General features: G+C 41.5%; 49 protein-coding genes, 1 rRNA gene and 3 pseudogenes. 41 read left to right on the top strand and 12 right to left on the bottom strand.

The features are described from left to right. Window positions 1–1470 (top strand): trypsin-like peptidase domain-containing protein (locus DSBG_RS13100; protein WP_141694311.1); only part of this gene is annotated, 1470 nt, incomplete at its 5' end. A 147-nt stretch (window positions 1471–1617) separates the two neighbouring features. Here the strand turns inward: DSBG_RS13100 and speE are convergent. Both speE and DSBG_RS13090 read right to left on the bottom strand, forming a co-directional pair. Further along, entirely contained in the window at window positions 1618–2472 is an 855-nt protein-coding gene (gene speE, locus DSBG_RS13095; RefSeq protein ID WP_068964765.1) for a polyamine aminopropyltransferase, read from the bottom strand. A gap of 3 nt (window positions 2473–2475) precedes the next feature. Next, entirely contained in the window at window positions 2476–3927 is a 1452-nt protein-coding gene (locus tag DSBG_RS13090) for an aminotransferase class I/II-fold pyridoxal phosphate-dependent enzyme (RefSeq protein WP_068964764.1), read from the bottom strand. A 325-nt stretch (window positions 3928–4252) separates the two neighbouring features. On the opposite strand from DSBG_RS13090, the gene DSBG_RS13085 reads away from it, so the two are divergent. The 22 genes and pseudogenes from DSBG_RS13085 (at window position 4253) to DSBG_RS12990 (ending at window position 22561) form a co-directional block, all read left to right on the top strand. Beyond that, complete coding sequence (locus tag DSBG_RS13085) at window positions 4253–6202, top strand: molybdopterin-dependent oxidoreductase (RefSeq protein ID WP_068964763.1); 1950 nt, start codon at window positions 4253–4255, stop codon at window positions 6200–6202. Window positions 6203–6233: 31 nt separating this feature from the next. Then, entirely contained in the window at window positions 6234–7208 is a 975-nt protein-coding gene (locus DSBG_RS13080) for an alpha/beta hydrolase (RefSeq protein WP_083236855.1), read from the top strand. Window positions 7209–7418: 210 nt separating this feature from the next. Beyond that, window positions 7419–8591 (top strand): DUF362 domain-containing protein, encoded by a 1173-nt coding sequence (locus tag DSBG_RS13075; protein ID WP_068964762.1) that lies wholly within the window; start codon window positions 7419–7421, stop codon window positions 8589–8591. Window positions 8592–9010: 419 nt separating this feature from the next. Further along, complete coding sequence (locus tag DSBG_RS13070) at window positions 9011–10180, top strand: ABC transporter substrate-binding protein (RefSeq protein ID WP_068964761.1); 1170 nt, start codon at window positions 9011–9013, stop codon at window positions 10178–10180. Window positions 10181–10239: 59 nt separating this feature from the next. Then, window positions 10240–11118, top strand: coding sequence for a branched-chain amino acid ABC transporter permease (locus DSBG_RS13065; RefSeq protein WP_068964769.1), 879 nt, complete (start codon window positions 10240–10242; stop codon window positions 11116–11118). A 10-nt stretch (window positions 11119–11128) separates the two neighbouring features. Continuing rightward, complete coding sequence (locus DSBG_RS13060; protein WP_068964760.1) at window positions 11129–12061, top strand: branched-chain amino acid ABC transporter permease; 933 nt, start codon at window positions 11129–11131, stop codon at window positions 12059–12061. Beyond that, complete coding sequence (locus DSBG_RS13055) at window positions 12030–13256, top strand: Rpn family recombination-promoting nuclease/putative transposase (protein ID WP_068964759.1); 1227 nt, start codon at window positions 12030–12032, stop codon at window positions 13254–13256. The genes DSBG_RS13060 and DSBG_RS13055 overlap by 32 nt, the downstream gene beginning before the upstream one ends. 64 nt (window positions 13257–13320) lie before the next feature. Next, on the top strand, window positions 13321–13923 hold the full coding sequence (locus DSBG_RS13050) for a class I SAM-dependent methyltransferase (RefSeq protein ID WP_068964758.1): 603 nt from the start codon (window positions 13321–13323) through the stop codon (window positions 13921–13923). Between the two features lie 73 nt (window positions 13924–13996). Then, window positions 13997–14794 (top strand): PhzF family phenazine biosynthesis protein, encoded by a 798-nt coding sequence (locus tag DSBG_RS13045; protein ID WP_068964757.1) that lies wholly within the window; start codon window positions 13997–13999, stop codon window positions 14792–14794. Between the two features lie 341 nt (window positions 14795–15135). Continuing rightward, window positions 15136–15411 carry a hypothetical protein gene (locus DSBG_RS13040; RefSeq protein WP_068964756.1) on the top strand — a complete coding sequence of 92 codons (276 nt, stop codon included), beginning with the start codon at window positions 15136–15138 and terminating at the stop codon, window positions 15409–15411. A 20-nt stretch (window positions 15412–15431) separates the two neighbouring features. Next, on the top strand, window positions 15432–16073 hold the full coding sequence (locus DSBG_RS13035) for a hypothetical protein (RefSeq protein WP_068964755.1): 642 nt from the start codon (window positions 15432–15434) through the stop codon (window positions 16071–16073). Between the two features lie 111 nt (window positions 16074–16184). Next, window positions 16185–16442 carry a hypothetical protein gene (locus DSBG_RS13030; protein ID WP_068964754.1) on the top strand — a complete coding sequence of 86 codons (258 nt, stop codon included), beginning with the start codon at window positions 16185–16187 and terminating at the stop codon, window positions 16440–16442. A gap of 476 nt (window positions 16443–16918) precedes the next feature. Next, the gene (locus DSBG_RS13025) at window positions 16919–17377 is read left to right on the top strand and encodes a hypothetical protein (protein ID WP_141694310.1); all 459 of its coding nucleotides are present in this window, start codon (window positions 16919–16921) and stop codon (window positions 17375–17377) included. A gap of 119 nt (window positions 17378–17496) precedes the next feature. Then, a complete protein-coding gene (locus DSBG_RS13020; RefSeq protein WP_068964768.1) occupies window positions 17497–18645 on the top strand; it encodes an aldo/keto reductase in 1149 nt (382 codons plus the stop codon). A 95-nt stretch (window positions 18646–18740) separates the two neighbouring features. Then, the gene (locus tag DSBG_RS13015; protein ID WP_068964752.1) at window positions 18741–19127 is read left to right on the top strand and encodes a MerR family transcriptional regulator; all 387 of its coding nucleotides are present in this window, start codon (window positions 18741–18743) and stop codon (window positions 19125–19127) included. Between the two features lie 3 nt (window positions 19128–19130). After that, window positions 19131–19235: pseudogene (locus DSBG_RS22505) on the top strand (flavodoxin family protein); the annotation flags it as partial. Window positions 19236–19297: 62 nt separating this feature from the next. After that, window positions 19298–19765, top strand: coding sequence for a carboxymuconolactone decarboxylase family protein (locus tag DSBG_RS13010; protein ID WP_242877613.1), 468 nt, complete (start codon window positions 19298–19300; stop codon window positions 19763–19765). Between the two features lie 118 nt (window positions 19766–19883). Further along, window positions 19884–20714, top strand: a complete 831-nt coding sequence (locus tag DSBG_RS13005) for an SDR family oxidoreductase (RefSeq protein ID WP_068964751.1) — start codon at window positions 19884–19886, stop codon at window positions 20712–20714. A gap of 55 nt (window positions 20715–20769) precedes the next feature. Next, window positions 20770–21000: a hypothetical protein gene (locus tag DSBG_RS13000; RefSeq protein ID WP_068964750.1), complete on the top strand. Its 231-nt coding sequence runs from the start codon at window positions 20770–20772 to the stop codon at window positions 20998–21000. Window positions 21001–21038: 38 nt separating this feature from the next. Then, window positions 21039–21464: a cupin domain-containing protein gene (locus DSBG_RS12995; protein ID WP_068964749.1), complete on the top strand. Its 426-nt coding sequence runs from the start codon at window positions 21039–21041 to the stop codon at window positions 21462–21464. 113 nt (window positions 21465–21577) lie between these two features. Further along, window positions 21578–21706: a hypothetical protein gene (locus DSBG_RS24055; protein ID WP_282434216.1), complete on the top strand. Its 129-nt coding sequence runs from the start codon at window positions 21578–21580 to the stop codon at window positions 21704–21706. 12 nt (window positions 21707–21718) lie between these two features. Next, entirely contained in the window at window positions 21719–22561 is an 843-nt protein-coding gene (locus DSBG_RS12990; RefSeq protein ID WP_068964748.1) for an aldo/keto reductase, read from the top strand. 227 nt (window positions 22562–22788) lie between these two features. Here DSBG_RS12990 and DSBG_RS23755 read toward each other — a convergent pair. Continuing rightward, window positions 22789–23055 (bottom strand): annotated as a pseudogene (locus tag DSBG_RS23755) (helix-turn-helix transcriptional regulator); the annotation flags it as partial. A 352-nt stretch (window positions 23056–23407) separates the two neighbouring features. Here DSBG_RS23755 and DSBG_RS12985 point away from each other — a divergent pair. Both DSBG_RS12985 and DSBG_RS12980 read left to right on the top strand, forming a co-directional pair. Further along, window positions 23408–23941: a YfiT family bacillithiol transferase gene (locus DSBG_RS12985; RefSeq protein WP_068964747.1), complete on the top strand. Its 534-nt coding sequence runs from the start codon at window positions 23408–23410 to the stop codon at window positions 23939–23941. Between the two features lie 313 nt (window positions 23942–24254). Next, window positions 24255–24650, top strand: a complete 396-nt coding sequence (locus tag DSBG_RS12980) for an Rpn family recombination-promoting nuclease/putative transposase (protein WP_242877611.1) — start codon at window positions 24255–24257, stop codon at window positions 24648–24650. A gap of 172 nt (window positions 24651–24822) precedes the next feature. Here the strand turns inward: DSBG_RS12980 and hisS are convergent, their stop codons facing one another. The 3 genes from hisS to DSBG_RS12965 form a co-directional block, all read right to left on the bottom strand. Further along, the gene (hisS, locus tag DSBG_RS12975) at window positions 24823–26133 is read right to left on the bottom strand and encodes a histidine--tRNA ligase (protein WP_068964746.1); all 1311 of its coding nucleotides are present in this window, start codon (window positions 26131–26133) and stop codon (window positions 24823–24825) included. 30 nt (window positions 26134–26163) lie between these two features. Beyond that, a complete protein-coding gene (locus DSBG_RS12970; RefSeq protein WP_068964745.1) occupies window positions 26164–27369 on the bottom strand; it encodes an NADP-dependent isocitrate dehydrogenase in 1206 nt (401 codons plus the stop codon). 237 nt (window positions 27370–27606) lie between these two features. After that, window positions 27607–28833 (bottom strand): MFS transporter, encoded by a 1227-nt coding sequence (locus DSBG_RS12965; protein WP_068964744.1) that lies wholly within the window; start codon window positions 28831–28833, stop codon window positions 27607–27609. 664 nt (window positions 28834–29497) lie between these two features. Between DSBG_RS12965 and DSBG_RS12960 the strand changes: the two genes are divergently transcribed. Further along, the gene (locus tag DSBG_RS12960; RefSeq protein ID WP_068964743.1) at window positions 29498–31573 is read left to right on the top strand and encodes an ATP-binding protein; all 2076 of its coding nucleotides are present in this window, start codon (window positions 29498–29500) and stop codon (window positions 31571–31573) included. Between the two features lie 394 nt (window positions 31574–31967). On the opposite strand, the gene DSBG_RS12955 is transcribed toward DSBG_RS12960, so the two are convergent. Further along, complete coding sequence (locus tag DSBG_RS12955) at window positions 31968–32528, bottom strand: nitroreductase family protein (protein WP_068964742.1); 561 nt, start codon at window positions 32526–32528, stop codon at window positions 31968–31970. 79 nt (window positions 32529–32607) lie between these two features. Next, window positions 32608–32910, bottom strand: coding sequence for a carboxymuconolactone decarboxylase family protein (locus tag DSBG_RS12950; RefSeq protein WP_068964741.1), 303 nt, complete (start codon window positions 32908–32910; stop codon window positions 32608–32610). Window positions 32911–33215: 305 nt separating this feature from the next. Here DSBG_RS12950 and DSBG_RS12945 point away from each other — a divergent pair, with 305 nt between their 5' ends. The 5 genes from DSBG_RS12945 to DSBG_RS12920 all read left to right on the top strand — a co-directional run bounded on the left by DSBG_RS12945 (window position 33216) and on the right by DSBG_RS12920 (window position 36265). Continuing rightward, complete coding sequence (locus tag DSBG_RS12945; RefSeq protein ID WP_068964740.1) at window positions 33216–33617, top strand: DUF2089 domain-containing protein; 402 nt, start codon at window positions 33216–33218, stop codon at window positions 33615–33617. 16 nt (window positions 33618–33633) lie between these two features. Beyond that, window positions 33634–34089, top strand: a complete 456-nt coding sequence (locus DSBG_RS12940; protein ID WP_068964739.1) for an SHOCT-like domain-containing protein — start codon at window positions 33634–33636, stop codon at window positions 34087–34089. After that, a complete protein-coding gene (locus DSBG_RS12935) occupies window positions 34079–34405 on the top strand; it encodes a hypothetical protein (protein ID WP_068964738.1) in 327 nt (108 codons plus the stop codon). Before DSBG_RS12940 ends, DSBG_RS12935 begins: the two co-directional genes overlap by 11 nt. Window positions 34406–34416: 11 nt before the next feature. Beyond that, on the top strand, window positions 34417–34767 hold the full coding sequence (locus DSBG_RS12930) for a phage holin family protein (protein WP_068964737.1): 351 nt from the start codon (window positions 34417–34419) through the stop codon (window positions 34765–34767). Window positions 34768–35500: 733 nt separating this feature from the next. After that, entirely contained in the window at window positions 35501–36265 is a 765-nt protein-coding gene (locus DSBG_RS12920; RefSeq protein ID WP_068964735.1) for a MerR family transcriptional regulator, read from the top strand. A gap of 65 nt (window positions 36266–36330) precedes the next feature. Here DSBG_RS12920 and DSBG_RS12915 read toward each other — a convergent pair whose 3' ends face one another. Continuing rightward, window positions 36331–36684, bottom strand: coding sequence for a CGGC domain-containing protein (locus DSBG_RS12915; protein WP_068964734.1), 354 nt, complete (start codon window positions 36682–36684; stop codon window positions 36331–36333). Between the two features lie 540 nt (window positions 36685–37224). Here DSBG_RS12915 and DSBG_RS12910 point away from each other — a divergent pair. From DSBG_RS12910 to DSBG_RS12875, 9 genes are all read left to right on the top strand, one after another. Beyond that, on the top strand, window positions 37225–38193 hold the full coding sequence (locus DSBG_RS12910) for a PocR ligand-binding domain-containing protein (RefSeq protein ID WP_176716273.1): 969 nt from the start codon (window positions 37225–37227) through the stop codon (window positions 38191–38193). A gap of 148 nt (window positions 38194–38341) precedes the next feature. After that, window positions 38342–39442, top strand: coding sequence for a TDT family transporter (locus DSBG_RS12905; protein ID WP_242877609.1), 1101 nt, complete (start codon window positions 38342–38344; stop codon window positions 39440–39442). A 292-nt stretch (window positions 39443–39734) separates the two neighbouring features. Then, complete coding sequence (locus DSBG_RS12900) at window positions 39735–40349, top strand: TetR/AcrR family transcriptional regulator (protein WP_068964732.1); 615 nt, start codon at window positions 39735–39737, stop codon at window positions 40347–40349. A 39-nt stretch (window positions 40350–40388) separates the two neighbouring features. Then, a complete protein-coding gene (locus tag DSBG_RS12895) occupies window positions 40389–41549 on the top strand; it encodes an efflux RND transporter periplasmic adaptor subunit (protein WP_068964731.1) in 1161 nt (386 codons plus the stop codon). A 12-nt stretch (window positions 41550–41561) separates the two neighbouring features. After that, entirely contained in the window at window positions 41562–44663 is a 3102-nt protein-coding gene (locus DSBG_RS12890) for an efflux RND transporter permease subunit (RefSeq protein WP_068964730.1), read from the top strand. A gap of 440 nt (window positions 44664–45103) precedes the next feature. Next, window positions 45104–45262, top strand: a complete 159-nt coding sequence (locus DSBG_RS23135; RefSeq protein WP_176716272.1) for a hypothetical protein — start codon at window positions 45104–45106, stop codon at window positions 45260–45262. 413 nt (window positions 45263–45675) lie between these two features. Then, the gene (locus tag DSBG_RS12885) at window positions 45676–46842 is read left to right on the top strand and encodes an amidohydrolase family protein (protein WP_068964729.1); all 1167 of its coding nucleotides are present in this window, start codon (window positions 45676–45678) and stop codon (window positions 46840–46842) included. Window positions 46843–47124: 282 nt separating this feature from the next. Then, the gene (locus DSBG_RS12880; protein ID WP_068964728.1) at window positions 47125–48330 is read left to right on the top strand and encodes an MFS transporter; all 1206 of its coding nucleotides are present in this window, start codon (window positions 47125–47127) and stop codon (window positions 48328–48330) included. A gap of 476 nt (window positions 48331–48806) precedes the next feature. Then, window positions 48807–49625, top strand: coding sequence for an EFR1 family ferrodoxin (locus tag DSBG_RS12875; protein ID WP_068964727.1), 819 nt, complete (start codon window positions 48807–48809; stop codon window positions 49623–49625). Window positions 49626–49657: 32 nt separating this feature from the next. Here the strand turns inward: DSBG_RS12875 and DSBG_RS23750 are convergent, their stop codons facing one another. The 3 genes and pseudogenes from DSBG_RS23750 to DSBG_RS12865 form a co-directional block, all read right to left on the bottom strand. Continuing rightward, a complete protein-coding gene (locus DSBG_RS23750; protein WP_242877607.1) occupies window positions 49658–50101 on the bottom strand; it encodes an SGNH/GDSL hydrolase family protein in 444 nt (147 codons plus the stop codon). Further along, complete coding sequence (locus DSBG_RS23745; protein WP_242877605.1) at window positions 50071–50421, bottom strand: SGNH/GDSL hydrolase family protein; 351 nt, start codon at window positions 50419–50421, stop codon at window positions 50071–50073. Before DSBG_RS23745 ends, DSBG_RS23750 begins: the two co-directional genes overlap by 31 nt. A gap of 56 nt (window positions 50422–50477) precedes the next feature. Further along, window positions 50478–50756, bottom strand: a pseudogene (locus DSBG_RS12865) (ATP-binding cassette domain-containing protein); the annotation flags it as partial. Between the two features lie 521 nt (window positions 50757–51277). On the opposite strand from DSBG_RS12865, the gene DSBG_RS23410 reads away from it, so the two are divergent. Further along, window positions 51278–51469: ribosomal RNA gene (locus DSBG_RS23410) — 16S ribosomal RNA — on the top strand; the annotation flags it as partial.

Genomic DNA, 51469 nt, shown 5'->3' with positions numbered 1-51469 from the left:
AATGTGAAGAAAACCTATGTAATTGGTGATTCCAGCACTATTGAGGATAGTGTCGCGAAGCAGTTTACTAATCCCGAACGGATTGTCGGGGCAGACAAATATGAATTGAATACAGTTATAAACAAGGAATTTGACGATAATTTCAATTCTGATAGCCTATGTCTAGCAACAGGTGAAGGTTTTGCTGATGCCTTAACTGGTGCGGCCTATGCGGCAAAAATAAGCGCCCCCATTCTTCTTGTAAATAGCGTCTCACCGACGAATACAAAGGATTATTATCAACAACGTTTGCCTAATACGAAGAATATTTATGTATTCGGGGGAACAGGAGTCGTCTCAGATCGTTTAATCCAAGGACTAAGTGATTTAACACAAGATAATTATCCCTGTTCAAATAAAATTTTAAGCGGACGAGAAATAGCTAAATTACTTAAACCTTCGATTGTTTATATTGAGATATTTGATAGGGAGGGAAATGATTTAGGAGCTGCAAGTGGAGTAATAGCGACCAAGGACGGTAAAATTTTTACGAATTATCATGTTATTGATGGAGTGTCCAGTGCGAAGGCAACCCTAGCGGATGGTAGGGTATTAGATGTGACAAATATTTCTGGCTATAATCCTAAATATGATGCCGTTGTTTTAAAAGTAAATGCGCATGATTTACAACCTGCAAAATTTAATTTCTCAAGTTCTGCCCAGATAGGAGATAAAATTTATACTTTAGGAAACCCACTCGGACTTGAAGATACAATTTCCGATGGGTTAATTAGTACTATTAACAGAGTAATCAATGGCATGACATTCATTCAAATTTCTGCGCCAATATCTCCGGGCAGTAGTGGGGGAGCTCTAATTAATGAACAGGGTGAAGTCATTGGAATAACTGCGGCTGGCCTAGCTGATGGTCAAAACTTAAATTTTGCTATTCCCTATGAAGATTTTAATGTGATAAAAGACCAAAATTTGAATATGTCTTTAGGTTCAACTCCCAACCAACACCCGATCCCTACGTCATCACTCGCCAAGCCTGTCGACTTGAACGTTTCCCAAACACTGGAGGTAAATGGATTTGACTCTAATTATTCTGCTGAAGTTACCGTGGAGCAAGTTATCAGGGGAGCTCAAGCACTAACAATGGTAAAAAATGCCAACGAATCAAATACTCTTCCAAAGTCGGGATATGAATATTTATTGGCTAAAATTAATTTCAAATTATTAGATATAGGTGGCGGAAAATCTTTATACGTGTTTGGAGAATCTGATTTTAATTTAGTTTCGCAAAATGGTTTGGTATATAACCAAACGGGAGAGGTTGAACCAGATCCTCAATTGGATGCAAGACTCTATAAAGGGGCATCTAATGAAGGTTGGGTGGTATTCTTAGTTAAACCCGATGATACGAAACCAAAGATTTCGTATGGAGTTAATTATGATGGGACCGGTGGAATTTGGTTTAAAGCCTATTAAATTTCTTTTCCTGACTCTTTTGGCAATCGAACGAGAATTTACTTAGAAGGACTAGTTCGGTTCGGGCAGTGCTTTTAGGAGCGAGACGATACAAGGCCGCCTGTATGTGCTCAGGCGGCCTTGTCATGTTTAGCTTTGCAGAACAACTCACTCATCTGCGCTCACTAAAAGCTCATTTACGTAGTTGGGCAAGGCAAAGCACCCTTTATGAATTTCAGTGTTGTAATACTTGGTTTTCAGTCCCAGATTGTTCCACGCTTTTTCGTCTATGTCGGTCAATGGATCGTACGTTTTTGAAGCGAAACCAAACAGCCAGTGACCCGACGGATAGGTAGGAATGTGAGCCTGATAAACCCTGCAAACCGGGAAGCATTCCCTGATTCGTTTGTGAGCTCTTTGCATTGACTTGGCATATTCCGCATAATAGGGACTTTCGTGTTGATTGACGAGGATACCGTCTTCCTTCAATGCTTTAAAGCAATTACCGTAAAACTCCCGTGTAAACAATCCCTCTCCTGGTCCGAAGGGGTCGGTGGAATCGACAACGATTAGATCATAGGCGTTCTCCTTGGAACGGACAAACTTCAGCCCATCCTCAAAATATAACTGGACTCTTGGGTCATCGAGCTTGCAGGCGGTTTGTGGCAAATATTCTCGGCACACATCCACAACCATTTTATCAATTTCCACCATGTCAATGTGTTCAATGGAGTTGTAGCGAGTTAGCTCTCTTACTGTTCCGCCGTCCCCAGCACCAATCACCAAGACATTTTTGATTTTGGGATTGGTGGCCATGGGTACGTGAACAATCATGTCATGGTAGATAAACTCGTCCTTTTCAGTGACCATCATTAAACCGTCTAGCGTAAAGAAAATACCGAATTCCTTCGAGTTAAACACATCAATTCTTTGGAATTCGCTCTGACCCGAATAAAGCGGCTTATCCACCTTAATAGAAAAACGAACATTATCCGTATGTTGTTCTGTATACCATAATTCCATTGTTTATTCCTCCACAATTTTGATGTTTTTAACGGACATATCCTCTGTGCCTGTCAGGAAGCATCCTTTGGCCTTTGAATAGGTAATATAATCGATAATTTCTTCGGTTATCCGTTCGCCTGGTGCCAAAATAGGAATGCCAGGTGGGTAAGACATGACAAATTCTCCACAAACATAGCCGGTACTTTCAGTGATGGCGACGGAATGCTGATTGGAATAGAAGGCTTGCTGAGGCGTCATCACCACATCAGGATTAATGTACTCATGATCAAGCATGCCCGCTTTATCCTTCATATAAAGTCTTTTTATTTCAGACAGGGAAGACACAAGCCGTTCCAAGGCCAGTTCGCGGTCTCCAACAGAGATGATAGCCAGGATATTGCCTATATCACCCAACTCAATCTGAATTCCGTAATCATCTCGGAGGATGTCATAAACCTCAATTCCTGCCAATCCGATTTCTCTCGTATAGACAGAAAGCTTGGTGTGGTCAAAATCGAACACAGAATCTCCATTAATTAGTTCTGTGGAAAAAGCGTAGTATCCGCCAATTTTATTGATTTCTTCACGTGCATAATGAGCAAGAGCAGATACTTTTTTGAAGATGTTTTTGCCGTCCAGAGCCAGGTTGCGTCTGGAAATATCCAGAGAAGACAAGAGTAAATAGGAGCCACTGGTAGTCTGGGTTAGGTTAATTGTTTGTCGCACATGACCTGTGCTGAGACGGTTACTAATGAGCAAAAATGAACTCTGGGTCAGCGATCCGCCTGTTTTATGCATACTGACCGCCGCCATATCGGCTCCTGCCGCCATTGCACTAACGGGCAGATTCTCACCGAAGTAAAAGTGAGTACCATGTGCCTCGTCTACAAGGACATACATATTATGGCGATGGGCAAGCTCGGTAATGGACCTTAAATCGGAACAAATACCATAGTACGTAGGATTATTAATGAAAATTGCTTTGGCATCCGGATTCTTCTCGATGGCTTTCTTGACCTCACTGACTGACATGCCTAAAGGTATTCCCAACCGTTTATTAACGCCGGGATTAACATAAACTGGAATTGTTCCACTGATAATTAAGGCGTTAATGGCACTCCGGTGGACATTGCGTGGCATAATAATTTTGTCCCCTTGTTTGCACACGCTCATAATCATTGCCTGGACAGCTGCTGTAGTACCGTTGACCATGAAAAACGCATGTTGGGCACCGAAAGCATCCGCAGCTAGCTCCTCGGCCTCCTTGATTACGGAGACGGGATGGACCAGATTATCAAGTGGCTTCATGGAATTAACATCCACTGAAAGGCACTTTTCCCCCAAAAATTCTGTGAGCTGGGGGTTTCCTCTGCCTTGCTTATGTCCTGGCACGTCAAACGGTACTACCCGGATGGATTTATATTTTTGCAGTGCTTCGTAAATGGGTGCCTTACCTTGCCAAAGTGAATGCATAAAAACCACCACCTTTCATAGTTAGCTGATAATCATGCTACTGAATAGTTTAATCATCATTTCGAAAAAATTATTCGTCATAGCAAGACTACGGCATTATAGTTCAAAATTAATTCATACGGTTTTTAATGTATCAGAAACAGACCAAGGAGTCTATACCCAGTTTTGTCACACCCAAGTAATCTACTTGGGGAGAGGCTGGAAACATGATAAACTTATACTACCAATTTAAGCATTTTTGACTGTAGTTCAATTAATTTGCCCTTTCATTATCAAGAATGGATGCTTGATGCCTAAATAAACTGAGACAGGGGATGGTAGTCGAATGGCACGAGAAGTGGTTACTACCTGTACCAGAGATTGTCCGAACACCTGCGGTTTGATTGCCCAGGTGGACCAGGGACAGGTTGTGTTGCTGGGGGGAAATCCGCGTCATCCCCTAAGTCGAGGCGTTGCTTGCCATAAGGCCAAAGAATTTGTGCGGCGGGCCTATAGTTCAGAACGGATCTTGACGCCACTGCGCCATAACCGTAAAACCGGAGTCTGGCAAAGGATCACCTGGGACAGTGCGCTGAATGAAATTGCCGGGCGCATGAATGAGGTCAAGGACCAGTACGGCGCGGAAGCTATTCTATATTACCGGGGTTTTGCTCAGCGTACGGCCTTGCGTCTTTTGAACGAACGGTTTTTTAATTTGTTGGGTGGAGTAACTGGTACTTACGGAACTTTGTGCGGCGGTACAGGTCAAGCTTCGCAAAACCTAGACTTCGGTTGCCGCATCTCTCATGATCCCTTGGACTATGAGCACAGCAATTCACTAGTTCTTTGGGGGCGAAATCCGGTAGCCACCAATCCGTATCTTCTGCCAGTAATTGCTAGGATCCGACGTCAGGGCGGTTCAGTCATCTTAATTGATCCTGTGGCGTCGGAAAGCAAGCGAATATGTGATGTGCATATTCAGCCTGCACCCGGCAAAGACGCTTTCTTGGCAATGGCAGCAGCAAAGCAAATTTTAGCACTGGGCCGAGAGGACCGTGAGTTTATCGAGTCCCATAGCCAGGGATTTTGTCATTTTCAACGGATCTTGGATTCGTTCACCCTCCAAGAATTGGCTCAGGCTTGTGATGTTCCAGTGCAGCAGATCGAGTTGCTAGCGGATGTCCTGCTGGAGCAGAAGCCGACAGGGATATTACTTGGCTGGGGATTGCACCGTTGGGAATACGCGCATCATATGATTCGGAGCATCGATGCTTTAGGGGCGCTCGCCGGCTTGATCGGAGTGAAAGGTGGCGGAGTTAGTCAGGGGTTCGAGGAGTATGCGCCGTACGATCTGGACTGGGTCGGAGACAGTCTCCATCCGAACCGGAGGAAGCTGTTGATGCCGCTCATTGGGGAAGAAATCTTGAAAGCTCAGGCTCCACCGATCCAAATGATTTTCGTTACAGCTGGTAATCCGTTATGTATGGCCCCCAATTCCGGAAAAGTGGCGGCCGCCTTTGCCCAGGTGCCTTTTGTTGTAGTAGCCGGGCATTTTCTGGACGATACGGCTGAGCAGGCTGACATCTTCTTGCCGAGCACCACTTTTTTGGAAGAGCAGGACATCGTGGCCAGCTATGGACACAACTATGTGGGACCGGTTAATCAGGCTATCCCTCCACAAGGGGAAAGTTGGTCCGATTTTGAACTGTTTCAGAATCTGGCCGCGTATTTTCCCTTCGGACCGGATTTTAAGCGCAGCATTGAAGAATGGCTTACCCTGTTGGCGGCGCCCTTGCTAAGGCAAGGTGTCACATTAGAGGAGCTATGGGCAGGTCCGGTGAGGTTGCCTGAGGCCCCAATGGTACCCTACAGTGATCGAAAATTTGCAACTCCTTCAGGCAGGTTTCAATTTATGACAGAATTTAATCGGCCGAGTTGCCTAGAGGGCAAAGAAAGTTATCCCTATCAATTAATGTCCGTTTCGTCTTATGAGTGGTTGTGCTCAGAAATGACCCCTGCCGATCAGGATGAATTGACTGTGATTCGGATCCACCCTAAGGAGGCAGCTAAGCTGAACCTGGCGGATGGAGAGACTGTTCGGGTAATCAGTAATGTGGGAGCAACAAAGGCTCGCCTCAAGCTGGACAGCGAGCAAAGGCAGGATACAATTATTTTTCCCCGTGGTCGTTGGCTTAAGTCCGGCAGCAGTGCCAATCTTCTGACCCGTGATATTGTCAGCAAAGTGGGAAACGGGGCGTCATATTACGAGACCAAAGTTAGAATCGAACCAATTTGAGTATTATTCTACCGTGGAAGAAGGTATCTTGATGGACAATTTAGGTGCGGAGCTTCGGGACGGAAATACTAGCCCAATAATAATTGAAACGAAGAAACCGTGGAGAAAGCGACTGTTTTTAGGATTCATTGGGTTTGTGAGTATAGCGGTGCTGGGGTGTATTGGAATTTCAGGCTTTGTAGGTTGGCTTCTCACTCATCCTATTCGAGAACCAGTAGTTAGTAAGCCGAGTGAATTTGGCTTAACCTATCAAGATGTCATATTTACCAGTCGTGAAGATAACATAAAATTGTCTGGATGGTATATCCCTGCTCAAAATGCAAAAGCTGTTGTGATCCAGGCTCATGGTTATGCGGGAAGTAGGACAAAGGAGAAACCGTCCTTCCCTGTGACGCAAGCGCTTGTCCAACAAGGAATTAGTGTTTTGATGTTTGATTTCCGTGCCTCAGGTGAATCGGAAGGTTCGTTAGTCTCTGTCGGGGATTTTGAGCAACGCGACCTTCAGGGAGCAATTGATTATGTTAAAAGACTGGGATATCAGAACGTAGGCATTATCGGCTATTCTATGGGAGCTTCTACGGCGGCGGTGGTAGCAGCTAATGAGGTTGAAATTAAATCGGTTGTCCTCGATAGCCCGTTTGCCGACCTTAAAGAATACTTGCAAGTCAATATGCCAACCTGGACGAAGTTACCTAATGTTCCTTTTACCCCGCTGATTCTCCGCGAAATCCCAGTCTTGACAGGGATCATACCAGAAAATGTGAGTCCCCTTCATGAAATTAATAAATTAGGAAAGAGGCCGATTCTTTTTATTGCTGGTGATGCTGATGACACGATCCCAATGGAAAATTCAAAAGAACTTTGGGAAAAAGTCAACAACCCAAACGATGAGTATTGGGTCGTGCCTGGGGCAAAACACGTAGGAGCTTACAGTGTTTTGCCAGATCAATATCTCGAAAAGGTTACGATGTTTTTTGTAAAGAGTTTACAAGTCCATCGTGCGTGAGCTTCAGGGGGCAAGAGTCTCTTCGGACACTGGAATCGGTTGGTCAGATTATAGGAAGATTAGGTGCGCCCTTGGAAAGTTGCAAGGCCAAGCTTAAATGGTATAATTGGTTAAATGTAGAAAGATGAATTCTGACTTAATCAGCATTAAGGTATAATTAATTTCTACCCTTGAAAGGAAGTGAAGATCCTGGTTTCACCAGGAGAAACTATGGCTAAATCAATAGTTTATTTTGCCAGTGCTCGTGCCAAGTTTTTTGATTATGATTACGGCTTTCTCGGCAAGTTTGAGGAAATTCTCAACCGAGTAAATCTAAAGAACTACATAACAAAGGGAGACTACGTACCGATAAAAATGCACCTGGGCTCACAGGGGGCCTACAGAGTTGTACGGCCAGCATTTATTAGGAAATTAGTGGACTCTCTAAAGAATGCTGGAGGAGACCCGTTTGTAACAGATACCGTGCGTATTCCTGGCCTTGAGTATCTCCGGGTAGCAAGCGCTAATGGGATTAACGAACTTTCGACAGGAGCTCCAGTAATTATGGCTGATGGGGTCTTCGGAAGTGACTCCGTGATGATGCCGAGCGGTCCGATTCTTGGGGAAATCGGGATTGCTTCCGCTATACATGACGCCCCGGCGATGATCGTTTTATCCCATTGTAAAGGTCATATTGCCAGCGGTTACGGAGGAGCCGTGAAAAATCTTGGGATGGGCGGAATTGCCTTCAAGGATCGAAATGGGGTTCATCAGCGGGGAAGGATGCATTTTCTCCAAAATGCGGAACTAAACTGGACTTCAGAAAAATGCAGTCACTGTTTGCAATGCGTGGGTGCCTGTCCTCATGAGAGCATTTCCTTTGATCAGGACGAAATGTTGGTGATCGACCAGCAAAAATGTGCCCGCTGTGGCCGTTGTGCTAGAGTATGTACTGAAGGTGCTTTGGTGTTGCCTCTTAACATTGAACTCTTTCAAAAAGTTCTGGCAGAGGCAGCGGCAACCGTCCTGAATACCTTTAACAAAGGCAAGGTTCTTTACATTAACTTTGTGACGGAAGTCCAGCCGGAATGTGACTGCATGCCTATGGCCGATGCCCCTTTGATTCCCGACATTGGGGTATTGGTTTCAGATGATATCGTAGCTATAGAAAAAGCTACGCTGGATTTGATTAATCAAGCTCAGGTTATCCGTGACTCGAAAGCGGGAGAGAAGGAACTGACGTCAGCAGAGCATCTGTTTCTGAAGATCCATGGTAAAGATCCCTATCTGCAGGTGCAGGCAATGGCTGATTTTGGCCTGGGTTCCGAAGATTATGAAATCGTCGAAGTGCTTTGCAAGCCGAAGGCAGATGGCAGCACAGCCCCACGTTCCTTTGGACACTAAAGGTTAACGGGATTTGCGTTAGTGAACTCGTTCAGCTAAAGCTGAAAATCGGGGCTTCAGATACGAAAGCCTCCAGTGGAGGGTTTCGCCGTAGCCGCTGATCCCAAAAGGAACACTTCGCGGCGAAGGATGGACTCTACCCCACCTGAAGTTTACGAAGGTCCCACCCCCACTTATAGAAGTAGGGGTCTTAAAGGCTGGATAAAGCAAGGAGTCTCCCCAACGTGGGTAGGCTCTTTGCTTTATTATTGAGAACACCTCATGATCTAGAACAGGTAGCTTTTCGAATTGAAATTATTGAACAGTCTTAACAAAATGCTAATGTAACAAGAAATAATCTAGAGGAGAAGTTTGTAAAAAATCTAAATATTAACAATAATAATGTCCAAATATAAATTTAGAGGGAGGATTTTACATTTATGAAAAAAACCATCGGGAAACGCTTAACGGGTATTGGGGCCATCTGTTTGGCGGCAATGCTTGTTGTCGCAGGGTGTGGCTCTTCGGGTACGACAGCTGGGGCGGCAGCAGGAGGAGATAAAGTCGTAAAAATCGGCTTCTTCGGTCCACTTTCTGGAGACGCTGCTACAGACGGAGTCCATGCCAAAAATGGAGCAGAACTAGCGGTTGACCAAATCAATGCTCAAGGTGGAGTTAAAGGTGTCAAATTGCAGCTGGTGGCTGAAGATGATCAGGCTTCAAGTAAAGATGCTCTGAATGCTGTGCAGAAACTGATTGAACAAGAAAAAGTCTCGGCTTTAGTCAGCGGTTCTTATAGCGGACCAACAAAAACGGTGAATCCAATTGTGCAAAAGAGTAAAGTTCCGATGGTGGTATCTTATGCTGTTCACCCGGATATCACGAAAGGCGGCGACTATATTTACAGAGCCATCTATACGGCTGATGTGCAAGGGGATGCCATGGCTGAATATGCTCAGAGTGAATTGGGCTTAAAGAGATTCGCGGTACTGTATCAAGACAACGATTACGGCGTTAGTATCCAGCAAGCATTTTCAGCTAAAGTCAAAGAATTAGGGGGCAGTGTTCCGGTAAGCCGCGCTTTCAAATCCGGAGATAAAGACTTCAACCCACTTCTTACCGCTATTAAGGGTGCAGGGGTTGATGCCATCTATGTGGCAGGATACTATAATGAGGCAGCTCAAATTTGTCAACAAGCAAAGCAACTAGGTGTCAACGTTCCGGTTCTCGGTTCCGATGGCTTTGATTCACCCAAATTAATAGAACTCGGCGGAGCATCCACGGAAGGCGTTACCTTCACGACGCCTTTTAATCGCGATGAACCTCGAGATGTTGTCAAGAACTTTGTTAAAACCTACAAAGAGAAATTCAAAGAAGATCCAGATATGACAGCAGCCCAAACGTATGATTCCGTTGAATTAATTGCCCAAGCAATGAAGACAGGTTCCGATAAGGAATCGATTGCCAAAGGTTTATCTCAAACGAAAGATTTCGAAGGGGTAACAGGTAATATCTCTTTCAATGCTCAACATGAAGCGGTCAAACCGGTCATTTTCGTCAAAGTGGATCAAGGGAAATTTGTTTTTGTAAAATCGATTTCCACGAAGTAAATAAGTTTAGAGAGGGGGAGGGCAACCTCCCCTTTTAACCCGAAAGGCGGATGGCGCAAATGTTTTGGCAACAAATTTTGAATGGACTTACCCTGGGCAGTGCTTACATTTTAATTGCCTTAGGGTTAACGATGGTTTATGGAATTCTGAACTTACTGCATTTTGCTCATGGTACTGTTTATATGGTTGGAGCCTTCAGTTCGATGGTCTCTATTATCTATCTAAAGTTGCCTTACCCTCTCGCGTTTTTGCTGGCAATGGTGTTGGCGGGGTTGGTTGGAATATTAATCGAAAGAATAGCCTATCGTCCTTTGCGCAATGCCCACCCGATCAACATACTTATCAGCGGAATAGGAATAACGATTATCTTAGAAAATCTATTTCGCTTGTTTTTCGGTGCTCAAACGAGACCTTTCCCTAACGTAAACCTAAGTTCGAAAACCTATGGATTGGGCAATGGTCTATCCATTACTAATTTTCAGATATACATACTGGTCACAGCCGTTGTTTTAGTATGTTTATTACAAATTTTAATTAAGCGCACGAAAGTTGGGACAGCATTAGTCGCTACCTCCCAAGATATGAAAGCGGCTAAGCTGATGGGGATCGATATCAACCGTATGGTGGCTTTAACCTTCTTTTTAGGTTCAGCTTTGGCCGCTGCGGCGGGAACTCTCGTGGCCTTGTATTTTAATGCAATTTATCCCACGATGGGATCGATGCCGGGTCTTAAGGCTTTCTCAGTGGTTGTTCTTGGCGGCTTAGGCAGTATTCCGGGAACGATTATCGGCGGTTTGTTTTTAGGAGTTATAGAATCTCTGGGTGCAGGTTATGTACAGACTGTTATCGATGCGAATGCCATCGCCTTTGTGATTTTGATTTTGGTTTTACTTATTAAACCTACCGGGCTCTTTGGCAAGAAGATTGAGAAAGTGTAGGTGAGATAGTTTGGATAGTATCCTCAACCCCTATTACCTGGGGATCGTTGTCATCGTAGGAATCTATGTCATTTTGGCGCTGGGACTCAATATCGTTACGGGTTTTGCCGGACAAGTTTCTCTTGGTCATGCTGCTTTTTATGCCATCGGGGCTTACACTTCAGCCATATTAAGCCTGCAGGGGCATTTGATTTTTTGGTTAGCCTTGCCTGCAGCAGCGATCGTAACCTGGTGTACGGGGATTGTTCTCGGCTTGCCAAGCTTGCGGGTGAAGGAAGACTTCTTGGCCATCGTAACCTTAGGCCTCGGCTTGATCATTCAATCGCTAGCCAACAATTTAAAGATTACTGGCGGTGCTCTCGGTTTGGGCAGTATTCCTCAGCCTGAGTTATTTGGAGAGCCTATGTCCAATTTTTCGTTTGCCGTTATGACCTGGCTGTTTGTTGCTCTAGCGGCCTTTGTTGCTTGGCGAGCGCTAAACTCCAGAGTTGGCCGGGCGTGGCTTGCCATCCGTGAGGATGAATTGGTCGCCGATGCTTTAGGGGTTAATACCACACGCCTCAAAGTTTTGGCCTTTGCCTTAGGGGCACTTTATGCAGGGGTTGCAGGAAGTTTATTTGCTCATTACACCACGTTTATTAGTGCCGATTCTTTTGGGTTCAATGAATCGGCTACGATCTTAAGTATGATTGTCCTGGGTGGTTTGGGAAGTATTCCCGGAGCAATCACCGGAGCAATTTTGCTCGCCCTGGCCCCAGAGGTTTTACGTCCTCTTGCTGATTACCGAATGCTCATTTATGGACTTCTTCTGGTTATATTGATGCGTTACCGACCCCAGGGATTGTTCGGGCGGAGTAAAGCGATTCGCGATCGGTATGCAAAAAAGTGGCTGAAGAAGGGGGGGCCAAAGCATGAAGCTGCTGGAAACCAAAAAACTCACTAAAACCTTCGGAGGTTTAACCGCCGTATCCCAGGTTGACATGCACGTTGATTCGGGTGAGATCCTGGGTTTAATTGGCCCTAACGGCGCCGGGAAGACCACATTTTTTAATCTGATTTCCGGTTTGTACCAGCCAACGGCGGGGGAAATTATCTTTCAAAATCAAACGGTTCATGGATTTAAAGGCTATCAAATGGCTGAGGCCGGGATAGCCAGAACCTTTCAAAATATACGCTTATTGTCTAGTCTGTCGGTGCTCGAGAACGTCCTTCTAGGCTCTTATACCCGGGGCAAAGCAGGATTGTGGGGGGCCATCTTGAAAGGAAAGCGGGTCAAGGCAGAAGAAAAACGTGTCCGTCAGGAGAGTATGGAACAGCTCGAGCTTGTGGGATTGCAGGATTATGCGCATCAGCCTGCCGGTGTTCTTTCTTATGGGCAGCAGCGTAAACTGGAGATTGCCAGAGCCTTGGCAATCTATCCTGCTCTGCTCCTTTTAGATGAACCCACGGCTGGGATGAATGCTGAAGAAGTCGCAGAAATCATGAGTTTAGTGCGCTATCTGAAATCACATAATAAAACCAAACAAATCGATATTGAGATTCAAATATTACCGACAGAATTCATGCCCGAAAGAACCATGTTCTACTGGTCTAAGATGTACACAAGTCAAGTAAAGTCAGGTGATACCTATTCCAAACTAAAGAAATGTATCACCATCAACATCGTTGATTTTCAATGTACTCCACTTCAAAAGTTGTACTCCAGCTATCATTTGACAGAGGACGAAACCGGCTACCGGTTGACGGACATCTTAGAGGTTCATTTCCTAGAGATCATAAAGCTAGCAAATATGGCTATTCCAAGAGATGAGAATGACCGAATTGTTGAATGGATGGAATTCCTAGATGCAAAATCAAAAGGAGTGATTGAGATGTTAGCAGAAAAGAACAAGGATATTAAAAAAGCTTATGATTTATTGCAGATCATCAGTAAGGATGAAAAGGCAAGAATGCTGTACGATGCCAGAGAAGCTGAGCTTCGTGACCAGCTAACTAGGATAGAGGCCGCAGAGAATAAAGGAAAGGCTGAAGGGAAGGCTGAAGTAGCGAAGAATCTTTTAGACCTAGGGATGGAGGTCTCAACGGTAGCGAAAGTAGCAGGGATGACGGAAGAAGAAGTTAAACTGCTAAAAGATTAATGATGTTCAAGAGAATACCAGAGGAGAATAATGTTATGATTCTGCCTTGATAAGGGGGAAATATATGCGCGAAATGGAAAGGCATGTAATGATATTCAATGTCATTGCCCCCGTATATAATTGGTTTTTTACCAGACAAGTTCGTACTTACCGGTCCCTCATAGCTCAAAACGAACGGTTATTCCAACTTCCTACAGCTGGTAGGGTTCTCGATATAGGCTGCGGGACTGGGGCTTTTTTATTTTGTTTATCTGAAAGGGGTTATCAGGCTGTTGGAGTAGATTTTTCTCCTTCAATGTTACGGGCAGCCAAAAAGTCAACAGTGGGAAAATCTATAGAGTTATTGCAAGGAGATGTAACGCAGGGCCTAGATTTTCCAGACAAGAGTTTCGACTTGGTTCTTGCCTCCTATGTTCTTCATGGTATTAGTTCCGGCTTACGACAACAATTCTATGCAGAGGCCAGCAGGCTTTCCAATGGCCGGGTTCTATTTTATGACTATAATAAGAACCGCCGGATTTTCACAGATATAATTGAATGGGCGGAAAGAGGAGATTATTTTGAGTTCGTACGTCATGGAGAAGACGAAATGAGAGCTTGTTTTCCGTCGGTAGAAAGAATAGATGTTGGTATCCAAACCGCTCTTTATATTTGTTCACCTTTGTGATGACCGGGCTGAATCACCCCGACAGTTACATGTCATGAACATATTTCGATTTCGTTAATAGTGGAGGTTAATTATGGTTGATATTTACCAAGTAGACTCTTTTACTACTGAACGATTCAAGGGCAATCCAGCAGGAGTATGCGTTTTAGACGAATTTCCTGATTCTAAAAGTATGCTTAATATGGCTAGAGAGATGAACTTATCTGAGACTGCTTTTGTGGTAAGAGATAACGATGAGTTTAGGCTTAGGTGGTTCACTCCTACATTTGAGATAGATCTATGTGGACATGCTACTTTAGCAACAGCCCATATCTTATGGGCAGAAGGATTTTGGGAAAAAGAGAAAACTATTATATTCAATACGCGAAGTGGTAAGCTTATTATTAATCTTATAAACGATTTGATAGAAATGGATTTTCCGTGTCTAGAGTATTCAGAGGTAATTGAAGTACCAAGTTCACTAATTGAAGGTTTAGGAGGAATAATACCGACTTTCAAGGGTAAATCAAGAGAAAACTACATAATTGAAGTTGCAACCGAAGAAGAAGTTAGAGGTATACGGATTGACATTTCCAAACTGTTAAAATGTAAGATGCACGGGGTCATAGTCACAGCTAAAGGTTCAGGTAAGTATGATTTTGTATCAAGATTTTTTGCCCCAGAAGTTGGAGTTCCTGAAGACCCAGTAACAGGCTCGGCACACTGTGTTCTGGCCCCATTTTGGAGTGACAGATTAGGTGGTACCAAATTCAGAGCGTACCAATGTTCCGAACGTGGCGGAGATGTAAATATAGAACTATTGGAAGATAGGGTATTATTACGAGGAAATGCTGTCACCTTTTTTAAAGGGAAGATATTGGAAGAACTTTAGAATAACTAAGAATAATTGTATCAGAAATTAAGTGTGTAGTAACATTTATGTTGTGTCTTGCTTAATAAGAAGCACTGGTGCCCCTGATGTTGGTGCTTTTCCATAACCTTAGTTATAGGATCCAAATATTAAAAGATAGATTATTACTTATGAATAGATTTCGACATACCAATAAGAGCACTGATATATGGTAATTTTAAAGGATAAATTGTTCTTGACTAATCATTCCCCAAGGGGTTACTCCAAAAGAAGGTCCCTTTCGAAGCTTGGGGGACAGGTTGGGGTGAAGGGCTACAGGGAGACTAAAGCTAGTTTAATGAACGGTCTTTGGAGGGATAGCTTTGGCTAATTATAGAATTAAATGCACTGTTAAAAAGATATCTGGCAATAGACAATGTTGTATCGGATCAGCACAAGTACGACTTGGTGAAGAATATATAATTGGATCCAGAACCCCTGAAAATGGAATGTGTGGTCGGGCTTTTCATACCATACACCTAAAGGTCACTGCCGCAAGCCTTATACAGTGGTTTTGGGCGGATTTCATATCCCCCACTGGCTACAACCAGACACCTCATCGAAAGTCAATAGGTGCCGGGAGCGGTGGAGTCCGGTAGTGTTTTGTAATGGAGGTTAAATGACTAAGAAGATTCTATTAATTTCTGCTTTCTTGGTAAGTATTTTGGTTTCTGGTTGTACATCACAAAACAACTCATGGCCAAATGCTGATGTACATGCTACAAATAAAGTTTCCCAACCTGTCATTAATAGTCAGCAACAAAACGCCAATAGTACACAAGCAAATGCTAATAGCCCGCAAACGATGGCCGAGACTGTTAATCCTCTCCAAAAGACAGAGAAGTCAACCTCAAACGAGCACTATACTAATCCACGATTCGGATTTTCTATTGATTACCCTTCAACCTTTAGTGTTCATGAAGAACCGCCAGAAGATGGAGATGGAATGGGCGTCAAAACTCCTGATGGCCATGCGACAATTATTGCTTATGGGGCAAATGTTTGTGATTGGGATGTTAACTATTTTTATCAAGAAGCATTAAATGCTCGTAATGTAACTTATAAAATCCAAAAGGGTAACTGGTATGTTGTATCATGGCTAGATAGAGATACTATTGGTTATACAAAAGGAATTGTCGGAAGGGTCTCTATGAATGCCTTTGTGATTCAATACCCAAAAACTGAACAGCAAATCTACAGCCATGTGATTGATATACTTTCGGCAACATTTAAAACACCTGGAATTGGCGAAATTCATTAATTTAAACGTCTTTCGAACTCGGAATTCAAACAACCTTTTGCTGTTTTGTTCGCTCAAGTGCCGAGTCATTTTATAAAGAAAGCCACTTTCGAAAATAGGTTGGGGGTTAGGTTGAAGGATACTGGTTATGCATCAACCGGAGCGTTTTGGGTGTTTTGTGGGGACTGGCATAGTAATTTATTGTATTTAAGGAAAGTTGGTTTATCTAAAAGGGAAACTGCATGTAATTACTTAGTCCTAGGTCCATACTGCCTGGGATTTTTTGTTGTAGTGCTAGTGCTGCGACCAATTATTTTCTCAAACATTGTGTTGGCAGCGGATTTTGAAAGCTGGCTTGAAATAGCAGGTGTGTTATTCACAGAACAATAAAATGTGAGAAAAATCTCATGTGATTCAAATTTCATCGTAGTTATACCGTGTTCTATAGTGGCCGAGTCCCACATCTTTAAGGCCGTAGCTGATTCCTAGGTTTTTCTGTTTTGGGCACAAAAAAACACCATCCGGATAGGTATTATTTCCATTGGCGTTAACTGTGTTATCCGGAATTTATTTCCACGCAAGCATATCATTCTTTATTGCTGGAAGTTCAAATGTTTCTGTCATCAGTCTTTGCATTTTGGTGCAATGACAAGCCAGCTAAATATGACGTTGTCAGCAGTCTGCCTCTGTTGAACCGGGAGTTATTAACGCTGCCTTAAAAGGCTAAAAGGGGACGGCTAGGCCTCGGGAGGGTCAGCAAATAACTACAGTGGCCCGATATCTCCACGTTCTTGTTTCATAGATCATGTAGGGTTTCTGTGACCCGTCATATAAAAATACTAAATTGTTAAACATTTGTAAGAGCTATGAACTGGGTTATTGATAGAAAAGAAATCTATCTGGAGGAACTTTCAAGAGACATGTACCATGGTCTTGAGCCGATAGCTGAAGAATATACAATGGAAGAGCTTTACGCCCGCCTGGAGAACTTGCAAGAGAAAATGAAGGGATTGGGAAAGCAGAGTATAAAGGCTGGAAATGTTGATGAGAATGGACATTCAGTTCTTAGTGCGGAAATAGAAAAGGTGCAAAATCGGATGAAGAAACTTAAAGAGCAACAAATTGAGCGAACAATGCGAGAAAAGAGGGTGGAGGAATTAAGGGATTATCTGATAGCGCAGGAGAGTAGGATTGACAAGTTCGACGATGTTCAATTTCGGAACAAATACTCATTAATCAAGTTAAATATTGAATGGTCCTTTTCTAATAGGAATACGGTTAAATTTAATTGTATTCCTATTAAAAAGTGCTTGACCTGGTGTTAACTCCAGATGATAGACTATGACACAAGGTTGATCTCTTGCTAAATATCGTAGGTATAGTGCTTTGAAATAGTGTGAGCAACAAAGCTGAAAACTATATAAAGCATTTTAGAAAGGGGAAAATTGAAGTGAAAAATTTAGGTTTTGGATGTATGAGGTTACCACTCCTAGACAAAAATGACCAGACTTCCTTTGATACAGAAACGTTAAACAAACTAGTAGATACCTTTTTGGAGAAAGGATTTACTTACTTTGATACGGCTTATGTCTATCATAGCTACATGAGTGAGGACGTCATGAGAGAAGCTCTTGTAAAAAGGCATAAACGAGATGATTTTGCTCTTGCCACAAAGCTTCCGATGAGAGATATCAAAACTGTGGAGGATCAAGAAAAAGTCTTTAATGAACAGCTGGAAAAATGCGATGTGGAGTATTTCGATTATTATCTGCTGCATAATATTGGCGTTATTTCGTATAAGAAAGCGTGTGAACTTGATAGTTTCAGTTTTGGAATTAATAAAAAGAAAGAAGGTAAGATTAAGAACTTTGGTATGTCCTTCCATGATACACCGGAATTACTGGACGAGATTTTAACGGCCCACCCTGAATTGGATTTTGTCCAGCTACAGATCAATTATATCGACTGGGAAAACCCAAGTATCCAGTCAAGAAGGTGCTATGAGGTAGCCAGAAAGCATCAGAAACCGATTATCGTCATGGAACCCTGTAAAGGAGGCACTCTGGCAACAGTTCCGGAAAAAGCAGAAAAGCTAATGAAAGACTATAATCCCCAAGCATCCATTCCGTCCTGGGCAATCAGCTATGCTGCCAGTCAGGAAGGCGTCTTCATGGTGCTCAGCGGAATGAACACAATGGAGCAGGTGCTTGATAATACTTCCTATATGGAGGACTTCAAACCGCTGAACGAAGAAGAGTACAGGATTATCCATCAGGTCATCGAAATTATCAATGAAAATACGGCAATTGCCTGTACAACCTGCCGATACTGCGAAAAGGGCTGCCCGAAAAGGATTGCGATACCGGATTACTTTGCTTTGTACAACAGTGCCAAACGTGCAACGACAACTAATTTTTCAAGTCAGTTTGTCTATTATATAAACCTTACGGCTAATAATCATGGTAAGGCAAGTGATTGCATCGGCTGTAAGGAATGTGAAAAAGCCTGCCCACAGCATTTGAAGATCACAGAGCATTTAAAAGATGTATCAGCTATGTTTGATGTAACACCCCAGTTTCCTACTAGAAAATAAAGATGGAAGTAGGGTGAAAATGACTATGGGAATAATTGCTTGACCTGGAGTTAACTCCAGGTGATATGGTTGTAAAGACGAGGAGGTAATCTCAGATGATGATTGCAGAAGTCAGTGAAAAATACGATCTTACTCAGGATACACTTCGCTATTATGAACGCATCGGACTGATTCCTCATGTTAACCGCAATAAAAGCGGAATCAGGGATTATACGGAAGAGGATTGCAGGTGGGTCGAATTTATCAAATGTATGAGAAATGCAGGTCTTCCAATAGAAGCATTAATTGAGTATGTTGCGCTGTTCCAACAGGGAAATGAAACTACCCAGGCCAGAAAAGAACTTTTAACTGAACAGCGTAAGCAGCTAATTCAAAGAATGGAAGATATGCAGAAAACACTAGAACGCTTGAATTACAAAATTGAGAGCTATGAACAGTCAGTGGTTAAAAAGGAAAATGAACTAAAAAGAGTGGAGGATTAGTTTATGAGTAAAAAAGTATTGGTGCTATCCGCCAGCCCGAGAAAAGGCGGAAATTCTGATCAGCTTTGCGATCAGTTTGTACTCGGTGCAAACGAAGCAGGTCATCAGACGTAGGTGTTACGCCAATAGAAATCAAAGAGATAGTTTATCAGTCCGTACCATACTGCGGCATGGCAAAATCCTTTGATTTTATTCATGGTACTAATGAAATTCTTATAAGCAAGGGTATTGAACTTCCTTTAGAGGGTCAGTCAACAACTAATCCGGATACCAGAATGGAGAAAGGATTAAACATCCAAAAAGAGATCGTTGGAGCAGAAGCAATTGACAAGATGTATGATAATTCTCCAGAAAGTCAGATTCATATTCGGAAATATTTATCCGCAAACTGTTTTGGAGACTATTATACAAGAAATGGACTTGATATCAAGACAAGAGAACTGCTTACGTTTGCCATGCTGATTGCTATGGGGGGATGCGAACCACAGGCAAAAGGCCACATAATGGCAAACTTAAATGTAGGAAATGATAAACAGCTTTTATTATCGGTTGTTACTAATCTGCTGCCTTACATCGGTTATCCAAGAACATTAAGCGCAATCAGTTATTTAAATGAGATGATTCCAGAAAGTCAATAAGGGAGAGGGACAGTAAATGAGTGAAGTAAAAGAATTTATGAAGAATACAACAAACTTTAATGACAGACAGGAGAAACCTTTATTATTTTGAAGAGTGCATTTAAAGGAGAATAGTCGCATGAAAGAAGTAATGATTTGGGTCGGTGCCGGTCAAATTGGTATGGCTATTGCCAGAAGAATGGGCTTTGACAAAAAGCTTGTTGTTGGTGATAAGAAGCTGGAGAATGCGCAGACTATTGCTAAAATTATGACTGATGCTGGATTTGACGTGGTCCCGATGGAGATGGATCTCTCATCCAGAGATTCCATACGTTGCCTGATTGCGGAAGCACAGAAGTATGGTGAGATATCCATGTTGGTTAATTCTGCTGGTGTTTCCCCCAGTCAGGCACCGATTGAAGCGATTTTGAAGGTGGATTTGTACGGCACAGCCGTTCTGCTGGAGGAAGTCGGGAGGGTTATTAAAGACTGCGGTACTGGTGTGACGATTTCCAGCCAGTCCGGTCACCGGATGCCTGCACTTAGTGCGGAAGTGGATGAGCAGCTGGCTTGTACTTCTACGGAAGATCTTCTGAAACTGGAAGTGCTTCAGCCGGAGAATATCAAAGATACCTTGCACGCCTATCAGATGGCGAAACGCTGCAATGCAAAGAGGGTTATGGTGGAATCTATAAAATGGGGTGCCAGAGGTGCGCGAATCAATTCCATCTCTCCGGGAATCATTGTCACCCCGCTGGCCATTGATGAGTTTAACGGCCCCAGAGGTGATTTCTACAAGAATATGTTTGCCAAATGCCCGGCAGGTCGTCCGGGAACAGCAGATGAGATAGCCAATGTGGCAGAACTGCTGATGAGTCCCCAGGGAGCATTTATCACTGGTGCGGACTTCTTAATTGATGGCGGTGCAACAGCCTCCTATTTCTATGGTCCCTTAAAGCCACAGGTATAAACAGACAAGGTGAATATGAATAAGAAATTGCTTTAGCTATCATGAAGAGATTGCTTTGGATTTTCCCGCATTGGAAGTTGGCCAAAAGACCATTGAAATGCTGTCCGATTTCTTCTTTAATACCCTCGGTTTAAAGAGCACCTTGACAGAAATCGGCATTGATGATTCCAAGTTTGAAATAATGGACAAGAAATCCTGTGGAAACGGAATGATGCCGGGATATAAGCCGCTGAACCAGCAGGATGTTGAAAATATCTTTAATGTGTCTGTAATCCGGGAACGGTAAAGATGTTTTACCCGATATTGCATAAAGGAGAATCAAACATGGATAATACCAATAATTTGAGTGAAAGCGTAATCTTCGCAAAAGGCGAAAAGGCTCCCGAGGCATTTGCAAAGTATTTTATCGGGACTAACTATCTTAAGATGCTTGTACCACCTAATAGTCCATTAAAGTGTCCAATTGGCAATGTAACGTTTGAACCGGGATGTCGTAACAACTGGCATAAACATCCTGGGGGGCAGATTCTTTTGGTTACAGGTGGAAGAGGATGGTATCAGGAAGAAGGGAAACCAGCACGGGAATTACTTCCAGGTGATGTTGTGGAAATACTTCCGAATGTGAAACACTGGCATGGTGCGGCGGCGGATAGTTGGTTTGTTCATCTTGCAATAGAAGCAAATGCATCAGCTGGTCCTGCTGAATGGTTGGAGCCTGTAACGGATGAAGAATATAACAAATTGAAATAACACCAGGGAATAAGCTGGATGACTCACTGGGTGACCTGTCATTCAGCTTCTCGTAAAATTGAAATTTAATATGGGAAGAAAATTCAAACTGACGATTGACGGAACCGTATATCATGCAAATATGGTGGAGAATCCCGGCACCCTTCGATGTCGTGCATTTGGGTGATATGGTAGAAGATGTGATTCCGCAGCTTAAGGATGCAGGTGCCATGGTACGGGTGCTTTGCGAAATAGATGATTAGGAGGACAAAAACATGGAGTATGTCGTGTTAAACAATGGTGTGAAGATGCCGAAATTAGGTTATGGTGTCTATCAGGTGACACCGGAAGAGTGTGAGCGTTGTGTTCTGGATGCCATCAGCGTAGGCTATCGTTCCATCGATACGGCACAGGCTTACGGAAATGAAGAGGGTGTCGGCTATGCCATCGAGAAATGTGGAGTACCTCGTGAGGAACTCTTCATCACAACGAAGGTATGGATTTCCAATGGCGGCTATGAAAAGGCAAAGGCATCGATCGAGGAATCCTTGAGAAAGCTGAAAACCGAATATATTGATTTGCTTCTCATTCATCAACCGTTTAATGATTATTACGGAACCTATCGTGCGATGGAGGAAGCCTACAAGGAGGGCAAAATCCGTGCTATCGGTGTTTCCAACTTTTATCCTGACAGACTGATTGACCTGTGCCATTTCGTTGAGATTATCCCCGCAGTGAATCAGGTGGAAACTCACGTATTCCAGCAGCAGGCAGAGGCCCATGAAATCATGAGGAAGTATGAAGTACAACATGAATCTTGGGGGCCGTTTGCTGAGGGCCGTAAGGATTTCTTTACCAATCCTGTTCTGAATGAAATCAGTGCGAAGTATCGCAAATCGGCAGCGCAGGTTGCGCTTCGCTTCCTGCTTCAGAGCGATGTAGTCGTGATTCCGAAGTCCACCCACAAGGAGCGCATGCTTGAGAATATCAATGTATTTGACTTCGAGCTGACCGAAGATGACATGAAAGCTATCCGTGCTTTAGACGAGAAAGAGAGTGCATTCTTCTCACATTATGACCCAGCTACAGTGGAAATGCTGACTGGATTGGTTAGATAATGATATGACTATATAAAAAGATAAGGCTTGAAAATGTATAATAAAATGCAAGGAGAAAATTAATTGTAGGTAATATGTTAATTGTATCATTATTGTATTGAATCATTAAATAGTGTAGGCACGCGGACTTATACACTATCTTATAGCAATAAAAAAATCTAATGAAACTATCAACTGAATTTGTCAACAGTTTTCAAAACCGACATTCTTCAGTCTCAATGTGCTTTGTCCACTAAAGATATCCTTCTTTGTTTAACTACTACTGTAAAGCTTCCTTTATCAACAATCTTGTAATTCATATCTTCATCTCCTTTTATTGAAATGTGAAAGGAATATTTTGGATATGCCTTGAGATTTGCACCCAGCCCGCGCGCAGCCGAAGGGCTTATTCTATGCATTTCCCCAAAAGCTTTTGTGAAGGCTTCGGGTGTTTCATAGCCATACCTATATGCTACATCGATGATCTTTTTACAGGATAATATATCCTGTGCGCTCTTTATATTTGTTCACCTTTGTGATGACCGGGCTGAATCACCCCGCCGCCAGTTGCGCCGTGCTAAGTTCAAGAAGCCACTTTGATAAAGCTTAGCCAGTGGTCAAGTACCGAGTCTTGCGTTGGGGTACTAAAGGTGGCACTTCTACCCGGAGAGTGTTGGAGGTTAAATTAACGGAGCGTTTTTGGACGCTCTTTTTGCGTTCTTATTGCAGGAAGTGGAGGATAATTGTGGAATTATTACGAATGTATTGATTTGACGTGTTAATCACGCAGAGAGCGTTAGTTGTAATGGCGGAATGGTGTTCAGGATATAGTTAAATAAATTAGTAAAAGTTTGGGAGGTCTTGTCAATGGATAAACTTCGGTATCCTATCGGTCAATTTAATATGTCAGAAGATGTTAGTCTAGATCAAGTTGAAAATTTGATTGCCCAAATTGAGGTTTTACCTCGGTTACTTACCGATTCAGTTAAAGATTTGTCTGAGGAACAATTGAGTACTTCTTATAGACCAGGAGGATGGACGATACGGCAAGTGATTCATCATATAGCTGATAGTCATATGAATAGTTACATTAGATTTAAACTCGCATTAACTGAGGACACTCCGACAATAAAGCCATTTAACGAAGCGTTATGGGCTGAGCTTGAAGATGCTCGAACCTTACCGGTGGATGTTTCTTTGAATCTTCTAGAAACTTTACATAAAAGATGGTCTGTTTTACTCAGGTCGATGTCACCTGTTGAACTCAATCGTCAATTTTGTCACCCTGAAGTGGGAGATTTAAGTCTTAAAAAGGCAATTGGGTTATATGCTTGGCACGGTAATCATCATTTGGCACATATCACGAATTATAGAAAGAATATAGGCCTTCAAACGCATTAGGTCACTTGTTCGCTTATTCCAGCCACACCATTTATACCCAATCACCGCACCGTAGCGCCTTGCTAAGTTCAAGCAGATCGCCGCTTTATAAAGCCTAGCCAGCGGTCAAGTACAGAGTCCGCTTTCGAAGGTTGGTAAGTGGGGTTGGGATGAAAGTTTACTGAAATAGAGTTTATTAAGAGCACACAATGATTTACCTAGAACTCATATAGATAGCTTATTGCCCAAGATTGATCTTTTTCGTATTGCTAGATTTTAGGATCTGGCTTTTTAAGATTTCATCGTTAAATAATTAAATATTCCGACAGAATTCATGCCCGAAAGAACCATGTTCTACTGGTCTAAGATTTACACAAGTCAAGTAAAGTCATATGATACCTATTCCAAGCTAAAGAAATGTATCACCATCAACATCGTTGATTTTCAATGTACTCCACTTCAAAAGTTGTACTCCAGCTATCATTTGACAGAGGACGAAACCGGCTACCGGTTGACGGACATCTTAGAGGTTCATTTCCTAGAGATCATAAAGCTAGCAAATATGGCTATTCCAAGAGATGAGAATGACCGAATTGTTGAATGGATGGAATTCCTAGATGCAAAATCAAAAGGAGTGATTGAGATGTTAGCAGAAAAGAACAAGGATATCAAAAAAGCTTATGATTTATTGCAGATCATCAGTAAGGATGAAAAGGCAAGAATACTGTAAGATGCCAGAGAAGCTGAGCTTCGTGACCAGCTAACGAGGATAGAGGCTCCAGAGAATAAAGGAAAGGCTGAAGGAAGATCTGAAACAGTTTTAATCAAAGCGATGGAGAAGAGAATGGGGAACTAGCTATCCACGAACAATAAAAGAACCGAGGCGCAGCCTCGGTTTTTAACTATGTTGTTTGTATGAGCCTGACAGCCTCATCAAGCCTCAAAGATTTTTGCTCGCCAGTCTGCAAGTTTTTGAGGGTGACCATGTTTTCAGCCACTTCGTTTTCTCCTAAGAGGGCTACCCAGGGAATGCTAAGTTTGTCGGCATACCCTAATTTTTTGGCAATTTTGCCGTCTTCATAATAGATCTGAAGCGAAACCCCTTGTGTTCTTAATTTTTGCGCAACATTCAAGGCATAAGAAACAGTATCCCCCAGAGGGACAATCAGAACCTGGGACGGTGCTGGATTCTCAACCTTGAAAAAATTTGCTTCTTTTAGCTGGTAAAATAAACGAGTCAAGCCAATCGATATTCCGACACCAGGCAGTTGCTGCTTGGTGTAATAACCGGCCAAGTTATCGTATCGTCCACCGGAACAAACGCTGCCGATGCTTGGGTAATCATTGAGGATCGTTTCATAGATCGTCCCGGTATAATAATCTAAACCACGAGCGATGGTAAGATCAATCTGGTAGTTTTCTTCGGGGACATTCAAGAGCCCAACATGCTGGATCACTTGGGTAAGTTCCTCCAGACCCAGGTTAAATTCTGGGTCATCCAGGCCCATTGCTTTAAGTTTTGTCAGAACCTCTTCATTACTACCTTTGAGTTGAATGAACGTCATAAGTCTAACGATAGCGGATTCTTCAATACCTAATTCCCGGAGTTCCTTAATGACCGCTTCTGGGCCGATTTTATCCAACTTGTCGATGATTCGTAACACATCGGCTTTGTTGGGCAGGGCTAAAGCTGAGAAAAAACCATTGAGGACTTTCCGATTATTAATCCGGATAGTAAACGATTCAAAGCCCAAGTCCTTGAAGGTTGAGTAGATAACGCCGGGAATCTCAGCATCGTTGAGAATGCTTAATTGCCCATTGCCTATGATATCAATGTCACATTGGTAAAATTCTCGGAAACGGCCTTTTTGGTTGCGCTCACCCCGGAAGACCTTGCCTAACTGGTACCTGCGAAAAGGAAAGGTAAGATCGGAGGAGTGTAGGGCTACATAGCGCGCCAGGGGGACAGTCAGATCGAATCTCATTGAGAGGTCAGTATCCCCTTTGTTGAAGCGGTAAATCTGCTTTTCTGTTTCCCCGCCCCCTTTGGCTAGAAGGATTTCGGATTTTTCGATGATCGGAGTGTCGATGGGCAGGAACCCGAATTTCTCGTAGTTCAAACGAATTGTATCTAACATGCGGTTAAACAACAACTGATCAGCTGGTAAGAGTTCCATAAACCCCGGTAAGATTGAGGGCTTCACAATATCCATGTAGTTTCTCTCCTTGTGGCGATTTTTAAATTAGAGGATTTCGTCCAACCTTTGTTTGATTTCAATCAGGAAGTTACGTGTATTGACAACCTTCTTATTCATTACTTCAGACAGTTCTGCTAAATCTTTGGTCATAACCCCTTCTTCGATGGTCTTAATGGAAGCTGCTTCTAACATGTCGGCGAATTCTACTAATTCTTGAATCCCATCTAGTTCGCCGCGTTTTCTTAAAGCCCCAGTCCAGGCAAAAATTGTAGCCATAGAATTGGTCGATGTTTCTTCGCCTTTAAGGTGTTTGTAATAATGCCTAGTGACCGTACCATGGGCAGCTTCGAATTCATAATAACCGTCTGGAGATACTAATGCCGAAGTCATCATGGCTAGGCTGCCAAAAGCAGTGGCCACCATGTCGGACATGACATCACCGTCGTAATTCTTGCATGCCCAGATAAAACCACCTTCGGACCGGATAACTCGGGCTACAGCATCATCAATCAGAGTGTAGAAATATTCAATCTTTGCTTCTTCAAACTTCTGCTTGTATTCTTGGTCGTAGATATCTTGGAATATATCTTTAAAAGTATGATCATATTTTTTGGAAATAGTGTCTTTTGTCGAAAACCACAAATCCTGCTTGACATCGAGGGCATAATTGAAGCAAGTTCGGGCAAAACTTGCTATGGATTTGTCGATATTATGCATCCCAAGAATTACACCCTTGCCTTGGAAATCAAAAATAGTCTGCCGTACTTCGCCGTTTTCTCCGGTAAAAACAAGCTCGGTTTTACCTGGGCCTTCCACTCTATATTCGACGTCCTTGTAGATATCACCATAGGCATGTCGAGCAATAGTGATGGGCTTTTTCCAAGTGCGGATAAACGGCTTAATGCTGTCAACAATGATCGGCGCCCTAAAAACAGTACCATCAAGAATTGCTCTGATAGTACCGTTGGGGCTCTTCCACATTTCTTTTAGATTATATTCTTTAATCCGTTGAGCGTTGGGGGTGATGGTGGCACACTTAACAGCAACGCCATATTTTATGGTAGCAAGGGCTGAATCCGTCGTAATTTGGTCATTAGACTCATCCCTTTTCTGTAATCCCAAATCATAATACTCAGTTTTAAGTTCAACGTAAGGTTCAATTAATAATTCTTTAATCCACTTCCAAATAATTCGAGTCATTTCGTCCCCGTCCATTTCTACCAAGGGGACATTCATTTTGATTTTGGTCATTAAATTTTCTCCTTCCAAATCATAGGGGTTAATAAAAGTTAATTCTACACAAAACTTGTTAGTCCTCCATTACCGGATAATTAGTTCTCTAATAGGAGCTAATAACTGTAACTGCAAACCCTTGATCTATAGTACAGGATCTTAAACAGTAGAGGCAATGAGAATTATTACATGTTGATATTATATCCAAAAAATGCTTTGTGCAACTCTTACCGTTCCATCAAACTCGTTGCCGCCTTAGCTTTTGATATGACAGTTCCTTTGTTGGTTCTTCCGATTAATATCTTGTGAAATAGAGCTCAAGCGAAGCGACAGGAAAAGAGCGAGTAGCAAGAAACTTAAGATCATGCAGATGACGCCCCCCCAGCCAAACAGCAACCAAAAGATACCACCGACTGTTCCACCGATGCTAGAACCTACATAGTAGAAGAAAAGATAAAGAGCTGAGGCCTGGGCTTTGTCATGAATAGCCCGGTGTCCAACCCAACTGCTGGCAAGGGAATGACTGCCAAAAAAACCAAAGGTAAAAATAGCAATGCCCAAGATTTTGAGCACTAAAGGAACACTTAAGGTAATGAGTGCGCCGGTGGCCATGACCAGCAGAGCAACCCAAAGCACTTGGCGGCGTCCATAAATGTCTGATAAGCGGCCCAGCCAAGTCGAGCTAAACGTCCCGACGATAAAGATCACAAAAATCCAGCCAACGGTCGTTTGACTGAGCAAGTAGGGGGGAGCAATTAATTGATAGCCTATGTAATTAAAGAGTGTGACAAAACTGCCCATTAGAAAGAAGCTAATCCCATATAAGCAAAGCAGTCCGGGGTCCCTTAGGTGGTTGAACATTGATTTCAGCAATTCTCCAATGTCAAACGAGCGCGGTTGAAAGTGTTTCGACTCCGGCAGCAAGTAACAAAATACTAAGCTCGCCAGGATACTTAAGATACCGATGCTACCAAGTGCTATCCGCCAATTGAAGTAATCGCTGAGCATCCCGATAAAAATCCGCCCGCTCATACCGCCAATTGAGTTTCCGCTAATGTAAAGTCCCATCGCTATCCCTAAGTTAGCAGGTGCAATCTCTTCACTGAGGTAGGCCATCGCCACAGCGGGTAAACCTGCTAGGACAAGTCCTTGAAGGACACGCACGAAGAGGAGTGAATAATAGTTGGGGACGAAAGGGATAACAACGGTCAGCAGGGATGCAGCCCAAAGAGAAAATATCATGAGGGGCTTTCGTCCCTTGACTTCGGATAGGGAACCGACGAATAACATGCTGACGGCCAAGGCAATCGTCGTTAGTGAAAGCGACAGACTAGCTACAGCGGGAGAAATGTGAAACTCCCGGGAAAACTCAGGTAACAACGGTTGCGTACAATACATGATAGCAAATGTGTTGAAACCACCAAAAAATAAGGCCACGTTGGTTTTACGGAAGGCTACAGTTCCTTTTTGCATATAACTCATCGTATGATCACCCCAAATTTGCTTACTGTTCTATAGTACACCTTGACAGGATTAACGTCTAATCTAGAATTCAAATTACTTAAGGTGTCTGTTCTCTTCCACTGCTAGTCGTTTGGGAATGACCGATATTCTACGATCTTTAACGTGTTAAAAAGAAATACAAAGAGCAAATAAAATTTAACATATTCCTTACAAAGAGTTCATGGAACAGTAACAAATCTAGGCTATAATAAAGATACAACATACGCAGCCTACTCCCCCTCCAAGTGAGGGGACTTTTTTTGTACTTATTTTTAGAAAGCAAAACTTCGATACTTTCTGTAGAATAAGCGTAGTTATTTGCTCATATGCAGCCTACGCGTCACCGACTATTAAATAAGTTTAGGATAAAAGCCTGTCTAGTGAATCGGTAAGATCCCGAATCCTGCCAGGCTTTTTCAAATTAACTATGGACTCTAAAACTAATAATTATTGAACAACCACAATTTTTTTAATTGAAGAAGGAGCTTTACCTCTTATCGTCGAAAATATAGGGTTAGAGTAATCGGATATACAAGGGAGTGGAAAAGGGCAATAGAAGTGCATGCGGTAGATTTAACCATTTTTTGGTAGATACCAATTTAGTAGTCAAATATACTAATGATTTTGAGGGGATCACATTAGAATGATGCAGATATATTTCTTGATCTTTTTCACAGGAGCCATATTTTATTTTCTGTTTGGACTTTATATAATCTTAAAAGATCGAAATACAAATATAAGCAGAATGTTATTTATTATGTGTATTGATTTGTTTTTGTGGGCAATAGGTTATAGTTTTATGTTTAATGCCTCAGACATATATTCAGCTAATTTTTGGAGATTAGTTGCAGCTCTGGGATGGTGTGCTTTTTTTAGCATTTGGTTAATTACCGCCCTCATGATTAAAAATGGCAATGAAAAAAAACTAGGTTGTAGAAAAATATTGCTTTTATGTCTTCCAGCGGTTTTATTTTACATAAATACTTTGAGATATAACCCAAGTGATGTCCTTTATCATTTAAACAACGGATGGAGCGACAGGTACCCGGTGAATTTCTGGGAAATACTGTTTTATGTTTATACTGTTTTATCTGCAATCTTAAATGTAATGATCTTCAGAAAAATGGCTAAAAATTCTAAATTGCAACGAGAAAAAGAACAAGCCAAGATTATTGGAATAACAACTCTACTTTCTTTTACAATTGCTATTTTCACGGATATTGTCTTGCCTTTATTCCAAATACCAATTGTTACAGTGGGAATCTTAACAGCTCCTATTGGATTAATCGGTATTTGGTACTCAATAAAGAAATATAAATTAATAGAAATAACTCCAAAATATGTTTCTGAATATGTATTTGAATATATATTTAAAAATGTTAATGATCCAATTTTTATTATAGGAGAAGATCTTTCGATAAAAAAGGCCAATAATATAGCTTTAGAAAGTATGACAGAAGTAACATTTCATACAATGGTTGAAAATAATAAGGAAATTTTTCAAAATCTTCTTCAAACAGGGAGTATTCATAGCATAGAAGTAGATCTCATTAATAATGAGGATGTTAGCCAGGCATGTGAATTATCTGGGAAGGTTATTTATGATGAATTTAAAGATATATTAGGTGTTGTGATAATTTTACATGATATTTCAGAGAGTAAAAAAACTGAAAAACTATTAAGAAGCTATAACAATCAATTGGAAGATGAACGAAAGCGCCTTTATTCGTTAATTGATGAATTACCAGGATTAGTCTGTATTCGAACAATCAAAGGGCAAATAGTTTTTGCTAACCATAATTTCAAAGAGGTCTTTGGTGAAACCAATAATAAGCAGTGTCATTGTATTTTTTATAATAAAGATGAACCTTGCAGCAATTGTGAAATACTACTGAGTTCCGAAGCGGAAACACTCAAGCAATGGCAATGTGTTATTAGAGACACTATTTTCGAAGTATTCCAGCAACCTTTTCAAGATTCTAATGGTGAACAATTATTTCTAATGCAAATGAATGATATTACTAAAAGAGAACTGGCTTTAGAGGAAGTAACTCGTTTAGATAGACTAAATCTTGTTGGAGAATTAGCAGCCAGTATTGCCCATGAAGTACGTAATCCTATGACTACAGTACGAGGTTTTTTACAGATATTAAAAAGTAGAGATATGTCCCAACAAAACGTAGAATACTTTGATTTGATGATTAGCGAGTTAGATGGGGCGAACAGCATTCTTACTGAGTTTTTATCTATAGCAAAAACAAAATCAAAATTAGATACTGGAGTAAAACTTAACCATTTAGTCAATTCATTGTATCCTTTAATTTTTGCTGATGCTACGAATCAGGATAAACAAGTTGAATTGGAAACTGAAGAAGTAGCTGAAGCGATAATGAATGAGAGGGAAATAAGACAGTTAATCCTAAATCTCACAAGAAACGGACTAGAGTCAATGCCCGCAAAGGGGACACTCAAAATAATGACTTATATGGAGGAAAACAATATAGTCCTTGCTGTACAAGACCAAGGTGCAGGAATTAATGATGAAATTATTGCGAGATTAGGGACACCGTTTCTAACAACAAAGGAAGGCGGTACTGGTTTGGGCTTAGCGTCGTGTTACAGTATAGCTGAAAGACATAATGCCAAGATCATTGTAGAATCTTCCTCTGCCGGTACGACCTTTTTCGTAAAATTTAAGGCGATAAACCAATTAATGTAACGTACAAAAATTAACGAACAAGGCCTTGGTGCAGGCTATTAACGCTGTTGCCCACGCCTTGGGCAAGGCGACAATTGCCGAATATGTGGAAAATGCTGCAATATGGTTATATTTTACGGGAACTAGAGATCGATTGTGGGCAAGGGTATTTTTCAGGAAAGTCGGCATCGTTGGTACAGCGTGGATTGTGAACGTATCATGGCCATTCAAGCCAAAGATTAAGCGCTTGTGTAGAATGAGATCAGAATAACGAAACTAGAAAGAGGGACTTCGTCATCAGCCGAAGTCCCTCTTTCTAGTTTCCTAATAAACATAGATCTAAGAATTTTATTGAAGATGTAATTCATACTCTTCAGTCTGTGCTAAAGCGAAAGAACTTTCTTTAGGGTCAAATCTAATTAATGATAGTTACCGTGTTTTCTTTTCTTGGTGCTGCAGTCGGGGTTTCTACGGCTGCATAACCAAAGACACCTGAAGTAAATATCTTATATCCTTGGGGAATGCCTAAGGCGTTCATTAAAGCCTTACCTTCTTCACTATTACTTAAGTGAGTTAGGGCATGAATCCAACAAGACCCTATACCTATAGAAGAAGCGGCTAAAAATAAATTTCCCATTGCCAAGGTGCAGTCACATTGTGGCGCAATAGCTTTTTCGTCGCCGGATATAATTATCCAGGTAGGAGCATTGTAAAAAGCATTGAATTTATCAGATTTCGCCATCTCTTCGAAGCGTTTATTACCTGACTTTAGGAAAATGCCTCGAAGTGTTTGATTTATTTTCTGGATAGTATCCTTGTCTTGTACTACAGTAAAATGCCAAGACTGTTGATTCATGGCACTGGGAGCATACATCCCCGCCTTTAAAATTAGTTGCAAATCCGCATCCTTAATTTGTTCTTGCTTATAAGCTCTGATGCTGCGTCTACTTAGAATTGTTGAAATTGTCTCGTTCATCAAAATCATTCTCCTTATATTTAGAATGCAGGCTTATGTAACTTCGCCATAGTATATCAGTAAACAGGGATGATTTAAGTTACTCATTTTTTCTAAAGGCAGCTGAAGATGCCATTAAGATCGAATTGCCTGATGCGAAGTAAGCTATACGCAAAGCCTCAGCAATTTCGGCATCGGTTGCCCCAACTGACCTGGCTTGCTTAGCTACTGAAGTTACCCCTGGAACTGAACCATGAGCGGCATCCAAAGCCAAGGCAATCAGGAGTTTAGTCTTTTCATCTAGAGCTCCGGGTGTCATAGCAGACGAGACTACTTTGTCAATAGCTTGTCCAAAGTCAGGGTCATTTGATTCTAGGAACTTTAGAAAAGGTGGTAATGCCATTATAAAACCTCCCATACCTAATTTGTTTGTTAAGAAATAGTATAGCACTTTTGAGAATTCCTCAGCAAATCGTCAACAAACTCCCAATATCCACTCTTCAGCCAGGAGGCAACCTATCTTTTCAGCTGCAGTGCTGTAAACTATAATTCTAGGGGGGCTTGAAAAGATAAGCTTTAAAGTTGTAACTTTAACATTATTAATGTATTAATTAATAATGTTAAAGTATTTATTGACATATTGAATAAACGGAGTTATGATCTTAAACATAGTACTGCTACAAGTAACTGACGTTAGAGGTGATGATCTTGGTTTATAAAATGCCCCATCGGTGTCCGGTGTGTGATTGCGAAATGCGAATCAGTAAATTAACCTGTACCCATTGTCCGACTAAAATTGAAGGAGATTTCAGCTCCTGTAAATTTTGTCAGCTTCCGGCAGAACAACTAATTTTTGTGGAAGCGTTTATCAAATGCCGGGGAAATATCAAAGAGGTGGAAAAAGAGTTGGGTATATCCTATCCAACCGTTCGAAGTCGCTTAGATAGTGTGATTGAAACACTAGGTTACAGTGTGGAAAAGGAGCAGGAAAAGGTAAAGGTGGACTCACAAGAGGAAAGTTTACGCAGGCAGGAGATTCTGGAAGCCCTCGAGCGAGGGGATATTTCAGCACAAGAAGCTACCTATCAAATGAGAAAAATGGGTAAATAAGAAAGGAGTCAGGATAATGAGTAACGAAAAAATGAAGATTCTTGAGATGATTCAAGAAGGTAAACTTACAGCGACTGAAGGGATGGATCTGTTAAAGGCGATTGAGGAGGGGAGTCCGCGTGAAGAAGTTCCTCAGATAGCTGAATTTGAGCCGGAAAAAAGGGCGAAGATGGCCGCAACTTACGGGGATCGCTTCTTGCGTGTTCGGGTCGTCGGCGAAAAAACATTAAAGGTAAATGTCAATGTTCCTTTCAGCCTGATACGATCAGCCTCTAAACTTATTGTTTACGCAATGAGCTTTGTTCCTGCGGATAAGCGTGCGGAGCTGGAACAAAAAGGTCTTGATTTGCAAGCTTTGGACGTTGAAGGGCTTGTCCGAATCATTGAAGAAAGCGTGGATGGCAAGATCGTTGACGTTGAAGTTGCAGACCCTCAAGAGGGAAGAATCAAGGTGGAAGTGTGTGTGGAGTAAATCAGCTAGGTTGTTAATGGTACGGATCAAACTTAAACGGCGCTGGGGATTCGCATTTCCGGTGCCTATCTGGGTAGTTGATGAATTCATGGAGGCCCTTACTGACCTAGCTTGGATAGGGGAATTGGCCTTAAAGAATGTTCCAACATTTAGAGATGAGAAGGCTCGCAACCATCTGAATTGGGTTAAAGGAATTTCGCTAAGTGGGATAATTGTAGCCTCACATGGCTTCATTAAAGACCTGAGCAGGTATAAAGGACTGGACGTTGTCGATGTGGAAACAGAAGATGTACAGGTCAAAATAAGTTTAAAGTAAGGGGAGATAGGATGAAACGACAGAGATATTTTTACCGCGTTTTAATCAACACTCTTGCCTTTTTCCTGGCAGCCCAATTATTGCCCATTGAAGCAGCAACCCCCTTCCACTTCTTAGGAGCAGGTATTGTCCTTAGTCTGGTCAACCTTTTGATTCGGCCTGTGCTAATTATTTTGACCATCCCGCTGAATATTTTAACACTAGGGGTTTTCACTATTGTAATTAATACTTGGATGATTATGCTTACCAGTGGTTTTTTACCGGGTTTTTACATTCGAGGGTTTGGAACGTCATTTATTGTGTCAATCATCGTGTCCTTAGCTAACTGGGCTTTTAAAAAAATACTAAGCCAGCAACACTGATTAAGGTTGCTGGCTACTTATTATTTATCCATTCTATGTATTTTGCGACACCTTCTGCTATAAAGTGGGTGTTCATTATTCGAGTGGCAGTGCGATGCTACCGGTTGTTGATACCAGGTCTCCATGTTATGCTCAGTAAATGGGATTTTCTTTGTGGCCACTTTTTCACCTCCTCATTAACTAAAACGAATTAAAAGTAAAAAAGTCACGGTATTGAGGAATTACTGTAATTTGGCAGTTTGAAAAATCATGTATCTTTAAAGATTTGAATTCATCTAAGGACCCTTTACTTCTTATAGTTACAACAAGGAGTGGAGGGACTCTAAAGCTAAGGCTGTAAAATTTAAATGATTTACTGGAGGTTAGTGTGATGGCTAGATTGTTACTCATTTTACTTGGAATTGTGGCACTCTTTTCGGGTATAACATACCTACTATGGCGGTTATCGCGTGTAAAGATAGTTAAATATTCACCAGCCTTACTCTGCTTACTTGCTGGGGGATACTACCTTTACCTAGCGAAGACGGTCCATGTTGGATTTGCGGATCTCGCAAATGCAATTACGTCAATGATGTTTCTTTCAGGCTTTGTATCAGGGTTAGTAACGTGTTTAATCTTAGATTTAGTATTGCCTCGATTTAAATCATAGTTAAAAACTCTTTTAAAAAATGCAAAAATCCCTATTTACATTGACGTAGCGTAAAGGTGTAAAGTTTTATCTGGAGGTGATCACATGGAATACACAGTGCAGAAATTAGCTCACATGGCAGGTGTCAGCACTCGGACCTTGAGATATTATGATGAGATAGGAATTCTTAAGCCGGCAAGAATGAACTCGTCAGGGTATCGCATTTATGGGCAAGCTGAGGTAAATCGGTTGCAACAGATTCTTTTCTATCGCGAGCTTGGTGTTAGCTTAGAAAGTATTAAAGATATCGTAACCGCTCCATCGTTTAACGAAACACAGGCTCTGAGGGAACACCATGTTAAGCTTCTAGAAAAACGAGAGCAATTGGATGTGTTGATCTCCAATGTTGAAAAGACCATTGCGCTAACCGAAGGGAGAATAAAGATGATGGATAAAGAAAAGTTTAAAGGTTTTAAGCAAAAATTAGTGGATGACAATGAAGAGAAGTACGGAAAGGAAATTCGCGAAAAATATGGGGATGAGACAGTTAATAAGTCCAATCAAAAAGTTAAAGGTATGTCACATGAGCAATATGATGAGGTAACGAAGCTTGCTACAGAGGTGATTGAAACTCTTCATGCTGCGTTTAAAACAGGCGACCCTGCTGGTCAATTGGCCCAAACAGCGGCAGATCTCCATCGCCAGTGGTTGTGTTATTATTGGGATAGCTACACGAAAGAGGCACATGCAGGAGTGGCCCAGATGTATGTCGATGATCCAAGATTTACTGCATATTATGATAAGCAACAACCGGGTATGGCAGAGTTTCTGAGAGATGCCGTCCATATTTATACGGGATTCAAAAAATAACTGGATGTAGGAGGCCGCGATGCCTCCTTTTTCTCTGTGTGGCGTGCCCAGTAAAGCAAGCGTTATTAATAATTATGTGTACCTAGAACTACTGGTTTGCCAAATTTTCCCTCTAACTTCGCTTTAATACCGTCAAGGTCAATGGGACAGGCGGCAGTGTTTTTGGCCCTGACTACACATGTGCCGATATGAATAGCATCTATATCTTGCAATAAATAATCCGCCATTTCCATAACTAAGCCAACTTTAGGCATAACCAAGCCAGGGCAATCCCCACAACCACTGAGACCCATGATCTGAACGGAATCATACTTAGCAAATTCACCCTCTTTAAGCGCAGCGGCTTTAAAACACTTTAGGCAAGCAATACAACTAACATCACGAATTTTAGTACAGGAAACAATCAAAATATTAGCCATAAATTTCATCCTCCCTTTACCTATTTATCAAACATATTCCATAAAAAACATAAAAATCCTTGTTTCTATTAGAGAATATTTAAAAAATAAGCAACAATAGGGTTTGTCTATCAGGGCTTTGAGGTATGAGCGAAGGTTATCAACTTTACTAGCTAGTTCATAATGAACTGGCTAAATGAGCTTTGTTGTGCTTTTTCAATTTATTGCAATCAGAACAAAGAAAATGAGTTTCTTAAAGATATCTCATCCTATATCAAATTCATGACTTGCCATACATGTCTACATAACAGCCGGTTTACTATATGTGGGTAAAATATTATTATATGGAAGGGTTTTCGGAGGAAGTAGCGAATTATATATGGAAGTTATCAAATAAGCGAAGGATACTTTGATGCGAGGTCCGGTTGAAAGACCGGAAAGGGATTTGGCTGGTTCATAGCCAGCATCATTTGTTCTATAAACTGGATTGCTTGCTATGACTAAAGAATGGACTGATACTGGTTATTTTTACTTATAACTTGAAAGATTAGTAGGATGGAGATGATGAACCTGGAGTCAAATCAAGCAATTCACCTGCGCCAAAACTTTGAAACCATCCAACCAGTGCTGGATAGCTTTAGCACCCTGCATCAGCTCTGGGTAAAATTCGTCAGCTGTAATGGTGACTATATTCTTACACCTAAAACTAAACCTCAAAATAATTTCTGCCGCCTGATTCGTGCTCACCCGGAAGGTCTCCAAAGATGTAAGGCTTCAGTGCGACAGTGCGTACATCTCGACCCGAACAAAGCTCATCTTTTTCCTTGTCACGCGGGCTTGTACATACTTGCGGTTCCCCTGCATGGTGAGCGGGAATTTCTTGGAGCCCTCGCCACAGGAGAAATTAGGATAAATAACATGTTGAATGAGAACAGCAACATCTTAAAGAGAGTCCGGGACTTGGATTTGAATGAGGCAAGACTGCTACAGTATTACGAACAGATGTCCATCAGAAAACATGAAGAAATGATGATTCTTGGCAAAGCGCTCCATACCATCAGTAACAATTTCCTTAAATTAGGGATTGCACATGGTAATACCCTTATTAGGGAGAATCATTCTAGAGAAAGAGTCTCCTCCAGAACCGGGTCCTCTTTTAGGGATTATTCAATATCCTGGTCTAGTCAGTTGGTCCAACAAGCGGTGGTATATATTTTGCAGAATTATGTTCAACCGCTCACTCTTGAAGAAGTAGCAAAGCATGTTAATTTGAGCCCGACTTATTTTTCTTATATTTTTAGTCAAGAACAGAAACAAACATTTTCAAATTTTATTATAACAACCAGGCTAGAAAAAGCTAAGGAACTTCTAAAACAAAATCCTTTTGCTTCAATATCTGAGGTTTCCCGGCAAATTGGATATAATGACAGCAACTATTTTTCCCGGGTTTTTAAGAAAATAATTGGTATTCCTCCCGGCCTCTACCGAAAAAGCTTATCGGAAAATTTATCACAGGTAAAAAGGGGCTGAGACAGCCCTTTTTCTTATTTTATAGCTTAAAGTAGTCCAGAAGAACAATAAAAAAGTGCAGAGAAAGTAATGGTAAAATCAGTTAAAATATGTTTAAAAGGAATAAGAACAATTTACATAAAACGTTGGTAAAGCATAGGAAGGTGTTATGGCGATGAATATCCCGTTCACAACGAATAAGTTTTCAAAGATAATTAGGAATCTGTCCCCTGGTTGGTTCGCCTCTGTCATGGGAACGGGGATTTTCGCTGTCGCTAGTAAATACTACGCCTGTTATTGGTCATGGCTAAACAACATTGCGGTATTTCTATGGATCATCAATATAATTCTCTTTCTCGGTCTTATAGTCCCTTGGACCTTGCGCTGGTTTATATTTTATGACCATACACGCAGGGATCTCAATCATCCAGTTACAGGTCAATTTTTTGCCACATTGCCTATCGCCTGCTTAGTTTTGGCGGTTGACTTTCTTTTGCTTGGAACGGGTTATATCGGTGTGGTTTTAGCAGTGAAAATTGCTCAAGGTTTATGGATTACAGGGGTCGTGCTATCACTGGCAATGGCTTTCATCATTCCGGTTCTTAATGTCTTCAATAAGATAACTATTGAAGACATTAATCCAGCGTGGTTTATGCCCCCGGTGAGTTTAATTGTGGTTCCCATTGCGGGTGCCAAACTGATTCCGTACTGGCCACAGTCCTTACAAAAATCATTACTCATACTTAATTATGCATCTTGGGGATCGGGTTTTTTCCTTTTTATGTTGATTGCGGTTATTTGCATCTATCGATTTTTCGTGGCTCCGCCTCTGCCCGGTTCTTTAATCCCTACCATCTGGATTTATCTGGGTCCAATCGGAGCGGGAGTCATTTCCCTTCTAAACCTAGGATCTGTTAGTGCCCCCTTTATGGGCAGTCTGGTTACACCCATTATTAATCTTTTCGGATTGCTTTACTGGAGCTTCGGTTGTTGGTGGTTGATTGCGGCCAGTGTGATTACTATTATCTACATCTTTAAAAAGAACCTGCCCTACGCTTTATCGTGGTGGGCCTTCACCTTTCCCCTCGGTGCCTACACATGTGCAACCTATTTAATTTCCATTACTATTCAGTCTGAGGCCCTCAGGCTATTTGGTTTTCTTTGTTACTGGGTGTTGGCATTTTGCTGGTTCATAGTATTCAGTAATACTTTTATTCGAGGCTATACTGGTACTCTCTTTAAAGATCAACCAATACAGGGTTTTCTATAGACGTCAAAACTCTAGATTACATGTGCTACAATCTAAGGTTTCGCTATGTATGGCTTTGTGCTGCAGCTTTAGAGATGTTGCACCCAGACGCCTATGACGATTGCAAAAACATAGCCAGAGAGAAGAATCTACCTATAGCCAAAATATACAGAGAAGTTTACAAAGTGATAGAGAAGAATGAAGAATATGAAGGAATGGTTCCGGTAGGGAACATATATATTGACAATTAAAAAGAAAATCATCATAATTAATTGACCGAACAGTCGGACATTATCTGAGAACGGAGGTTAATATGGCACGCCTGAAAGACAAAGAGGAAACAATTCTAAATGCGGCGTTTGAAGTGTTTAGAGCGAATGGTTTTACAAATGCCAGCATGAAGGATATCGCAGTGAAGGCAGGGCTTGGAAAAGGGACCCTGTATGAGTACTTTCAGAACAAGGAAGATTTGTTTTTACAGGTGGTTGATGCTAAAGCAAATGGTTTCTTTAATGAAATTAATACAAGGGTTAGCGATAAAATTTCGCTGGGGGAAATATTGAACGAAATTATTATGATTACCCAGGAAACGCTTGAAGAGGTTGAATTCTTCTTCAAGTTTGTGATGTTTGGTCAATTCTTTGAAATGAGCAGTGAAACAAAGCAAGAGTTTCACCAAATAATTATGCGTAATAGGGGGGAATATATGAATTTATTACGAGAACTCTTTAAAAAAGGGTTTGCAGACGGAGTTCTCAGGGAATTTGATTGGGAGTTTGCGGCAAATTTCATAACTGAAATGATTGCCGCTTATTGTTGTTTCAAAGAGCACATAATGGGTGATTGCTGGTTACAGCAGCAGAAAGATCTTGACAGGGAAAAAATGATTGATTTTATACTAAACGGAATAGGAGCCCAAACAATGTAAAGATTGGATTCTTGTTCAGTCTAAAAGAAGGGTGAAGTTATGAGTAAAAAGAGAATGTTCACAGTCGTCCTTATAATAGTAATTTTCATAGCTGGAGTTGCACTTTTTCGTCGCAATGTATTTCAATCAATCTTTGCAGCCAAGGATAATCAAAGTAAGGCAACAGTTACAAGTAAGAAGGTATCAGTAGAAGTAATTAAGCCCAAAGAGTTCGTTCAAGGCGAAGGGTCAAGCTATAAAGCAACATTGGAAGCTGATCAGGAGGGAGTTGTAAGTTCCAAGAATGCCGGAAAGGTAATCAGTATTCTATTTGATGATGATAAGCAAGTCACTCAAGGTGAAACACTTGTAGTTTTAGATGATCAGGATATTAAGAACCAGATAAAGTCTGCTGAAAGCCAGTTGGAGATTTCGAAGGCATCCCTGCAAAAGCCGGAGGCGAACCTGGAAAATACACAACTCTCCTACGATCGGACAAAAAAATTGGTGGAGCAAGGTGCTGTCGCCCAGGTTGAACTGGACAACGCCGAAACGTCTCTTAAAATGATTAAGGCTGACATTGCTTCAAGCCAGGCTAGTATTCAAGCAGCGCAGACCAATATCGACAATCTGAACACTGACTTGGCCAATATGACAATTCGAGCGCCGATCAGCGGCGTGATGGATGAAAAAAATGTCAGCCTTGGTCAGTATCTTTCTCCGGGAAACGTTATTGGAAAGGTTAAGGATATTTCATTGATCGATGCTGCTATCGAGGTAGACCAAGGTCTTATTCGGACTGTAAAAATAGGTCAAAAGGCTAAAGTAAAGTTAAATGAAGATGATAATGAGACCTATGAAGGGGTAGTAAAAAGCATCAGTACCTCTGCGGATTCATCCTCCAGAGCGTTCAAGGTGAAGATACAATTGGACAATGAGAAGTTAGCATTAAGACCGGGGGTATTTGCTAAGGTCATGCTGATGGACGATGCCAAAGTCCATAAATTTGCGATACCTGTAGCGCTTATAACCGGGAAGGAAGGCAATTACTACGTATACATAAATGATAACGGAATTGTCCGTAAACGTGCCGTAACCGTTGGAACCTTGGTAAACGATCAGGCAGAGATCAACTCGGGACTTCAAGGGAATGAATCGATTATATCGACAAACCTGAACATGATTCAAGAGGGTGATCAGATCACGGTGGTTTCAGAATAGGGGGACTAAGGGATGTTTATAACAAATATTAGTATCAAACGGCCAGTATTTATTAGCGTGGTCATAATGGTATTTATTCTAGTAGGGCTCATGAGCTATCGCAGTTTGAACATTAATGATATGCCCCAAGCAGACTTTCCCTATGTTACAGTTTCCATTTCCCAGCATGGTGTTGCCCCCGATCAATTGGAAACCAATGTGGCCAAGAAAGTTGAAGAAGCTATAGGGCAAATTTCCGGTGTCAAGCATGTTACGACAAATATCAGTGAAGGCGTGTGTAACGTTATCGTCGAATTTGCCTTAGAAACATCGCCAGACGTTGCTGCCCAGGAAGTGCGGGACAAAGTCAGTTCGATCAGGAAAACCCTTCCGGATGATATCGATGATCCAATTATCGCCAAATATGATTTTTCTGCCACGCCAATCATATCTCTTGCTGTGACCGGCACAATGGATAATCGTGCTATCTCCAAGCTTGTGGATGATGTGATTACTAAGAGTTTATACACGGTCAATGGTGTAGGCTCAGTCAAGGTATATGGCAAACAGGAAAGAGAGATCAAGATCAAGCTGGATCTCGAGAAGTTAGCCGCCTATGGACTGTCTCCAGCTGAGCTGGTGAGTGGAGTCCAGAATGGCAACTTGGAAATACCGGGCGGAAAGGTTACGGACGGGCAAAGTGAAATCTCCCTGCGGACCGACAACAGTGTCAAGAATCTAGAGGATTTTTACAACATTACGGTTGGTACACGTTCGGGTCGTGAGATTAAGGTTCGTGATGTAGCTGTCGTTTCGGACGGAATTAAAGATCCGGACAGTATTTCTTATTATGACGGCAAAGAGGCCATTGGTATCGACATTATTAAACAGTCGGGTTCTAATACAGTGAGCGTCGCCGATAACGTCAAAAAGCAATTGGATGTTATCAAGAGGGTTCTTCCCCCAGGCATAAACATCGATGTTGTCGCGGATAATTCCGTGTCGATCCGTGATTCGTTTAATGAAGTCGTAAAAACCATCTATGAAGGGTGTATCCTAGCAGTAATTATTGTGTTCCTTTTTTTAGGGGAATGGGAAAGTACCCTGGTCAGCGGAATTTCGCTGCCAACGTCGATTATTACAACCTTCATTGCCATGAAGGTCATGAACTTTTCGCTTAACACAATGTCCCTGATGGCCCTCTCGCTAGCTGTTGGCTTGTTGATTGACGATGCCATCGTGGTGAATGAGAATATTGTCCGGCACTTGCATATGGGAAAGCCTCCCTTGCAAGCAGCCAGGGAGGGTACCTCAGAAATTGGGTTAGCAGTCTTGGCAACAACCTTTGCAGTGGTTGCAGTTTTTGTGCCAATCGGCATGGTTAGTGGGATTATCGGAAAATACTTTATTGAGTTTGGCCTCACAGTAGCCTTTAGTATGTTGGTTTCCCTGTTTATATCCTTAACGCTCGTGCCGGTGATGTCTTCCAGATTGTTAAAAGCAGAGAGAAAAACGAAAAAAACCTTTGTAGGTCATTTTTTAGACTGGTTTAATGACAAATTTGATTCATTGGGAACGACTTATGCTAAAGTTTTAAAGGTTGTTCTTAATCACCGCTTGATAACCCTTATATTCACAGTAGTACTTTTTGTTGCCTGTATTAAGTTGGTTCCTTTGTTGGGCTTCAGCTTTGTTCCGGCCACCGATACGGGGAGCATCACTATAAGCGCGGCTACTGACTCGGGATTGACCCTGCAGGCTCAAGGGGAAAAAGCCAAAGAAATTGAAAAAAGGCTGAAGAAATATCCTGAAATCAAGCATCTTTATACCACGGTGGGTTCTAACAATATTTCGATTTATGTAAAAATGAACGATAAACAAGAGCGAGAAAAATCAGCTAAACAGATCGCTTCAGCAATCAGGGAGGACTTAAATGGAATCCCTGGAATAGAACTTGCCGTACAAAGTTCTTCAGGACCCGGCGGGAGTGGTAAGGATGTCTCCTTTGTGATCATGGGGACTGATCAGGAGGTTTTGCAGGCTTTTGCCCAGAAAGCAAAAAAAATAATGAGTGAGGATCCTCAGGCCAAAGATGTCGCGATCAATCTCAAAACTGGCAATACGGAAGCAAAATTAGAGGTTGACAGAGATAAGGTAACGGATCTAGGCGTAAATACATCACTTGCGGCAGAGACAATACGAGCACTCTTCGACGGAATAGATGCCGGAAAATTCGAGTATGCGGGTGAAAGGTATAATGTGCGGGTATCCTTGAAGGATGATCAACGTAAGAGTTTGGATAATCTAGATGGGATTTATGTCAACGGCTCAAAGGATCAGCTAATACCTCTGGCCAATGTTACTAAAAAAGTACTTTCCACTTCGTATTCCACAATCTCCAGATATGATAGGCTTAGGCAGGTTGAGCTTTCGGCGAATGTTGAAGGAATAGCCGTTGGAGATTTTTTAACAAAGTATACGAACAAGTTTAAAGAGCTCGATATTCCTAAGGGAGTTTTTGTACAGCAGGGCGGAATGAACGAGACTATGTCGGAAGGCTTCATGAATCTTGTTATCGCGCTTCTGATGGGTATCCTTTTCATGTACCTGGTGATGACCATGCAGTTTGAAAGCTTTTTGGATCCCATTGCGATCATGTTTTCCCTGCCTATGGCGCTTATCGGTGCAGTCCTGGGACTGTTTATCGCAGGCAGTGAGCTTAGTATATTGTCCCTGATTGGGATCATTCTTCTGATGGGACTGGTAGCTAAGAATGGTATTCTGCTCATCGACTTTACAAAGCAGAGAAGGAAAGAAGGACTTAGTGTCAAAGAGGCTTTGATCGAAGCTGGCACCGTCCGGTTAAGACCCATTATCATGACGTCACTGGCCATGATCTTTGGTATGATTCCTATTGTCATTGGTACAGGAGCCGGGACAGAGATGCGTGCGCCCATGGGGCATGCCGTCATAGGTGGCTTAATCACTTCAACTCTCTTGACCCTCTTTATCGTTCCGGTGGTTTATTCTTTGCTGGATTCTATGAAGAATAAATTCCGCAGGAATACTGGAAAATCTTTAACCCCCAATTTACCAGCCGAAAAAAGAGATTTACCGATGAACCAAAATTTATAATTTTACGGTCCCTTGTTTGGAACATAGCCAATTTGGCTTGCTCACGTATTAAGGAGACCAGGGGGACATAGCAGAGAGAGGTCTGACAAGAACTTTAAAAACCCAGATAATTAGGTAAAGTAATTTTACCTGTGTTATCTGGGTTTTACTTTAAGATAATACGCTATAGTTCTTCAGTTTAAATTCAGTATATAAAAGCGGCGTATAGTTCCTCTCGTAGATCAAATAAGAAATAGAGAGAAAAAGAATGTCCCACGCAAGATCGCAAGTTGAAACAATTTCGCTGATACTAGTATCATTAATACTTTTAATACAAGCTAAAATTACATAATTACGTGGATTAATAAACATACTTATATTAATGCACAACAAAGTACTCAAGTTAAAAACCTATTTCTGCCATAGTCATTTACATCAAAGATATAAAAGGAGGAACTATTTTGGTCGCTAAAAGGAATAAAGTATCTAAACAGGTCACAGCACAGCCATCCACTCATACCAATAAAAACTCTCCTACCTCTAATTCGACGGGTCAAGCAAGAGATGCAATAATTCCAACCAAGGATAAGAGCCCGGATGATCTGGAAATTTTCGATTAATTCTCTTTGTGGGTTAGCGTGAAAAAGAAGGAGCGTTGTCCTAGGTGGTTTAAATATTCTTCAAAAGGCTGTTACAAGTGCGAATCCGTTAGTGATAAAACAAGAAATAGATTGCAAAGTTTGTCCGCATATTGGGCAAGCCTTGCAATCTTTTTCTTGTTTTATGGAATTATGAACTGCCGGAGTTGTATGCTTTCACTTAAGGATGTCTAATCTGTTGCTCCTGCCTAGGTGAACTACGCAAAGGCATCTTAAGGGTCAAAGATGAAGGGGGGTCAAAAAAGGGTATTTTAGTTTAGTTGTAGAAGATAAAAAGATTAGTTCAGAATTTATTGGCTTAATGAAAGGAAGCGGAGTATGGATATTAATGTTATAACAAAAACCTTGAAATACACGCTTGGCGTGTAGAAATGATGTATATTTCGTGTAGTGCAGAACAAAAAATCCACGAGATTCCTCATGAGGGAGAAGCTGTCGTTGCAGGGTGTTGGAGCCCTGAACTAGGTTTATGCTCCCACTCTATGCTGCTAAAATGGAAGGAGGGTATTGTAACCTCCTTGCAACCTTTGAGTAATTTAGAGAGTTTCTCTAATATAACACAGCCGTGGGATTCCTTTTACCTCATGCCCGGATGGATAGATGCTCATGTGCACTTAGCGTTAGACAGCCTTGATTTTTTTCAGTGTTTAAAAAACTGGGAGAAACCTGCTTTGATCGAAGAAAACATTCAAGGATTTTTACAGCGTTATTTAGAAAGAGGAATTGTAGCTATTCGAGATGGTGGTGACTTACCGGGCTTTGCTTGGAGGACAAAAAACAGGGTCAATGAGGGAGTTTGGTCTGGTCCTAGGGTCATATCAGTTCATGAGGCTGTCAATCGAGAAGGAATGTATGGTCGTTTTCTAGGGCGTGGTTTTAGAGATGTATTAGAGTGGCGGGAAAAAGAGAGGGACTTTTTCGGACAAGGTCTAGACCAACTAAAAGTAGTCGTTACAGGAATAATTAGCTTTGACGAGTTCAAGAGAGTGGGTCCAACTCAGTGGACAGCTGAAGATCTTTCCGAATTAGTTGAAACAGCTCATAGACGTGGCATACTTGTCATGGCCCATGCCAGTGGGGAAGAGGGAATATCGGTGGCGATTGCTGCTGGGGTTGATTCCATTGAACATGGATATTATATTACGTCAGGACAACTTAAATTGATGAAAGAAAAAGAGATTGCTTGGGTCCCAACGGTTGCACCGATTGGCAATCTTTTAAAATATCCTACAGATCGTTACTCTTTCCATGAAATTGAAACTTTGAAACGGATTCTGGAGGGACAACTTGCTAAAATTCACGAGGCCTATAATTTAAATGTCCGACTGGGTGTTGGGACAGATGCTGGAGCTTATCAAGTACCGCACGCTGAGAGTCTGTTTGACGAGATGGATTGGATGGTTCAAGCAGGAATTCCCAAACAGGAAGTCTGCCGAATGGCAACGCAGGAAAATGCTCGGATTCTTGGCAATTCTGAGATGGGGAGGTTAGACGTTGGAACCCCCGTAAATTTATTGCAGCTGGTCACACATTTTCCGTAATAGGATCTTGACTTAAATTCGAAATTAGTTTAGCATTATATAGACTGAGTTAAGAAAGGGTGAAAAAAAAGATAATGCGCTACTAATTCTACTTCTTTTAAAAATTCTTGTTTAATAAAGATGAGGGATTTTTGGGATAGGATTAGTATGAGCATTTTTAATAATTACTGAGTTGCTTTAATGCAAGTTAAGCCTTTTTGTGTCATTTTTAAAGGCGTTGCGACTCACGTTTCTATTATAAGATAGTTCTGCCTCCTGTCCTAAAATGGATGGGAGGTTTTTATGTTAGATTTAATACGTAATCGGCTAGTGAAAGCGATCTTGGGATCTGCGTTATTTTTGCAAACTGGAATCTGGGTGCGTAATTTTGCCGTATTACTCTATGTCATGGAACGAACACATGGTAATGCGTTCGCCGTCTCGATGATTTCGGTTGCAGAGTTTGCGCCAATATTTATTTTCTCTTTTATAGGTGGGACCTTTGCCGACCGCTGGCGTCCAAAACGAACAATGATTGTGTGTGATGTCCTCAGTGCGGTATCAGTGTTTGTTGTCTTGATTACCTTAGTTCTAGGCACTTGGAAAGCTGTGTTTTTTACTACCATCATTTCCGCTATTTTATCTCAGTTCTCTCAGCCTTCAGGGATGAAGCTGATTAAGGAACAACTGCCTGCTGAACAGATTCAAACGGTAATGTCGATTTATCAGACGATCTTTACCGTTTTTATGATTCTTGGACCGATCCTTGGAACATTTGTCTATCAAAAATTTGGAATTATTGTCTCAATTGCCGTGATGGGCCTCGCATTTATGCTCTCGGCGGGTTCCTTGACGTTCCTGCCTCCGGACCATGAGAAAGTAGCAGAGAAGACGGGAACAACCCTTCGCCAGGAAATGTTGGCTGGTATTCGTTATGTTCTAGCGAAGAAAATCCTGACGCTTTTGGGTTTGTGTTTTCTGGCCGCTGGCTTGGGTGGGGGCCTTATTCAACCATTAGGAATCTTTCTGGTAACGGAACGGCTTGGTTTACCGAAAGAAAATTTGCAATGGCTACTGACCCTTAATGGGGTAGGGATGCTTTTTGGGGGAGTCATTGTCATGACTTCTGCTAAGGCTATTTCGCCCCAAAAGCTTTTGGCTTTCGGAATGCTCATATCGGCAATTGGTGTGGCAGTATGTGGATTATCGACGACCCCATGGCTAACCTATTTGGTGCATTTACTGATGGGTTTAGTTTTTCCTTGTATTATGATCGGCATTAACATGATGATCATGCAAAATTCGGATAGTCAGTTCATTGGTCGAGTGAATGGGATTCTCATGCCTTTGTATACGGGAGCAATGGTTATTACGATGAGTGTGGCAGGGGTGCTTAAACAAACATTTTCTTTGGTTGCCATGTATGAAGTAGCGGGAGTATTGTATATTATTGGGTTGTTGTTCTTGCTACCGTTATTTCACTCGCCAAAAAATACTTTGGAGCATTGATGAGTTATGGAATATAGTACAGGTTCTTAATTGGCCATATCGTGCGACGCCCACTTTTTCAAGTGGGCGTGTTGTTTATTTTGAAAGAAAGAATAACTTACGGTTATAACTTTTTTTCTATAACTTAATATCGAGTAAAGCTTCAGTCCATGTTCATAAATAAATCGGTAATTCTGCTGCCAACTAATTGGTACATGTATTCAATAGTTGACATGCTACTGAAGTCAGAGGTGAAGCGGATTATAAGTCCTAATACATAAAGATGTAAATAATCGTATACATTTGGCTGAAGTATATTTTAAGTGAGAATTATAAGTTAATAGAACTGTAAGCGTTGTCATTGCTTCAGACAGAAGATTTAGAAGCCAAAATGAAATTCTCTGGCATGGGAATTGCAAGATAATTCCATAGATTCTGAATAGATTAATTATAAAATCTTCGAATTGTAAGTTGTTATGGAAGGAATGAAACTTTATATGAATAGAATGACCAATGCTATGTATTTTAGCCCAACAGGTACAACTAAAAAAGTAGTGTCTGGTATAATAAAGAAAATTTCCGAAAATATCGGCGGGGAAACTCCCATAAATTATATCGATTTCACCTTGCCGAGTGTTAGAACAAACCCGGTGTCTTTTTCAGAACAAGATATTGTCATTATTGGAGTGCCGGTCTATGCAGGAAGAGTCCCTAATGTCTTACTAAATTATTTAAATTCAATTATCGGTAATAACGCCTTAGCAATTCCGGTAGTTGTTTATGGAAACAGGAATTATGATGATGCTTTAATAGAATTAAAAGATATACTTGAATCTAATGGCTTTAAAGTTATTGCTGCGGGGGCATTTATAGGAGAACACTCGTTCTCGACAACTCTTGCTAAAAACAGGCCGGATGAGAAAGATATGGCCGTTGTCGATGATTTTGCCAAGCAAATACATACAAAAATTACAATTCAAGTTGAATTTCAGACTATTGTTGTAGAGGGAAATCAACCATATCGAAAACATTACATGCCTAAAAATAAAGAGGGGAGTCTTGTGGATATTAGAAAGGTTGCTCCTAAAACAAATAGTAATTGTAATGACTGTAAGCTATGTGTCAATGTCTGTCCTATGGGTTCCATTGATGGTGAAGACGTCTCCAAATTTAATGGGATTTGTATTAAATGTGGAGCGTGTATTAAAAAATGTCCTACTCAAGCCAAGTACTATGACAATGAAGATTATTTAAGACATAAACAAGAATTGGAAATTGAGTTTGCATTTCGAAGAGAACCTGAATTATTTATTTAACAAGTTGCTAAGGTTGTCTTATCATCACCAACCTAGGAGTTCGTGATGATCGTTTCAACTGATTTACTAACTCTATTGGCGAGGGCTTGATATCCTGCAGAATTTGGGTGCAGACCATCCTTGGCGATGTATTGACCCAAATTAAATTTCAGTAGGTCGTAGGTTGGAATAAAAATCCCTTTCCCATCTTCTTCAACGACCTGTTGGGTATTATAGTTCCACTCATTCAGAAGCCTTATATCTTCGACGTTGCTTGCTTTTTCATAAGGGTTATACAGCCCAAGAAAAATAACAATGGAATTCGGGTTGGTGCTTCTTAATACCTTCATCGTTTGTTTCAAATTGCCAAGATAGCTGTCCAGTCTCACTTTAAATTGATCTTCTTTAGCGAGATCGTTCAGGGAAAGGATACTTCTCACATCATTACCACCAATAGAGACTAGAATCATATCCGAATCTTTGATGGTTTTGTCCAACTTTCTAGTTGTTGCTCTAGTAGACCTATGCTTTCAAGTCCGTCTATTCCTGCATCGTCTACGAGGATCTCTTTTAAGGTGTTGTTTTTAAAGTACTCAGGTAAATAGCCTGAAAACCCCTTGTTCTTTTCATCCCCAGTCCCTTTTGCTATCGAGTCTCCCAGGATGAGAACTTTAAAAGAGTTAGTATTCTTGGAAGAGAGTTTTGTAGAAGCCTTTGGAGGTTGAGTCAATGGAGCGTTAGCCGACGGCTGAGAATTGACCGCGGTCGTGACGATGATTGCCTCATAGAAACCCATCGCTAAAACGATGAAACCCACGCAGGCTATGGTCAGAATTGAGTAACCACATGCTCTTTTTTAACACTTTAATTTCTGTATTTGTACATATCGGGGCCCTCAATAATGCAGCCGACATTCGAAAGGGCTTTGACAAAATCGCGGGCTACGGAATAGCCGCAGATGGTTACAGACCCTTCTGTTGGTTTGATCAGTCCAACAATCATGCGGATCGTTGTCGTTTTTCCCGCTCCATTTGGTCCTAGGAACCCAAAAATCTGGGAGGGATAAAGATTGAGGTTTACCCCTTTGACTATTTCCTTTCCTTTAATGGTCTTCCTTAAGTTATTAAGCTCCAATACTGCAGTTTGCTGCATAAATTCTCCTCTTTAGAACGTTTATTACCCGTTGAAATATAATGTTTATTATAAATAAAAACGTCATAAATAGACAGCTTATTTTGTTACACACTATCAAAGAGGTGAAACGGGCCGGGTTGATGCAGCGCTTCTCGATGTGCTACTTTTTAAAAGGACCTAAAGAGTAGTAGGGGTGGAAATAAGTTTTTCAATTGAGTTGGGGAATGTGAACTAAAACATTTTTGATTTTAGGGGTTGACAGTTTGCGCAGAAAACGGTATTATAACTGAGCGCCACAAAGACGCACAGTGATTGAATAAGCGAGGGGTTAAAAGCTTCGAGCTAGTCGATCCGAACAAAACGAATTAGTTATTGACAACGTAAGTTGAAAATGCTAAAATATAGATCCGGCCCAAGCGGCCAAAGCAAACGAATGGTCTTTGAAAACTAAACAACAAGGACAGCCAATGAGAGAGACTCGCAAGAGTTTCGAAGAAACAATGAGCGAATCATCTTCTTCAATGAAGTTGAAATAACTTTTTATGGAGAGTTTGATCCTGGCTCAGGACGAACGCTGGCGGCGTGCCTAACACATGCAAGTCGAACGGTCTAATGCTTAACACTGAGTGTTCAGTAATGTTGTAACAGCGAGAGCGCGAAGGATGAGTGCTCCACGCATAAAGAAAACTTGGCTGGCGCCGAGCCTTTGCGAAGGCGGCTGCCTAGTTGCG

Origin of the sequence: Desulfosporosinus cupriresistens (assembly GCF_001707885.1) — a bacterium.
Taxonomy (GTDB): domain Bacteria; phylum Bacillota; class Desulfitobacteriia; order Desulfitobacteriales; family Desulfitobacteriaceae; genus Desulfosporosinus.
The sequence above is the reverse complement of the archived record's forward strand: the minus strand, read 5'-3'. Positions and strand labels throughout refer to the sequence as shown.

Excerpts from the sequence above, each read along its gene's own strand:
- speE (WP_068964765.1), bottom strand. The coding sequence starts at position 2,472 with ATGGAATTATGGTATACAGAACAACATACGGATAATGTTCGTTTTTCT.
- DSBG_RS13090 (WP_068964764.1), bottom strand. The coding sequence starts at position 3,927 with ATGCATTCACTTTGGCAAGGTAAGGCACCCATTTACGAAGCACTGCAA.
- DSBG_RS13085 (WP_068964763.1), top strand. The coding sequence starts at position 4,253 with ATGGCACGAGAAGTGGTTACTACCTGTACCAGAGATTGTCCGAACACC.
- DSBG_RS13080 (WP_083236855.1), top strand. The coding sequence starts at position 6,234 with ATGGACAATTTAGGTGCGGAGCTTCGGGACGGAAATACTAGCCCAATA.
- DSBG_RS13075 (WP_068964762.1), top strand. The coding sequence starts at position 7,419 with ATGGCTAAATCAATAGTTTATTTTGCCAGTGCTCGTGCCAAGTTTTTT.
- DSBG_RS13070 (WP_068964761.1), top strand. The coding sequence starts at position 9,011 with ATGAAAAAAACCATCGGGAAACGCTTAACGGGTATTGGGGCCATCTGT.
- DSBG_RS13065 (WP_068964769.1), top strand. The coding sequence starts at position 10,240 with ATGTTTTGGCAACAAATTTTGAATGGACTTACCCTGGGCAGTGCTTAC.
- DSBG_RS13055 (WP_068964759.1), top strand. The coding sequence starts at position 12,030 with ATGAAGCTGCTGGAAACCAAAAAACTCACTAAAACCTTCGGAGGTTTA.
- DSBG_RS13050 (WP_068964758.1), top strand. The coding sequence starts at position 13,321 with ATGCGCGAAATGGAAAGGCATGTAATGATATTCAATGTCATTGCCCCC.
- DSBG_RS13045 (WP_068964757.1), top strand. The coding sequence starts at position 13,997 with ATGGTTGATATTTACCAAGTAGACTCTTTTACTACTGAACGATTCAAG.
- DSBG_RS13035 (WP_068964755.1), top strand. The coding sequence starts at position 15,432 with ATGACTAAGAAGATTCTATTAATTTCTGCTTTCTTGGTAAGTATTTTG.
- DSBG_RS13025 (WP_141694310.1), top strand. The coding sequence starts at position 16,919 with ATGAACTGGGTTATTGATAGAAAAGAAATCTATCTGGAGGAACTTTCA.
- DSBG_RS13015 (WP_068964752.1), top strand. The coding sequence starts at position 18,741 with ATGATGATTGCAGAAGTCAGTGAAAAATACGATCTTACTCAGGATACA.
- DSBG_RS13010 (WP_242877613.1), top strand. The coding sequence starts at position 19,298 with ATGGCAAAATCCTTTGATTTTATTCATGGTACTAATGAAATTCTTATA.
- DSBG_RS13005 (WP_068964751.1), top strand. The coding sequence starts at position 19,884 with ATGAAAGAAGTAATGATTTGGGTCGGTGCCGGTCAAATTGGTATGGCT.
- DSBG_RS12995 (WP_068964749.1), top strand. The coding sequence starts at position 21,039 with ATGGATAATACCAATAATTTGAGTGAAAGCGTAATCTTCGCAAAAGGC.
- DSBG_RS24055 (WP_282434216.1), top strand. The coding sequence starts at position 21,578 with ATGCAAATATGGTGGAGAATCCCGGCACCCTTCGATGTCGTGCATTTG.
- DSBG_RS12990 (WP_068964748.1), top strand. The coding sequence starts at position 21,719 with ATGGAGTATGTCGTGTTAAACAATGGTGTGAAGATGCCGAAATTAGGT.
- DSBG_RS12985 (WP_068964747.1), top strand. The coding sequence starts at position 23,408 with ATGGATAAACTTCGGTATCCTATCGGTCAATTTAATATGTCAGAAGAT.
- DSBG_RS12980 (WP_242877611.1), top strand. The coding sequence starts at position 24,255 with ATGCCCGAAAGAACCATGTTCTACTGGTCTAAGATTTACACAAGTCAA.
- hisS (WP_068964746.1), bottom strand. The coding sequence starts at position 26,133 with ATGGATATTGTGAAGCCCTCAATCTTACCGGGGTTTATGGAACTCTTA.
- DSBG_RS12970 (WP_068964745.1), bottom strand. The coding sequence starts at position 27,369 with ATGACCAAAATCAAAATGAATGTCCCCTTGGTAGAAATGGACGGGGAC.
- DSBG_RS12965 (WP_068964744.1), bottom strand. The coding sequence starts at position 28,833 with ATGAGTTATATGCAAAAAGGAACTGTAGCCTTCCGTAAAACCAACGTG.
- DSBG_RS12960 (WP_068964743.1), top strand. The coding sequence starts at position 29,498 with ATGATGCAGATATATTTCTTGATCTTTTTCACAGGAGCCATATTTTAT.
- DSBG_RS12955 (WP_068964742.1), bottom strand. The coding sequence starts at position 32,528 with ATGAACGAGACAATTTCAACAATTCTAAGTAGACGCAGCATCAGAGCT.
- DSBG_RS12950 (WP_068964741.1), bottom strand. The coding sequence starts at position 32,910 with ATGGCATTACCACCTTTTCTAAAGTTCCTAGAATCAAATGACCCTGAC.
- DSBG_RS12940 (WP_068964739.1), top strand. The coding sequence starts at position 33,634 with ATGAGTAACGAAAAAATGAAGATTCTTGAGATGATTCAAGAAGGTAAA.
- DSBG_RS12930 (WP_068964737.1), top strand. The coding sequence starts at position 34,417 with ATGAAACGACAGAGATATTTTTACCGCGTTTTAATCAACACTCTTGCC.
- DSBG_RS12920 (WP_068964735.1), top strand. The coding sequence starts at position 35,501 with ATGGAATACACAGTGCAGAAATTAGCTCACATGGCAGGTGTCAGCACT.
- DSBG_RS12915 (WP_068964734.1), bottom strand. The coding sequence starts at position 36,684 with ATGGCTAATATTTTGATTGTTTCCTGTACTAAAATTCGTGATGTTAGT.
- DSBG_RS12910 (WP_176716273.1), top strand. The coding sequence starts at position 37,225 with ATGATGAACCTGGAGTCAAATCAAGCAATTCACCTGCGCCAAAACTTT.
- DSBG_RS12905 (WP_242877609.1), top strand. The coding sequence starts at position 38,342 with ATGGCGATGAATATCCCGTTCACAACGAATAAGTTTTCAAAGATAATT.
- DSBG_RS12900 (WP_068964732.1), top strand. The coding sequence starts at position 39,735 with ATGGCACGCCTGAAAGACAAAGAGGAAACAATTCTAAATGCGGCGTTT.
- DSBG_RS12895 (WP_068964731.1), top strand. The coding sequence starts at position 40,389 with ATGAGTAAAAAGAGAATGTTCACAGTCGTCCTTATAATAGTAATTTTC.
- DSBG_RS12890 (WP_068964730.1), top strand. The coding sequence starts at position 41,562 with ATGTTTATAACAAATATTAGTATCAAACGGCCAGTATTTATTAGCGTG.
- DSBG_RS12885 (WP_068964729.1), top strand. The coding sequence starts at position 45,676 with ATGTATATTTCGTGTAGTGCAGAACAAAAAATCCACGAGATTCCTCAT.
- DSBG_RS12880 (WP_068964728.1), top strand. The coding sequence starts at position 47,125 with ATGTTAGATTTAATACGTAATCGGCTAGTGAAAGCGATCTTGGGATCT.
- DSBG_RS12875 (WP_068964727.1), top strand. The coding sequence starts at position 48,807 with ATGAATAGAATGACCAATGCTATGTATTTTAGCCCAACAGGTACAACT.